The 57,671-nt window shown below is 71.4% G+C and carries 45 protein-coding genes, 1 tRNA gene and 4 pseudogenes (2 of these 50 cut by a window edge); 23 read left to right on the forward strand and 27 right to left on the reverse strand.

Annotation, left to right across the window (positions count from 1 at the left end):
• From LZ604_RS14975 to LZ604_RS14985, 3 genes are all read left to right on the forward strand, one after another.
• A protein-coding gene (locus LZ604_RS14975) for a DMT family transporter (RefSeq protein ID WP_234515587.1) crosses the window boundary here: on the forward strand, positions 1–732 show its 3' portion. Its footprint begins 168 nt before the window's first position; 732 of the gene's 900 nt are visible here — the last part of the coding sequence; its start codon lies off the left edge, out of view; the stop codon is at positions 730–732.
• 497 nt (positions 733–1,229) lie between these two features.
• On the forward strand, positions 1,230–1,817 hold the full coding sequence (locus LZ604_RS14980; RefSeq protein ID WP_234515588.1) for a YqxI family protein: 588 nt from the start codon (positions 1,230–1,232) through the stop codon (positions 1,815–1,817).
• Positions 1,818–1,903: 86 nt separating this feature from the next.
• Positions 1,904–2,413 carry a hypothetical protein gene (locus tag LZ604_RS14985; protein ID WP_234515589.1) on the forward strand — a complete coding sequence of 170 codons (510 nt, stop codon included), beginning with the start codon at positions 1,904–1,906 and terminating at the stop codon, positions 2,411–2,413.
• A 63-nt stretch (positions 2,414–2,476) separates the two neighbouring features.
• Here LZ604_RS14985 and LZ604_RS36040 read toward each other — a convergent pair whose 3' ends face one another.
• Positions 2,477–2,845, reverse strand: a complete 369-nt coding sequence (locus LZ604_RS36040) for a helix-turn-helix domain-containing protein (RefSeq protein WP_234515590.1) — start codon at positions 2,843–2,845, stop codon at positions 2,477–2,479.
• 822 nt (positions 2,846–3,667) lie between these two features.
• Positions 3,668–4,270 carry a CGNR zinc finger domain-containing protein gene (locus LZ604_RS14995; protein WP_234515591.1) on the reverse strand — a complete coding sequence of 201 codons (603 nt, stop codon included), beginning with the start codon at positions 4,268–4,270 and terminating at the stop codon, positions 3,668–3,670.
• Positions 4,271–4,347: 77 nt separating this feature from the next.
• On the opposite strand from LZ604_RS14995, the gene LZ604_RS15000 reads away from it, so the two are divergent.
• Positions 4,348–5,145: an MBL fold metallo-hydrolase gene (locus LZ604_RS15000; RefSeq protein ID WP_234515592.1), complete on the forward strand. Its 798-nt coding sequence runs from the start codon at positions 4,348–4,350 to the stop codon at positions 5,143–5,145.
• A gap of 117 nt (positions 5,146–5,262) precedes the next feature.
• On the opposite strand, the pseudogene LZ604_RS15005 reads toward LZ604_RS15000, so the two are convergent.
• A pseudogene (locus LZ604_RS15005) lies at positions 5,263–5,599 on the reverse strand (VOC family protein); the annotation flags it as partial.
• Between the two features lie 90 nt (positions 5,600–5,689).
• On the opposite strand from LZ604_RS15005, the gene LZ604_RS15010 reads away from it, so the two are divergent.
• Positions 5,690–5,944 carry a tetratricopeptide repeat protein gene (locus LZ604_RS15010; RefSeq protein WP_234515593.1) on the forward strand — a complete coding sequence of 85 codons (255 nt, stop codon included), beginning with the start codon at positions 5,690–5,692 and terminating at the stop codon, positions 5,942–5,944.
• Between the two features lie 223 nt (positions 5,945–6,167).
• Here the strand turns inward: LZ604_RS15010 and LZ604_RS15015 are convergent, their stop codons facing one another.
• Positions 6,168–7,277, reverse strand: coding sequence for a PP2C family protein-serine/threonine phosphatase (locus LZ604_RS15015; protein WP_234515594.1), 1,110 nt, complete (start codon positions 7,275–7,277; stop codon positions 6,168–6,170).
• Positions 7,278–7,944: 667 nt separating this feature from the next.
• Here LZ604_RS15015 and LZ604_RS15020 point away from each other — a divergent pair.
• Positions 7,945–8,472 (forward strand): annotated as a pseudogene (locus LZ604_RS15020) (ATP-dependent DNA ligase); the annotation flags it as partial.
• A 667-nt stretch (positions 8,473–9,139) separates the two neighbouring features.
• Here the strand turns inward: LZ604_RS15020 and LZ604_RS15025 are convergent.
• A tRNA-Arg gene (locus LZ604_RS15025) sits at positions 9,140–9,215 on the reverse strand.
• A 304-nt stretch (positions 9,216–9,519) separates the two neighbouring features.
• On the opposite strand from LZ604_RS15025, the gene LZ604_RS15030 reads away from it, so the two are divergent.
• The 4 genes from LZ604_RS15030 to LZ604_RS15045 all read left to right on the forward strand — a co-directional run bounded on the left by LZ604_RS15030 (position 9,520) and on the right by LZ604_RS15045 (position 15,658).
• Positions 9,520–11,121: a dynamin family protein gene (locus LZ604_RS15030; protein WP_234515595.1), complete on the forward strand. Its 1,602-nt coding sequence runs from the start codon at positions 9,520–9,522 to the stop codon at positions 11,119–11,121.
• A gap of 182 nt (positions 11,122–11,303) precedes the next feature.
• Positions 11,304–13,232: a GTP-binding protein gene (locus tag LZ604_RS15035; protein ID WP_234515673.1), complete on the forward strand. Its 1,929-nt coding sequence runs from the start codon at positions 11,304–11,306 to the stop codon at positions 13,230–13,232.
• 256 nt (positions 13,233–13,488) lie between these two features.
• Positions 13,489–13,980, forward strand: coding sequence for a single-stranded DNA-binding protein (locus LZ604_RS15040; RefSeq protein ID WP_234515596.1), 492 nt, complete (start codon positions 13,489–13,491; stop codon positions 13,978–13,980).
• A 274-nt stretch (positions 13,981–14,254) separates the two neighbouring features.
• Positions 14,255–15,658: a TQXA domain-containing protein gene (locus LZ604_RS15045; RefSeq protein WP_234515597.1), complete on the forward strand. Its 1,404-nt coding sequence runs from the start codon at positions 14,255–14,257 to the stop codon at positions 15,656–15,658.
• A gap of 18 nt (positions 15,659–15,676) precedes the next feature.
• Here the strand turns inward: LZ604_RS15045 and fxsT are convergent, their stop codons facing one another.
• Complete coding sequence (gene fxsT / locus LZ604_RS15050) at positions 15,677–18,571, reverse strand: FxSxx-COOH system tetratricopeptide repeat protein (RefSeq protein WP_234515598.1); 2,895 nt, start codon at positions 18,569–18,571, stop codon at positions 15,677–15,679.
• A gap of 122 nt (positions 18,572–18,693) precedes the next feature.
• Between fxsT and LZ604_RS15055 the strand changes: the two genes are divergently transcribed.
• Both LZ604_RS15055 and LZ604_RS15060 read left to right on the forward strand, forming a co-directional pair.
• Positions 18,694–19,233 carry a hypothetical protein gene (locus tag LZ604_RS15055; protein ID WP_234515599.1) on the forward strand — a complete coding sequence of 180 codons (540 nt, stop codon included), beginning with the start codon at positions 18,694–18,696 and terminating at the stop codon, positions 19,231–19,233.
• A 92-nt stretch (positions 19,234–19,325) separates the two neighbouring features.
• Positions 19,326–20,141 (forward strand): hypothetical protein, encoded by an 816-nt coding sequence (locus LZ604_RS15060; RefSeq protein WP_234515600.1) that lies wholly within the window; start codon positions 19,326–19,328, stop codon positions 20,139–20,141.
• A gap of 665 nt (positions 20,142–20,806) precedes the next feature.
• Here LZ604_RS15060 and LZ604_RS15065 read toward each other — a convergent pair.
• On the reverse strand, positions 20,807–21,574 hold the full coding sequence (locus LZ604_RS15065; protein ID WP_234515601.1) for a hypothetical protein: 768 nt from the start codon (positions 21,572–21,574) through the stop codon (positions 20,807–20,809).
• A gap of 209 nt (positions 21,575–21,783) precedes the next feature.
• Positions 21,784–21,984, reverse strand: a complete 201-nt coding sequence (locus LZ604_RS15070; RefSeq protein WP_234515602.1) for a hypothetical protein — start codon at positions 21,982–21,984, stop codon at positions 21,784–21,786.
• Positions 21,985–22,382: 398 nt separating this feature from the next.
• Between LZ604_RS15070 and ettA the strand changes: the two genes are divergently transcribed.
• The 3 genes from ettA to LZ604_RS15085 are packed head-to-tail and all read left to right on the forward strand — an operon-like array spanning position 22,383 to position 25,146.
• Positions 22,383–24,047, forward strand: a complete 1,665-nt coding sequence (ettA, locus tag LZ604_RS15075; RefSeq protein WP_234515603.1) for an energy-dependent translational throttle protein EttA — start codon at positions 22,383–22,385, stop codon at positions 24,045–24,047.
• Between the two features lie 2 nt (positions 24,048–24,049).
• Positions 24,050–24,460, forward strand: a complete 411-nt coding sequence (locus tag LZ604_RS15080) for an acyl-CoA thioesterase (RefSeq protein WP_234515604.1) — start codon at positions 24,050–24,052, stop codon at positions 24,458–24,460.
• Positions 24,457–25,146, forward strand: coding sequence for a DUF8185 domain-containing protein (locus LZ604_RS15085; RefSeq protein ID WP_234515605.1), 690 nt, complete (start codon positions 24,457–24,459; stop codon positions 25,144–25,146). Before LZ604_RS15080 ends, LZ604_RS15085 begins: the two co-directional genes overlap by 4 nt.
• A gap of 64 nt (positions 25,147–25,210) precedes the next feature.
• Here the strand turns inward: LZ604_RS15085 and LZ604_RS15090 are convergent, their stop codons facing one another.
• Positions 25,211–25,624 (reverse strand): globin, encoded by a 414-nt coding sequence (locus LZ604_RS15090; protein ID WP_234515606.1) that lies wholly within the window; start codon positions 25,622–25,624, stop codon positions 25,211–25,213.
• A gap of 110 nt (positions 25,625–25,734) precedes the next feature.
• Here LZ604_RS15090 and LZ604_RS15095 point away from each other — a divergent pair, with 110 nt between their 5' ends.
• A complete protein-coding gene (locus tag LZ604_RS15095) occupies positions 25,735–26,715 on the forward strand; it encodes a methyltransferase domain-containing protein (protein WP_234515607.1) in 981 nt (326 codons plus the stop codon).
• Between the two features lie 52 nt (positions 26,716–26,767).
• Here the strand turns inward: LZ604_RS15095 and LZ604_RS15100 are convergent, their stop codons facing one another.
• From LZ604_RS15100 to LZ604_RS15170, 15 genes are all read right to left on the reverse strand, one after another.
• Positions 26,768–28,165, reverse strand: a complete 1,398-nt coding sequence (locus tag LZ604_RS15100; protein ID WP_234515608.1) for an FHA domain-containing protein — start codon at positions 28,163–28,165, stop codon at positions 26,768–26,770.
• A 93-nt stretch (positions 28,166–28,258) separates the two neighbouring features.
• Entirely contained in the window at positions 28,259–29,599 is a 1,341-nt protein-coding gene (locus tag LZ604_RS15105) for a vWA domain-containing protein (protein ID WP_234515609.1), read from the reverse strand.
• 117 nt (positions 29,600–29,716) lie between these two features.
• Positions 29,717–31,054 (reverse strand): PP2C family protein-serine/threonine phosphatase, encoded by a 1,338-nt coding sequence (locus LZ604_RS15110; RefSeq protein ID WP_234515610.1) that lies wholly within the window; start codon positions 31,052–31,054, stop codon positions 29,717–29,719.
• A gap of 3 nt (positions 31,055–31,057) precedes the next feature.
• Positions 31,058–33,766, reverse strand: a complete 2,709-nt coding sequence (locus LZ604_RS15115; protein WP_234515611.1) for a serine/threonine-protein kinase — start codon at positions 33,764–33,766, stop codon at positions 31,058–31,060.
• Entirely contained in the window at positions 33,763–35,085 is a 1,323-nt protein-coding gene (locus LZ604_RS15120) for a coiled-coil domain-containing protein (protein ID WP_234515612.1), read from the reverse strand. The genes LZ604_RS15115 and LZ604_RS15120 overlap by 4 nt, the downstream gene beginning before the upstream one ends.
• A gap of 85 nt (positions 35,086–35,170) precedes the next feature.
• Positions 35,171–36,175: a glutamate ABC transporter substrate-binding protein gene (locus LZ604_RS15125; protein ID WP_234515613.1), complete on the reverse strand. Its 1,005-nt coding sequence runs from the start codon at positions 36,173–36,175 to the stop codon at positions 35,171–35,173.
• 35 nt (positions 36,176–36,210) lie between these two features.
• On the reverse strand, positions 36,211–37,614 hold the full coding sequence (locus LZ604_RS15130) for a GlnX family signal transduction membrane protein (protein WP_372482141.1): 1,404 nt from the start codon (positions 37,612–37,614) through the stop codon (positions 36,211–36,213).
• A gap of 243 nt (positions 37,615–37,857) precedes the next feature.
• Positions 37,858–38,880, reverse strand: coding sequence for an N-acetylglucosamine kinase (locus LZ604_RS15135; protein WP_234515614.1), 1,023 nt, complete (start codon positions 38,878–38,880; stop codon positions 37,858–37,860).
• Positions 38,871–40,136 (reverse strand): 6-phospho-beta-glucosidase, encoded by a 1,266-nt coding sequence (locus LZ604_RS15140; RefSeq protein WP_234515615.1) that lies wholly within the window; start codon positions 40,134–40,136, stop codon positions 38,871–38,873. Before LZ604_RS15140 ends, LZ604_RS15135 begins: the two co-directional genes overlap by 10 nt.
• Positions 40,137–40,142: 6 nt before the next feature.
• Entirely contained in the window at positions 40,143–41,036 is an 894-nt protein-coding gene (locus tag LZ604_RS15145) for a carbohydrate ABC transporter permease (protein ID WP_234515616.1), read from the reverse strand.
• Position 41,037: 1 nt separating this feature from the next.
• The gene (locus tag LZ604_RS15150; RefSeq protein WP_234515617.1) at positions 41,038–41,979 is read right to left on the reverse strand and encodes a carbohydrate ABC transporter permease; all 942 of its coding nucleotides are present in this window, start codon (positions 41,977–41,979) and stop codon (positions 41,038–41,040) included.
• A gap of 2 nt (positions 41,980–41,981) precedes the next feature.
• Positions 41,982–43,319, reverse strand: a complete 1,338-nt coding sequence (locus LZ604_RS15155; RefSeq protein WP_234515618.1) for an ABC transporter substrate-binding protein — start codon at positions 43,317–43,319, stop codon at positions 41,982–41,984.
• Positions 43,320–43,399: 80 nt separating this feature from the next.
• Positions 43,400–44,611: an ROK family transcriptional regulator gene (locus tag LZ604_RS15160; RefSeq protein WP_234515619.1), complete on the reverse strand. Its 1,212-nt coding sequence runs from the start codon at positions 44,609–44,611 to the stop codon at positions 43,400–43,402.
• A gap of 178 nt (positions 44,612–44,789) precedes the next feature.
• Positions 44,790–45,407: a Uma2 family endonuclease gene (locus LZ604_RS15165; RefSeq protein ID WP_234515620.1), complete on the reverse strand. Its 618-nt coding sequence runs from the start codon at positions 45,405–45,407 to the stop codon at positions 44,790–44,792.
• A gap of 200 nt (positions 45,408–45,607) precedes the next feature.
• On the reverse strand, positions 45,608–46,699 hold the full coding sequence (locus LZ604_RS15170) for a mechanosensitive ion channel family protein (protein WP_234515621.1): 1,092 nt from the start codon (positions 46,697–46,699) through the stop codon (positions 45,608–45,610).
• Between the two features lie 309 nt (positions 46,700–47,008).
• Here LZ604_RS15170 and LZ604_RS15175 point away from each other — a divergent pair, with 309 nt between their 5' ends.
• From LZ604_RS15175 to LZ604_RS15195, 5 genes and pseudogenes are all read left to right on the forward strand, one after another.
• On the forward strand, positions 47,009–47,545 hold the full coding sequence (locus LZ604_RS15175) for an HNH endonuclease (protein ID WP_234515622.1): 537 nt from the start codon (positions 47,009–47,011) through the stop codon (positions 47,543–47,545).
• 436 nt (positions 47,546–47,981) lie between these two features.
• Positions 47,982–48,242, forward strand: coding sequence for a hypothetical protein (locus tag LZ604_RS15180; protein ID WP_372482142.1), 261 nt, complete (start codon positions 47,982–47,984; stop codon positions 48,240–48,242).
• Complete coding sequence (gene malQ / locus LZ604_RS15185) at positions 48,243–50,345, forward strand: 4-alpha-glucanotransferase (protein WP_234515623.1); 2,103 nt, start codon at positions 48,243–48,245, stop codon at positions 50,343–50,345. It begins immediately after the preceding gene.
• A gap of 48 nt (positions 50,346–50,393) precedes the next feature.
• Positions 50,394–50,633, forward strand: coding sequence for a hypothetical protein (locus LZ604_RS15190; RefSeq protein WP_234515624.1), 240 nt, complete (start codon positions 50,394–50,396; stop codon positions 50,631–50,633).
• Positions 50,634–50,750: 117 nt separating this feature from the next.
• A pseudogene (locus tag LZ604_RS15195) lies at positions 50,751–51,260 on the forward strand (FAD-dependent monooxygenase); the annotation flags it as partial.
• Positions 51,261–51,419: 159 nt separating this feature from the next.
• Here the strand turns inward: LZ604_RS15195 and pepN are convergent.
• On the reverse strand, positions 51,420–54,002 hold the full coding sequence (gene pepN / locus LZ604_RS15200) for an aminopeptidase N (protein WP_234515625.1): 2,583 nt from the start codon (positions 54,000–54,002) through the stop codon (positions 51,420–51,422).
• Between the two features lie 129 nt (positions 54,003–54,131).
• Positions 54,132–55,148, reverse strand: a complete 1,017-nt coding sequence (locus LZ604_RS15205) for an aspartate-semialdehyde dehydrogenase (RefSeq protein WP_234515626.1) — start codon at positions 55,146–55,148, stop codon at positions 54,132–54,134.
• Positions 55,149–55,495: 347 nt separating this feature from the next.
• Here LZ604_RS15205 and LZ604_RS15210 point away from each other — a divergent pair.
• Together LZ604_RS15210 and LZ604_RS35740 are read left to right on the forward strand one after the other, a co-directional pair.
• Positions 55,496–56,028 (forward strand): annotated as a pseudogene (locus LZ604_RS15210) (RNA polymerase sigma factor).
• A 1-nt stretch (position 56,029) separates the two neighbouring features.
• On the forward strand, positions 56,030–56,872 hold the full coding sequence (locus LZ604_RS35740; protein WP_267971389.1) for a hypothetical protein: 843 nt from the start codon (positions 56,030–56,032) through the stop codon (positions 56,870–56,872).
• 67 nt (positions 56,873–56,939) lie between these two features.
• On the opposite strand, the gene LZ604_RS15215 is transcribed toward LZ604_RS35740, so the two are convergent.
• Positions 56,940–57,671, reverse strand: partial view of a S8 family serine peptidase gene (locus tag LZ604_RS15215; RefSeq protein WP_234515627.1) — the end only. 2,574 nt of this gene lie beyond the right edge of the window; 732 of the gene's 3,306 nt are visible here — the last part of the coding sequence; its start codon lies beyond the right edge, outside the window; its stop codon occupies positions 56,940–56,942.

A 57,671-nucleotide genomic window follows, 5' to 3' on the forward strand; every position in this document is an offset into this window, starting at 1 on the left:
ATGGTGGCCGGGCAGATCTTCGGCGTCCTCGCGCTCGCGAAGGGGGACGTGTCCCGTGTCGAGCCGCTGCTCGCCACCAACCTGCTCTTCGCCATGGCCCTCGCACGGCGGCTCAGCGGCCAGCGCCTGGGCTGGTCGGGATGGATCGGTGTGGCCCTCCTGAGCGGAGGGGTGACGGCGTTCATCGTCGCCTCACAGCCGGAAGCGGCCAAGGCCCCCGTCGGCGCAGTCCAGCAGGGGCTTGTGCTCGCCTCCCTGCTCGGTGCCTCGATGGTCATGGTCGTCATCGCCAAGCACCTGCGGCTGGTCAAGGAGCCACCCCTGCTGGCTGCGGCCGGCGGGCTTCTCTACGGCATCCAGGACGCGCTGACCCGGATGGCGACCGGCACCTTCTCGGCAGGCGGTGTCCTGGCGCTGCTGACCACCTGGCAGCCCTACACGGTCGTGGCACTCGCCGTGACGGGGCTGCTTCTCGTGCAGAGCGCGTTCGAGGCGGGACTGCTGCGCATGTCCCTGCCGGCGCTGACGGCCGCCGAGCCGATCGCCGGCATCGCCTGTGGCATCGGTCTGCTCGGGGACCGTCTGCGCGTCACACCCACCGCGCTGGCCTGGGAGGTCACCGGCCTCGTCGCCGTGGTCGTCGGCGTCCTGCTGCTCGGTCGGCACCCCGCGATGCCGGCCGGCACCGCCAGAGAGGACGACGCGCACCGAACCCCCACGGAAAGCCAATGACGACCGGTCGGCGCAGGCCCTTGAGGCGAGCTTCGACGGGCAGCGAGGCGTGTCAGCGGTACGAAGTCCCGGTCCCCGACGAAGACAGGGAAAAGCGTTGTGACGTGAATGCTCAGACGAAGCTCAAAAATGCGGCCGGTCAACGCGCATTCACACCTTCCCCACTTGCGCCACAAGATCCATATCGGGTACTACTGACGAGGCCACGCCGCTCAGCTACCTAGACGAGCCGCGTGTGTGTGGATGCCGCTCCCCGACCAGGAGCTGCTCAACGATTTCACGGGGGAAGTCGCATGTATCGGCGTGTGCCGTCGTTTCATTCTGGGCTGCCGCTGACTTTCGGGGTGGTAATGCCACACGGACGTCATGCGCGAAATTCGTAACACTCTTTCTTCCGCCACGCTCCGGAATTGTCTGCCCGGCATTCCGCATGGGCGCGGCTGTATGGCGCCTGTTTCCATGACCAGTGACAGGCGAAGAAACAAGGGAAAAGCAACATGAGACTGTCCATAGCCGCGCAGCGTCCGGCTTCGAAGACCAGCCGCGGGGGCGTACTGCGCGCAGCCGCCATCACCGCCGCTGTCGCCGTGGCGTTGGGGACTGCGGCACCACTGGCGGCGGCATCGGAGGCCAAGGACGCGACGCCGGCAGTGTCACAGAACCTGATCGCGGGGGCTGCCGCGACGCCGTCAGATGTGGCGTTCACCGCTGCCGAGGTGCGCGATCTCATCAAGCAGATGAAGGCTGACGGCGCGGACCCTGCTGAGATCGCACAGTTCGAGCTCTACGCCCATTCCCTGGAAACCGGCACGCCCGGAAGTTCGTTCCTCGGTCAGGGAACGATTATGCGGAAGCTGATCTGTGCCGCTTTCCGGCACGGTGGCACGTGGCTTGGCAAGGTGCTCAAGCACGTGCACCCGAAGGCAGCCAAGTACGCGGGCAAGTACGGCGGTAAGATCGCCGACGCGATCGAGGGCGTGGAGGGCTGGGGGGAGCACGCTCTCGTCATCGCCCTGGTCAGGGCAGGAGTCCCCACTGACGTGGCGAAGGATCTCGCCATGGCCATCATGCTGGTCGCGTTCTAGCGCCGAACTGGGGCCGGGGACAGGCCGTGCACTCGCGGCCTGTCCCAGGCCCCACCACCTACGGAGAAAGCTGAAGCGGAGCCTTGATGGAGAAGCGATCGGTACCCGCGGACGACGCCCATGGCGACGACGGGCCGAAGACCTTCGGTGAGAAACTCCTGGCCGGAGCCGTCGTCGGTGGATTGACGCTGTTCGCGGTTTTCCCCGTCGGTCTCATATATCTCCTGATCCTGCTCGGCACCGCTGCCGTCTTCCCGCAGGCGATCGAATTGGAGGGGATAGCGCCCGTGTTCTGGGCGCTGCTCCTCCTGGCTCCGTGTGTGGTCCTGGCCATGGCGATCACCGTGCCGGTGCGGCATCTTGCGCGTGCCTCGCTCCGTCCCTCGGCCGCCGCCGGCAACGTGCTGGATGCGGCTTGCAGCTGGGTGACCTACTTCCTCGTCGGTCTGATGCTTCTGGCGTGGACCCCAGGAGTGCATGCCCACTCGATGGTCCCGGCCGTGGCCGTGGCCACCGCCGGCGTCGCGGTGGGTCTGCTGGCCGAGCGGCTGGGCATCGGCCGCAGCAGCCACGCACACGAGGACAAGGGCCGCTGAGAACAAGCCCGGGCATCCGACGGTGCCGCGGCCTCCACGTGCGGGCGTGCGCCGGCGCAGCGTTCACCGTTCCTGTCCGGGCCCGTCATAGAGGCGGATCGCGACCAGGGACGCGACGAGCCCGTCGCCACTGCGCGGATCGAATCCGGTGAGTTCGTGCCACCGGCTGAGCCGGTAAGCCGGCGAGTTCTGGTGCAGGTGCAGCGCGCGGGCCGCCGCGGCCGGGGACAGACCGTGGTCGGCGAATGCGAGCACGGCCTCGGCCAGGTGGGAGTCCGTGCGCGCGGCGGCCACGGCCTTGGTGAACAGCGGGGCGAGGCGGGTGGCCCGCCCGCCGAGGCCGGCGGCGAGCCAGGCGTCGGCGAAGCGTACGACGCGGTGCCGCCCGCCCGTCTGGGACAGCACCTGGGTCGCGTCGGTGATGCTGTCCACCGCCCCGGCCAGGCCGGGCCGCGGCCGACACCGGCAGCGGTGCCGGGCGTCGGCGGAGGGATCGCCGCAGCGGCCACGACGACCGTGTCCGGGTCGTGCCGCTGGCCCAGGACCAGGAACCGCATTTTCCAGGAAACCCTCGGCACTCTGGTGCTGCGGGACAGCTCGGTCGACCGCAACAGCGCGTACGGGTCGGGCACTTCACAGGCCGGCGGCATCTACAACCGAGGTGGTGCGGTGACGCTCGATCACAGTGAGGTGAACAACAACGCCTCCACCGACGCGCCCGGGCGGTGTGTTGACCGACACGCAGTTCACGGTGAACCGGTCAGGGATCCGGCACAACATCCCCACCCACTGCGACGGCAGCCCCGTCATCGTCACCGGCTGCGTCGGCTGACCCTTCACGCCTCAAACCCGGCGGGCATCCGACCACACCCCTAGCGCACTGTGCCGGGGCATCCGGCCCTGACGCGCATCCTGCGCCGGCACATCGCCGACGAACAGCTCCAGCCGGGTGATCTGCTCTTCCAGGGTGAGTCCGGTGGCATCCTGGCTGGCTCCGTCATCCGTCGGGCGTGGCGCAGTGCGCGTAAGGCCGTGCTGCCTCCGCACGTCTTCGAGTCGCCCACCGGGCGGCGCGTGTACGACAACCGGACCACGCGCCTGACGAAGTGGCTCAACGACGGCATCCCGCCCGCCCAGGTGGCCGAGTGGGCCGGGAACAGCGTCGCCGTGCTCCTGGCGACCTATTCACTTCGAACAGCAACGCACCTGGGCGCTGTTCGATTTAGGGCTGGCAGTCGCTGGGTGGCTACGGCGTCATGGGGAGGTGGTGCGGCGGGCGTAGGCGCGGGCGGCGCGGGCGCGGTCGCCGCAGCGGGTGGAGCACCAGTGACGGCGGCCGTAGCGGAGCAGGTAGCGGTTGCAGGGGGCAGAGCCGCAGGCGGTGAGACGGTCCGCGTCGGGACCCGTGAGCAGGTCGGCGGCATCAGCGGCGAGGGTGGCCAGGGCGTGGTCCACGATCGCGGTGGTGGGGTGGGGGGTAGCGCGGTAGGGGCCGGTCTTGTCGTCCCACTGCAGCAGCGGGGCGGTGGGGACACGGGTCATCGCATCGTTGATGGCCCTCACCGCGGCGGGGAGGGCGGGCAGCCCTTCGGCGCGGGAGGCGAACAGGGACCTGATCTGTTCGCGCAGCGAGCGCAGCTGTGTCGCGCACATCTCTCGCATGCCGGCGTCGACCGGAGCGAGACCGCGTTCCGTCAGCCAGTGGTTCGCCTGCGCGGGAGTGCCCAGAAGATCGACCGTGTGCCCGCTGGCCAGCGCGATCGCGGTGTTGGCGAGGGCGAGAGAGAGGTGTTCTTCCTCGCCTTGTGCGGGCGGCAGGCCGGGCTGGTCGATCATGGGCTCTTTCACGCTTCTCATGGTACGGCTTGCACACATCCGTGAGAAGCGACTACGGTCGTCTCACGGTTCGACGACACCCATCCGTGAGGTGCTTTGTGTCTTCTCTCCCCGCGACGACCAACCCGTTCCCTGTCCGCGTCTTCGGTGGCCCGACCGCCCTCTTCGAGTACGGCGGCCTGTGCTTCCTGACCGACCCGACCTTCGACGCCCCCGGCGACTACGCCCGTCCCGACGGCCGGTTCCTGACCAAGACCGCCCCCTCCAGCGGCACCCTCGCCGAGCTCGGTCCCATCGACGTGGTCCTGCTCTCGCACGACGAGCACCCCGACAACCTCGACACCTCCGGCCGGGCCCTGCTCGCCGACGTTCCCCTCACCCTGACCACGCCCGGCGGCGGCAAACGCCTGGGCGAAAGCCTGGGGGAGAAGGCCAAGGGCCTGGCCGACTGGGAGTCCATCGAGCTGAACCGCCCGGATGGCGGCACGATCACCGTGACCGGCGTCCCCGCCGTCCACGGCCCGGGCCTGCGTGAGGAAGTCGAGCCGATCACCGGCCAGGTCATCGGCTTCGTCCTGAACGGAGAGGGCCTGCCGACCGTCTACGTCAGCGGCGACAACGCCTCCCTCGACGCGGTCAAGGAGATCGCCGAGCGCTTCGCCCCCATCGACACCGCCCTCCTCTTCGCCGGCGCCCCCCGCTTCCCTGCACTTTTCGACAACCAGCTGATCGTCCTGAACAGCGCCCAGGCTGCCGAGGCCGCCCGGATCCTCGGCGCCCGCCGCGTGGTCCCCGTCCACTACGACAGCTGGGCCCACTTCACCGAAGGCCGCGACGAGTTGGCGGCCGCCTTCACCGCCGCCGGTCTGGCCGACCGCCTGGACTGGGGCCAGTGAGACTGACCTCGCGCGCCTGAAGCGCCAACGGCAACGGCGAGACCTGCACGCCGCTCACAGCCGAAGGGCCGGTTCGCCCTGGCTCATGGGACAGGGCGAAGGCGCATTCGCGCTTTCTCAGGCGATGCAGAACTCGTTGCCCTCGATGTCCAGCATCGGGATGCACGCATCATTGCCGTCGTACAGCGTGCGCACGTGCACCGCACCGAGCGGGGACCAGTCGTGCGCATTCCGCCTCAAGTGCGGCGAGGCGCTCTTCCCCCAGTCCGGTGCCGACCCGCACATCAAGATGCACCCGGTTCTCGGCCGCCTTCCCCTCGGGGACACGCTGGAAGTACAGCCGCGGGCCCACACCTGAGGGAGCGACGCAGGCGAACCAGGTATCCCGCTGCTCAGGTGGCTGCGAGCGCTTGAAATCGTCCCACGTGGCAAACCCCGCCGGTGGCGGCGGCGCGTGCCGGCACCGAGACTCCGGGCGCCATCTCCGTGCGGATCGAGGTCTCGCGTGACGTGAGTCGGTGACGGGCGGTGGGTGTCCGCGACCGTGAGTGGAACCACCTTGGCTCCCGGCGCAGGGCGGGGCGGACGGATCACCGCCTCCAACCTGGCCGTCCGGCTGGCGGTGCTGGGACGGACGGAGGAGGCCCGCACCCTGGGCGAAGACACCCTGACCCGACGGCGGCGGGTACTGGGCGAAGACCACCCCGACACCCTGGCCACCGCCTCCAACCTGGCCATCGATCTGGCGGCGCTGGGGCAGTTGGATGCGGCGCGGGAGGACCCCGACACCGGGGAGTGACCAGTCAGCACACCAGCGATCCCCGAATTACGAGTTGTCCGATCTTGGTCCGGGGAAGAATTACAGACCGCCAGCCTGCCTGCCTACCACCAGCGGAAACGCCGTCGCAGAACATCGCTGCCCCTGGTCTGCCCCGAGCGCCGTGGCGCCCCACCACTCGTATCCAAGCGCTTCACTGTCGTCGGCGGGGTACAAACGGGCAGGCCAACGTAGCGGGCTGGATTCACAGGCGCATGATGACCAGGGCGGTGTCGTCGGTGGCGTCGCCTGACGGAAGCAGGTCGTTGAGCACGGCGTCGGCGAGGGCTTCGGGGTCCTCTGCCTGGTGGCGGGCCAGAGAGTCGGCGAGACGGGCGAGGCCGGTATCAATGTCTTCGCCGCGTCGTTCGATCAGGCCGTCGGTGTAGAGCGCGAGAACGGCGCCCTCGCGGAAGGTCGTGACAGCCTGAATCCGGGGGGCGTGCTGAGGGCAGGCGGCCAGTGGCGGGTCGGTGGCCTGGTTTAGGAACTCGACGGTCTCGTCCCTCTGCAGGAGCGCGGGTGGTGGGTGGCCGGCGCTGCTGTAGGTGATGGTGCGGGTCTCCCAGTCGATGAATGCCGTGGCCACGGTGGTGTTCTCGGCGCCGTCGACGGTGCGGGCGTACAACCCGAGGACTTCCAGGGCGCGGGCGGGACCTTCGGCGACGAGGGAGGCGGCGCTGAGGGCGCTGCGCAGTTGTCCCATGACGCCGGCCGCGGCCAGGCCGTGGCCGACGACGTCGCCGACAGCGACGGAGATGCGGTCACCGGGAAGATCAACGAGGTCGTACCAGTCGCCGGCCACATTCAGTGCTTCGGCGGCAGGCCGGTAGCGTACGGCCGCCTGATGCCGGCCGACCGGGCGCAAAGCGGGCAGCATAGATTCCTGCAAGGCCAGCGCCACTTCACGGGCGCGGAAGAGTTCGGTGACGTCCTCCGCCCGGTGCAGCAGCAGCGCCACCCGACCATCCGGTCCGAACACAGGAATGTTGGTCATGTTGAAGTACCGCTCGTGCCACACTCCGGGCTGATCGGGGTCCTCCCTGTCGTAGCGTTGCAACGCTACGATGCTGCGCTCACCGGTGTCGGCCGCCTGGCGCAGTGACGCCAGAACTCTGAGCAGGAGAGGCTCGGCGGGGGCTTTTTCGGGGTGGTCCTCAGGCACGAAGTGACCGATCACTTGTTCGCGTGGAAGGCCCCGCAGGCGCAAGAACTCCGCGTTGGCGTCCGCGTAGATCAGTTGCGGGGTCACTAGCGCCACCGCCCCGGGAAGGGCCTGGAAGACCGCCGCGTAGTCGATCGCCGGTACCTTCATGACTTCCCTGCCTTGCCCGCAGCTCTGTCTCTTTTCACGATACGAGCGGGGAGTCGCAGCTCGCCTCATGATGTTGTAGGCCCAAGGGCGGCTACACAAGAACGGTGATCGATTGGCGTGCCCGGAGACCTCGCCGGGGCGTACGCCGCGGTCTGAGCTCCGAACCACATTCGGCACGGCTGCAAGGCTCAGGCGCCTACCTCCTTCACCCACCACTGTACGAACGACCTTGACGCCCCTGGGCCGCGTCTGCTCGGCTCTGCCTGGGTCGACGGTGGACGGGATGGGAGCATCCCGCGCACGCCACTACGCGCCCGCGGTCGGCGACGGCGCCCCCTCCATCCCGGTGCCGGCCGATCCCCCGCCGGAGGCATCGTCTTGACCCTGGGCCGCGCTCCGCGGTGATCGGCTCATGGCCACCGGCCCTATCCACATGTGGGCGCGCGTCGGCGCAGCGCGGGCGGAGCAGGCCGGAGGCAGGAGCGGCGCCCGCAGCGGAGCCGGGAAGCGCGCCCGGCGGAGCGGAGCGCAGCCGGGCCTTGATGCTGCAGGGAATGTCTCACCGGCCTGCGCGGCCACACGGAACCGACAACCTCTCCTTCCGGTCGCGGGGCCGGTGTCCCAGCCGTAGACCGGACGTATGGTGCTGCGACCCCCGGTAGAACCGATGCTGGCGCGAGCCCGTGACCAGTTGCCTCAGCCCGGAGCACTGCCCGGCGGCTTGGTCTTTCAGCCCAAGTTCGACGGCTACCGCGCCCTGCTCTTCACCCCAAGTCCCGTGATCGGGTCGGCGGTTCTTCAGTCCCGTCGGGGCGCCTTCATTCAGGGGCGCTTTCCCGACCTTGGTCAGGCCGCCGGGAATCTGCCCGATGGCCTTGTCGCCGATGGGGAACTGGTCGTGTGGGCTGGCGAGCAGTTGTCCTTCGAGGCGCTGCAGCGCCGTGCCGCTTCCACTGGCCGGACAGCTGTGCGGCTCGCCGAGGAGCTGCCCGCGCACTTCATCGCCTTTGATGTCCTGCAAGTCGACGGGCAGGAGTTGCTCCGTGAGCCGTACGGACGTCGACGCGAGAGGCTGGAGGGTCTGTTCAGCGCGCATGGGCTGATTACGCCGTGGACGCTGTGCCCCGAGACAAATGACGTCGGGACTGCACAGGAGTGGCTGGCCTCATGGACGCAGGTGCCAGGTGTTGAAGGGCTGGTGATCCGCGGGCGGGACCAGCGATACCTCCCGGGCGTTCGGGGGTGGTACAAGATCCGCCGCAGGAACACGACCGAGGGCATTGTCGGGGCGATCACCGGCACTCTGCTCCGCCCGCAGAGCCTCTTGATGGGCCGCTACGACCAGGATGGAGCCTTGAAGCTGGTCGCCCGTAGCACCCAGTTATCCCCAGAGGCGGCCCGGCGCCTCGCCAGCGGGCTCACGGCTGCCAGGCATGGGCACCCATGGGAGGACGTGCGATTCACGACGTCATCGACGTGGACACTGCCCAGGACAGGGGAGCCTGGCGGCATCCGGTGCGGTTCATCCGCCTCCGCGAGGATATGGCGCCACAGGACGTTGCTGCCTTCGGTGAGGGCGCCGTGCCGGCCGCCGGGTGACCGCACGTCCATCTGCTCTGTGCATCTGGAGGCAACTCCGGGACGTCGAGCAGCGATCCAAGCTCGCTGTTTTCCCCCCGCCCTGCCTGATGGTGCCCGGAGAACTTCTCCGCGTATTCACCGCAGCCACCCGCAGAAACCCGGTGACAGCCGGACAGCGCCGGACTCTCCGCGCGACCACCAGGAGGGGTCCGACGCTCTTCCGTGTAGACCTGCACGCACCCTGACCAGCAAAAAGCCCTCCCCGAGAGGAGGGCGGAGACTGGCGCCCCCGGCAGGACTCGAACCTGCGGCCAAGCGCTTAGAAGGCGCCTGCTCTATCCACTGAGCTACGGGGGCCGGTGTGGCCTGTCGTGGTGCCCGGGTGCGGGCTGATCCGTGACCTCGCCGGTGACAAGGATAGGGCTCCGGGATCCTTGTCCCTGGTGCTTCCCCTCCGTGGCTCGATGTGGAGGTTCAGTGAAGCGGTCCTGATAATCGCAGGCAGGTGCGAATCGCGCATCGCTTTTGACGTCTCACGCCCCGGGTGTTGTGCACTCGTTATGCCTGCGTCCCGGTCGCCCCTTCCATCCCATGTGTCCTGTCGGCGCGCAGACATCCTCATATGCTTCAGAAAGCCTCCAAAGTTGGGCATTCTTCGCATGTGGTGACCTTGGACGTACGGCCTCAGCTGCTCGACGCACTCTCCGCCCTGCGCGACCGTGTCGCCGCCGCACGCTTCCCGCTGCCCCTGGCGGGGGCTACACGGGCGCGTGCCGACCGCGACGAACTCCTCGCACAACTCGACGACTATGTGGTGCCCCGGCTGAGAGAGCCTGAAGCGCCGCTTCTGGCCGTCGTCGGCGGATCGACCGGCGCCGGAAAGTCGACCCTGGTGAACTCCCTGGTGGGCCGCAGGGTCAGCGAGGCGGGCGTGCTGCGGCCCACCACCCGTACGCCCGTACTCGTCTGCCACCCCCAGGACCACCACTGGTTCAGCGGCATGCGGGTCCTGCCCGATCTCACCCGCGTGTGGGTGCCCCACCAGGAGGGCGGCGACGATCTGCACCCCCTCGTCGGGCGCGAGGAGCGGGTGCTGCGCATCGAGACCGCCGACACGCTGCCGCGCGGGCTCGCCCTCCTCGACGCCCCCGACATCGACTCCCTGGTCGCCGACAACCGCGTTCTCGCCGCCGAGCTGATCTGCGCCGCCGACATCTGGATCCTGGTCACCACCGCCGCCCGCTACGCCGACGCCGTTCCCTGGCACCTGCTGCGGACCGCCAAAGAGAACCGGGCGACCCTCGTCACCGTGCTGGACCGGGTGCCCCACCAGGTCGTGTCCGAGGTGTCACGGCAGTACGGCGCCCTGCTCACCAAGGCCGGGCTCGGCCACGTCCCCCGGTTCACCGTGCCCGAGCTGCCCGAGTCCGCCTGGGGCGGCGGGCTGCTGCCCGCCACGGCCGTCGCGCCGCTGCGCGCCTGGCTCGCGTACCAGGTGCAGGACCCGGCCGCCCGGGAGGCGGCCACGGCGCGTACGGCGTACGGCATCCTCGACTCGCTGAGGACCCGGATGCCCGGGCTGGCCGGGGCGGCAGCCGCACAGTACGCCGCCGCGCTGCGGCTGACGGCCGCCGTCGACACCGCGTACGACAGCGAGTACGCGCGTGTGCGGAGCCGACTGCAAGCGGGGGCCGTCCTGGCCGGGGAGGCCCTGACGCGATGGCGCGGCTACCCCCTGGACTGCACCCCGGGGGAACTCCTGGACGCCCTTGTGAAGAGCCTGGGCACCCTGCTGCTGTGCGCCGTCACGGCCGCGGACGAGCGCATCGACGAGGCCTGGCGGCAGGAGCCCGGCGCGGACGTGCTCGGGCTGAGTCGCCACGATCCGACCCTGGACAGCCCCGAGCACCGCATCGGCATGACCGTACGGCGCTGGCGGCGCGTCCTCGAGGAGTACGCCGAGGAAGCGGTCCGCGGCCTCGACACCGCCCCGGAGGCCGAGTCGGTGGCGGCGCTCGTCGCCACGGAACTGCTCGGCGGCCGCCGGGCCAAGGCGGCGGGGGAGGGGCTCGCCGAGCGGATCGGGGCCCAGGCGGCGATCCGGTTGCGCGACCGTGCCGCCCGGCTTCTCTCGGAGTACGTGGACCGGGCGCTGCGCACCGAACGGGAGCGCCGTATCGCTCCTCTCGACGCCCTCGACATCCAGGCCGAGCCCCAGGCGGAACTCATCGCCGCGCTGTCCGTACTGCAGAAGGAGAGGTGACCGCGGTGACTGCCGCCACTGGCCACAGGGATCAGGCCGAGCGCCCCGAGAGGCCTGGGGAACCGGAACGCCCCGAGCACTCCGGTCACTCCCGGCAGTCCGAGCGTCCGAGGCATTTCAAGCCCTCCGGGCACTCGGATCACCCCTCGTATCGATCCGATCACTCTGGGAACTCCGTGCGGCTGTCGGAGGTCACCGACGAGACCGCGGATGAGAAGGCGGACAAGCGCGTGGACAAGGGTGAGAACGACGGCGCGCACGGGGAGGCGAGCCCGGTGACCGGGGACGGCGTCCCGATGGCCCGCCCCCAGGAGAAGGTCCCGCACGCGCGCGTGGAGGACGGGAACCGGCACGCACGCGTGCTGTGCGACGATCCGGCCGAAGGTTGCGGTCCAGGCGCCGCCTGGGACGACGGGCTGATCGCCAGGCGCGCGTCCGAGACGCTCCCTTGCGCACCGCAGGCGGTCACGGTCGTCGAGCCCCGCGGCACGACTGAACGGCAGCCCGCGCCACTCGCGTACGACGGAGGATTGCGGTCCAGGCTGGACGCGCTGCGCGAGCTGGTGGGTCTGTCGCGGACACGGGTGGACAGCGACACGCTCGCCGAGGCCGGCCGCGTCCTCGACGAGGCGGCCGCGCGCCGCAGGCTCTCCGGAGAGCACACGGTGGTGGCCCTCGCGGGCGCCACCGGCAGCGGCAAGTCGACGCTCTTCAACGCCCTCGCCGGTGTGAACCTCTCCGAGGCCGGGGTGCGCCGGCCCACCACCGCCACGCCGGTCGTGTGCAGCTGGAGCGACGGCGCGTCCGCCCTGATCGACCGGCTCGGCGTACCCGGGCGGCTGCGCCGGCGGGCCCCGCAGAGCTCCGATGGCGAGTCGGAGCTGTGCGGACTCGTCCTGGTGGACCTGCCCGACCACGACTCCGCGGCCGTGGAGCACCGGGAGCAGGTCGACCGCGTCCTGGCGCTCGTCGACGCGGTCATCTGGGTCGTCGACCCGGAGAAGTACGGCGACGCCGTCCTCCACGAGCGCTATCTGCGTCCTCTCGCGGGGCACGCCGAGGTCATGTTCGTCGTCCTCAACCAGGTCGACCGGCTGCCGGGGGAGGCCGCCGAGCAGGTGCTCGACGATCTACGACGGCTGCTGGACGGCGACGGGATCGCGCTGGGCGAGTACGGCGAGCCCGGTACCAGCGTGCTCGCCCTGTCCGCGCTCACCGGGGAGGGCGTGGAAGAACTGAGGGAGGCGCTCGGGCAGTTCGTCGCCGAGCGGGGCGCGGCCGCGCGCCGTGTCTCCGCGGATGTGGACGCGGCCGCGGCCCGGCTGCGGCCCGTCTACGGGACCGGCCGGGGCACCGGGCTCAGCGAGGAGGCGCGCGAGGAGTTCGCGGGGCGGCTCGCGGACGCGGTGGGTGCGAGCGCCGCGGGCGAGGCCGCCGAACGCGCGTGGCTGCGCCATGCCAACCGCGCGTGCGGCACGCCCTGGCTGCGGCTGTGGCGGTGGTCCCGGGAGCGGCGGCAGCCCGCCACGGCCCGGCTGTCGCCGCCCGCGACGAGGGACGACGAGACGACCGCACGGCAGAGCGTCGAGCAGGCGGTACGGACGGTGGCGGACCGGGCCGCGGCCGGGCTGCCCGCGCCCTGGGCCCAGGCGGTCCGGGAGGCGGCGGCACGTGGCGCGCGCGGGCTGCCCGAGGCACTGGACGAGCTCGCCGTGAGCGCCGCCGCGCCGCCCGGACGGCCGCCCCGACCCGGGTGGTGGCCGGCCGCCGTGGTGGCCCAGCTGTGCATGACCCTTCTCCAAGTCCTCGGCTGCTTGTGGCTGTTGGCGCAGGTGGTGGGGGTCGCGACGCCCCACCTCGGGGTCCCGGTGGTGCTGCTGGCGGCGGGCTTCGTGGGAGGTCCCGCCCTTGAGTGGGGCTGCCGGATGGCGGCGCGCGGTCCCGCCCGCCGATACGGACTCGATGCGGAGCGGCGGCTGAGGGAGGCGGCGGCCGGGTGCGGGCGGGCCCGGGTACTGGATCCGCTGGCGGCGGAGCTGCTGCGGTACCGGGAGGTGCGGGAGCAGTACGTGAAGGTCGCGGGAGCCGGGGCGGCGCCACGATTGGGCTGAAGGCCCGGACAGACGCGGAACGGACGCGCTCGTTCGAGTGGCGGGGTTTTCCACAACCGGGGGACGGTCCACAGCGCTCGGCGGACTCCGGACGACGGAGGCAGTCTGATCTCGTGACGACCGCGGCGAACGCGGTCGTCACACCGGCGGCGGCAGGCCACAGGGCATGACCGCCGCGTCAGACGCAGCCGTACGGGAAGGGCCCGTACGCGTTCCGTCCCCGGCGCGGTCGACCGGGGTGAGGGAGGGGTTTCGCATGAACGAGACGACGGTGTGCGTGGTCGGCAACGTGGCCACCCAGCCGGTGTACCGGGAGTCGCCGGCGGGTCCCACGGCGCGCTTCCGGCTGGCGGTGACGGCACGGTACCTGGACCGCGAGAAGAACGCCTGGACGGACGGGCACACGAACTTCTTCACGGTGTGGGCCCGGCGCTCCCTGGCCACGAACGTCGCCGCGTCCGTGGCCGTGGGCGACCCGCTCGTCGTGCAGGGGCGGCTGAAGGTGCGCACCGAGCAGCGGGACGGGCAGGGTTGGCTGTCGGCGGACCTCGACGCGGTGGCCATCGGCCACGACCTGTCACGCGGAACTTCGGCCTTCCGGCGGTCCTCCAGGCCCGAGACGCAGCCCGGTCCGGCACCGCAACCTGAGCCCAACTGGGAGGCGGGGCCGCCGAGTCGGCCCGAGGAGCCGGATCGGACTGAGGCGGAAGTTCGCCAAAAACCCTCGCTGTCAGCAAGTGTGACGTAACGTCATCGACTCTTCGTCCCGCCCTGACTGAACTGCCGCCAATCACCGCGTAAGCCGCCGGATACCCGAACAGTCCTGATGGGCGTGGCAATGAGCGCAGCTCACAGCCTGTGTATGCGATAACGATTTCGAGTCGGATCGGTTGTCGGACGCCATGACCGGGGAGGGGGCTGCGCCGCGTCTTTAGGATGCCGAACGTAGCTCCAGGGGCTTCCGATGCTGCTGGTGGGACCGCACCCCCCACGTCAATGGGTCCTGCTCGAAGGGGAATTCTGTGTTTTCTGCGCTCTCTGCGCCGTCGGCGCGCAGGCGAGGGGCCGCCCGCCTCGCCGCCGCGACGCTGGTGTCCGGACTCGTCTCGGGCGGCCTGCTGGCCACCGCGGGGATGGCGGCCGCCGACGGTACACCGCAGAGCGAAGGGGGCGCGACCGCAACCCTGGGGGGCCTGAAGACGTATGGGGCCGCCGTCGTCCATGACGGCGGCAACGACGAGCAGGTGTCCGCGGGACTGTTCGAGATGTCCGTCGACAACGGCGGCACCCTGCAGACCTACGGACTGGACATCCACAACCCCGCGCAGAAGGACGCCAAGTACCACGAGACGTCCTGGAGCGGTACGTCCCTGAACGGCAACAAGAACGCCGGCAAGATCAGCTGGATCCTGAGCAACTCCTACCCTCAGGTCAACGATCTGGCCGCGCTGGCGGCCGAGGCCGGCGCCAAGGGACTCACCGAGCAGGACGCGGCGGCGGGCACTCAGGTGGCGATCTGGCGCTACTCGGACGGGGCCGACGTGGACGCGTCCGACCCGCAGGCGGAGACGCTCGCGGACTACCTGGAGAAGCACGCACGGAACGTCCCGGAGCCCACCGCGTCCCTGACTCTCGACCCGCCCGCCGTCCCGGGTCACCCCGGTGAGCGGATCGGCCCGGTCACGGTGCACACGGACGCGGACGGTGTGACCGTGACACCGCCGCCGGACGCCGCGGCCGCGGGAGTGAAGATCGTCGACAAGGACGGCAAGCAGGTCACCTCGGCGACCGACGGCGGCAGGCTCTACTTCCAGGTACCGAAGAAGGCGCAGGACGGGTCGGCCGAGCTGACCGTGCAGGCGTCGACCACCGTGCCGGTCGGCAGGGCCTTCGCCTCGGACAGCCGCAGCCAGACCCAGATACTCGCCGGCTCAAGCGAGTCGACCGTCTCGGCGACGGCCACGGCGACCTGGGCCGCCAAGGGCCCGATACCCGCACTGTCGGCCGAGAAGAACTGCGCCGAGGGCGGCGTGGACATCACCGTGGTCAACAAGGGCGACAAGGCGTTCACGTTCGAGCTGATGGGGGAGGAGCACACCATCCCGGCGGGCCGGAGCCAGACGGTGACGATCCCGTTGCAGGAGGACCAGGCGTACGACTTCACGATCAAGGGCCCGGGCGGCCGGGAGAAGGGGTTCAAGGGCGTCCTCGACTGCAAGACCGAGAGCAGCACGGGCGGCCTGAGCACGCAGACGCTCAGTGAGCCCAGTCCCGCGACGGCGGGCGGTACGGCCGCGGACACCAACCTCGCCGAAACGGGCACCACCAGCACGACGCCCTTCATCGCGGGCACGGCGATAGCCCTGGTCGTCATCGGAGGCGCGGCTCTGATCCTGATCCGCAAGAAGACCCCCACCCAGGACTGAGGCGGCGGACACCGCCGCTCAGCGGCGCTTGCGCCGGGTTTGGCGTTGCCCTGCTTTGCGTGACGCCAGTAGCTTCTGGGCTTCGTGTGGCTTGCCCGCGGCATTCAACGTCCTGACGAGGGTCTCGGTCACGGCCTCGGTGAAGGGGTGGTCCGGGCCGAGGACGCGACGGCTTCGGGTCCGTGTGTCTTTCAGGAGCCGTACTGCCGCTGCGTGTTCTCGGAGGTTGTTCAAGGTCAGCGCGAGATCGCGAGCGGAGCGCAGGACCTTGGGGTGGTCCGCGCCGAGGAGGGCGCGGCGGCGTTCGAGAACGAACTCGCTCAGGCGGCGGGCCTCGGCGTACTCCGTGAGGTTGTGCAGGGTGCCGGCGAGACCGTGCGCGGAGTCGAGGGTGTCGGGGTGGTTCTCGCCGAGGACGGCGCGGCGGCGTTCGAGGGTGTCCTCATGGGTGCGGCGGGCCTCGGCGTACTTCCCCAGGTTGTCCAGGGTGGTAGCGAGGCCGTAGGCGGAGTCCAGGGTGTCGGGGTGGTTGTCGCCGTGAAGGGCGCGCCGGCGTTTGAGGATGTCCTCGCTCATGCGGCGGGCCACGGTGTACTCCCTCAGGGAACACAGCGTAGCGGCGAGGCGGTGCGCGGCATCGAGGGTGTCAGGGTGGTTTTCGCCAAGGAGGGCGCGGCGGCGTTCGAGGATGTCCTCGCACATACGGCGGGCCTCCGCGTAGTCCTCCATGGCGTGCAGCGCGGTGGCGAGGCTGCTGGACGCGCCCAGGGTGGCGGGGTGGTCCTCACCGAAGAGGGCGCGCCAGCGTTCGAGGACGTCCTCGCACATACGGCGGGCCACGGCGTACTCCCCGAGGCTGTAGAGGCTGCCACCGAGATTCTGGGCGGAGCGGAGGGTGTCGGGGTGGTTCTCGCCGAGGACGACGCGGCGGCGTTCCAGGACCTCCTCGCTCATACGGTGGGATTCGGCGTATTGGCCGAGGTGGGCCAGGGTGGCGGCCAGGTCGTTCGCGGAGTGGAGCGTGTCGGGGTGGTTCTCGCCGAGGACGGCGCGGCGGCGCCCAAGGGTGTCCTCCTGCAGTCGGCGGCTCTCGGCGTACTCCCCAAGGTCGCTCAAGGCGTGGGAGAGGTACTGGGCGCTCGACAGGGTGTCCTCGTGGTCGTCGCCGAGAGTGCCGGTCCAGGTGCGGTGGAGGGCCGCGGCCAGATCGCGGGCGGCGCGCGGTTGTCCGCTCTCGATGAGGTAGCGGGCGGATTGGATCAGCGCGGGGCGCAGCAGCGGCTGGTCGGCGGTGCTGTGTATCCGCGCCGTGAGGTGCGAGGTCAGGGCCGCCCAACGGGGCCAGGTGGTCGGGGTGTCGGGGTCGTCCGGCGTGGCGGTCGCGAGGATCGTGGTGACGTCATCCTCCGCCGCGGTGGCGTCGGCCTCGCCGGACCGGTCCCGGACGATGGCCTGGGTCAGCCGGTGGATCTGGAAGGTTTCGTGGTCGACGCGGGCGAGTCCGTACCGGGCCAGTGGCTGGAGCGCGGCCTGGGGCCACATGAAGTCGTCCGGGTCGACCGTGATGGTGGCCAGTTGGTCGCGTACGGCTTCCAGCCAGGCGAGGGGAATGGGGTCGGGTCCGAAGAAGGCGCCGAGTCGCAGCAGCAGGGCCGCGTCCGGGCGTTCGGCCGCCAGGCCGGTGGTGGCGATGTCCACGGCGGCGGCGAGCGGCGCCGGATAGCCGTGCGGGCCGCCGTTGGCCATCAGCTTGGCGGTCTTGTCGGTGAGCAACGTGCGATAGCGATCCACGGTCATGCCGCTCGTGATCACTCCGGCCGCCTGCGCCAGGGCAAGGGGCAGGTCGCCGAGGTCGTCCGCGAGACCGTCGGCCTGCTCCGGGGCGATGCCGGGGACTCGCGTGGTGAGGTAGGCCAGAGCGTCGCTGCGCGGGAACACACCCAGGTTCAGGGTGTGGACGCGATCGTTCCAGCCGGGGTTGCGCGAGGTGATCAGTACATGGCCGGGGCCGCTGGGGATCAGCGTCTCGAAGTCCCGGGGATCGTCGGCGTTGTCGAGGATGATCAGCCATCTGTCCTGGGTGCGCAGGTGTTCCAGCAGGGTGCGCGCATTGTGTTCGGCGCCTGCGTCGGGCTTGGCGATATCCAGCCGGGCGGCCAGTTCGGTATACCGGATGAGGATCTGGTCGGCCTGCTCGGCGTCGATCCACCAGACGGTGTCGTACTGGCTGGCGAAGCGGTGGGCGTACTCGAGGGCGATCTGTGACTTTCCGATGCCGCCCAGGCCTTGCAGAGCCTGGACGACGGCCCGTCGACCGCTCAGCAGACCGTCGCGGACCTGGGCGAGTTGGGCCTGGCGCCCGGTGAAGTGGGGGTTGCGGTCCGGAACGTTCCACACCTGCGGCAGACCCGCGCCGCTGGGCAGCCGGGGACGTCGGCTGCCGGTGCCCGCCGGGGAGGAGGGCGCGGTTGTGGCAGCGCCCGGGAAGCCGGGCTCCACCAGCGGGCCGTCGGGCCCGTCGACGGCGTTCAGAAGTGCGGCGACGGCGGCCTGCTCGTCCAGGCCGTGCAGGTCCTTGCGGATGACGGCGCTCAGGATGTCGGGGACGTCGGCGGCCGCGAGGGGTTCGATCGTCAGAGGGATCAACCGCTCCCGACGGGCGACGACCGAGGTCCACTCCTCACGGGTCCACCGGGCGCGGTCGAAGTAGTTGTTGGAGAACAGCGCCACCACCGCGGTGGCACGCTCCAGGGCGTCGTTCATCCGCTCGATGAAGTTGTCGCCGGTCCGCCAGTCCCACACGTCCAGCTCCACGCGGTGACCGGCGTCCCTCAGATGCCACGCCACCCACTCCGCCCAGGCCTGGTCCGGCCCCGCGTAACTGACGAAGACCGACTCCGCTGCTGCGGCCATCTCTGCCCCCCACTGCCCCGGACGTCACCCCTGACAGGACGTCATACACATGATCCGCCCTATACGGTGGCCATCGGGTGCGAATCCTCGAGATCGCACCGGCACGGGCGAGGGGGAGTGTCATGGTGCGGGCGCCGAAGAGCGTGGATGTGAAGCTGAACCTGCGCGTGCTGGAGATCTCCGGCACATGGGAGCCCAACGACGCCGAGCGGCGGGCCGCCTGGGAGCTGTACGTCGAGCTGGTGACCCGCGTCTCGGTGGTGCCGCTTCGGGAGAACGACGGGCTCCTGCGAGAGGCCCTGAGCAGCCTGTACTCCCTGTTCGTCACGACCCGGGAGGTGCTGCGCACATACGGCCCCGAGGTCGCCGAGCCCAAGAGGAACGGCCAGTACAACTTCGGCTATCTGGCCGTCGCCATGCTCAACTACGGCCTTCGCCCGCTGCTCGCCGACTGGCATCCCACCCTGGAGGACTGGGAGACCCGCCGCCCCGCCGACCGCTCACGCCGCGACCACGAACAGGCCTGGGACCGCGCCGGCGAACTGCGCACGGCGCTGCGTGACACCCGCGGCATCCTCACCGCCTACGCCGACCTCCTCGCCGGCGCCTGCGGCGTCCCCAACCTCCTGGCGGCCGTCCCCGCGGCGGAGCCCGCGCCCTGAGCCGCTCGGTGGCGGACACGGCCGCCCGGATAGTGATCACGCCGTGACCCGCGCGTACTCCGCTCGGAAACCTTGATCACTACGGTTTCACCGTGCCGATGAACGATGATGTGCCCAGGGATCACGCCGGGCCGGACGACGACAAGTGGAATGTGGTGCTTGACGAGGATTTCGTCCGGGGTGCCACGCTGAGGGAAGCACCTGCTCCTGCTCGTAAGCGCGTATGGCCCTGGTATGCCGCGTCGGCTGTCGTGGTAGCCGCAGCGGCCTTCCTCGTTGCGAGGTACACGGGTTCGTCGTCCGACGAGGCCGCCGCACCCAAGCCGACGGCCTCCGCCCCCGCGTCGACGGCTCCCGCCCCCGCTTCCGGAGCCCCGGCGAAGTCCGCCGGCTCAGCCCGGCCGATGATCCCGCCGGCCGAGGCCTTCCCGGCTCATGTGTCGGCGGGTACCGGCGGAACCTTCACCAAGCTGGGCGCGGCCGTGCTGAAGTCCTGCACCGAGCCCGATTCGGTGGGGCCGTCCCTGGCCGCCGACATAACCGCCGGCAAGGGGTGCGTCGGTGAGGAGATCGCCCTCTACAAGGACACGCACAACAACCAGTTCAATCTGGCCGTTTTCACGATGAAGGACCCTCGGGACACGGTGAAGCTGGTGACCCGGCTGTCCATGGCCTTCGACGACTACGAGGTCGCTGCGCAAGCTCCGCCGCCCGGTTCCGGCCTGCCGACGCTGCCGGCCGACAGCGGAATGGTGCAGTCCTTCACCGGGCAGGGCCGGGCGATGGTGGTGGGGCTGGCCCAGTGGTCGGACGGCCGAACCCGTGACTACCAGCAGCTCGTCGACCGCCTGTCACCGCTGCTCAAGCAGGTCTCGAAGAACGTCGCCCACTACGAGATCGGGAACTGACCGCCGACTGCGTCTGCCCAGGACCGCCGACGGCGCCCGCCTCCGGGCAGGGGCCCCGGCGGCACAGGCGTCCACCTGGCAGTGGCGATCAGGCAAGACCCGGTCGCGTGTCGTTCCGCCGCCCGCGCGGCCATGTGCCGCCGCAGACCTTGACGGTGCCTTACGAGAGGGAGCCACGATCCCGCAGGCCACTGACGCCGCTGAAACCGCCGAACGAAGCGCAGCTGGGCGCGTGCCTGGGCGCGCGCTGCCTACGCCTCTCGTGGCCGCCGCTTCGATTCGCCGGGCTTCGAAGCCCGAAACGTTCCGGCCCCCTTCACGGCGCACCAGTGCGATCGTCACGGTCGCCACGATGGACCCGACCGCTAACGCAGTCAGCACCAGGTAGACCATCGTCACCCCCTCCTCGTCTCAGACCGCGCCGCGCGATCTGACGCCCCGGCACCGATCACCAGAGACTGCCGGGATGCGTACCCATCGGCCACCGCAGCAGAAACGGGGAAGGGCGCCGACCTGCGGGGGATCGGCCGGCACCGGGATGGTGGAGGCACCGTCGACGTCTGCGGGCCCGCAGCGGTGTCTGCGGGGGTGAGACACCGCGGTCGGCCCCCAGGTCGCGCCGGAAGGGAACGTGCAGCCACGGGAGCCGTCGCACCCGCCGGCCGTCAGTAGCGGTGGCCGGGCCAGTGCGGATCCGTCCAGCGGTCCTCGCCGGTGAGTCCGAGCAGCCGTATCCGGTGCTGCAGATCCGCTGATACGCCCGACTGGCGGAGCCGCACCGCGGCATGGCTGAGGAGCCAGGCGACCAGTTCGGCGCGCATCTCTTCCTCGTCGTGTTCGTACCAGTCGACGCTCCACGGCAGACCGTCTCCCAGGAGCTCGTACTCCCATTCCGAGACCGCCTCGGCGAGACGTCGGTCGCTGAGGCACCCGGTCTGCCTCTCCCACTCGGCAAGCCAGGGGCCGAGCGATCCGGACGCCTCTGCACACATCACGAAGACCTGGTGCGCCGGGACGACCGCATCCGGATCGGTGAGACTCTGCGCCCACCAGGCATGCAGAAACTCGCGTACCGGACCGGCCTGATCATCGGGCCACTGCTGCCAGCGGCCACGGGCGAAGGAGTATCCGGCCTCTTCCAGTCCGAACAGGGGCTCCGCGTGACCGGCGACCAGGACCCTGGCGAACTGCGGCAGAATGCGGCGCAGCACGGCCGCGTGGTCGGTCCAGTCGATGGCCTGCCAGGTCCGACGCAGGAGGTCCGGCTCCAGTTCCACGCCCGGCGTCTTGAGAAGGGAGAGCTCCTCCGAGCTGCCCCAGTGGCATTCGCAGTTGCTCTCGTCCGGATGTGCGGTCATGCCGCGGAAGGTGACAGCGAGGCTGTCCAGGGCGGCGCTGAGGCGGATGCGTGCGGGATGGTCGGCGAGATGCATGATGTACCCGGCCTTCGAGGACTCCGTACGGCTACCGCCAGCCGAAGATCGTCACTTTATCCGGCGAGGCGGGGCCCTGCACCCCGCCCCTACAGAGGCCGGGTCACCCCCAACGCACGAGCGCCCTCCCGGGCCGTCCTGGAGCCGTGGAAGGGCGCTCAACGGTGACCGACCTCGACAACTGCCGACAGCTCGGCGGCAGGTCGGGTTCACCAGGAGTGAGAGTGCGTTCGGCGACGTCCTAGGAGTCTCCGGATCAGCAGGAAAGCGCCCACGGCGATCAGGGCCAGTCCGGTAAGGATCAAGGTCGCCCCGAGGGCGATCAGAAAGGTCCCGATCAGGACCAGGAGTGCCCCGATGAGGACCAGGAGCGCCCCGATGATGAAGAGAAAGATTGCGAGGACGGTCACAACTGTCCTCCTGTTCTCCCTCCCGTTCTGGCTTCTTCCTCGCTCCCCTGCAAACACTCTGCTTCACATCGCCACCGCTTGCCACGGCCGAGAGGCCGCATGGCTTGAGCCACCTCGACAGGCAGGACGCACCCGGGGGCCGTCTCCGCGCTGTCCGAGGCCGGTGAACGGCGACCGACGGTGACAGTCGAATCACAGGTGCCGGCAGTGACGGGGCGCCCGTCGCGACACAGGCGGCAGAGTGCGTACGGCCGGCAGTGACGGACCGGCCACCGCCGCCAGCAGCGAAGCCCCAGGTCAGGCGCCCCCGACCTAACGGGTTTCCGCTCAGGGGTGGCGGTCAGGCAAGATGGGGTGTATCTGCCCACTGCCAGATTCAAGCTGCCGGACGGTTTCTCTTGGCTGAGTTCATTTACACCATGCGCAAGGCGCGCAAAGCGCACGGCGACAAGGTGATCCTCGACGACGTCACCCTGAGCTTCCTGCCGGGTGCCAAGATCGGCGTCGTCGGCCCGAACGGCGCCGGCAAGTCGACTGTCCTCAAGATCATGGCCGGTCTTGAGCAGCCGTCCAACGGTGACGCCTTCCTCACGCCCGGCTACACCGTCGGCATCCTCCTCCAGGAGCCTCCGCTCAACGAGGAGAAGACCGTCCTGGAGAACGTCCAGGAGGGCGTCGCCGAGATCAAGGGCAAGCTCGACCGGTTCAACGAGATCGCCGAGCAGATGGCGGTCGAGTACACCGACGCGCTGATGGAGGAGATGGGCAGGCTCCAGGAGGACCTCGACCACGCCAACGCGTGGGACCTGGACTCCCAGCTCGAGCAGGCCATGGACGCCCTGGGCTGCCCGCCCGGCGACTGGCCCGTCACCAACCTCTCCGGTGGTGAGAAGCGTCGTGTCGCGCTGTGCAAGCTCCTGCTGGAGCAGCCCGACCTGCTGCTGCTCGACGAGCCCACCAACCACCTCGACGCCGAGTCCGTGAACTGGCTGGAGCAGCATCTGGCCAAGTACGAGGGCACCGTTGTGGCGGTCACCCACGACCGCTACTTCCTGGACAACGTCGCCGGGTGGATCTGCGAGGTGGACCGCGGTCGCCTCCACGGCTACGAGGGCAACTACTCCAAGTACCTCGAGACCAAGGCCACCCGCCTCAAGGTCGAGGGTCAGAAGGACGCCAAGCGGCAGAAGCGCCTGAAGGAAGAGCTGGAGTGGGTCCGCTCCAACGCCAAGGGGCGGCAGGCCAAGTCCAAGGCGCGTCTGGCCCGCTACGAGGAGATGGCCGCCGAGGCCGAGAAGATGCGGAAGCTGGACTTCGAGGAGATCCAGATCCCGCCGGGCCCGCGTCTGGGCAACGTCGTGGTCGAGGTGGACCAGCTGAACAAGGCGTTCGGGGAGAAGGTCCTCGTCGAGGATCTCTCCTTCACCCTGCCGCGCAACGGCATCGTCGGCGTCATCGGCCCGAACGGCGCCGGCAAGACCACGTTGTTCAAGATGATCCAGGGCTTCGAGCAGCCCGACACCGGTTCGATCAAGGTCGGCGACACCGTCAAGATCTCGTACGTCGACCAGAGCCGCGAGAACATCGACCCGAAGAAGTCGCTGTGGGAGGTCGTGTCCGACGGGCTCGACTACATCAACGTCGGACAGGTCGAGATGCCGTCGCGGGCGTACGTCTCCGCGTTCGGCTTCAAGGGTCCGGACCAGCAGAAGCCGGCCGGTGTCCTCTCCGGCGGTGAGCGCAACCGCCTCAACCTCGCGCTCACCCTGAAGCAGGGCGGCAACCTGCTGCTCCTCGACGAGCCGACCAACGACCTGGACGTCGAGACGCTGTCGTCCCTGGAGAACGCGCTGCTGGAGTTCCCGGGCTGCGCCGTGGTCGTCTCCCACGACCGGTGGTTCCTCGACCGTGTCGCCACGCACATCCTCGCCTACGAGGGTGACTCGAAGTGGTTCTGGTTCGAGGGCAACTTCGAGTCGTACGAGAAGAACAAGATCGAGCGGCTCGGCCCGGACGCGGCCCGTCCGCACCGTGCCACCTACAAGAAGCTGACCCGGGGCTGATCTTGCGCCACCTTTACCGCTGCCCGCTGCGCTGGGCGGATATGGACGCATACGGCCACGTCAACAATGCGGTCTTCCTCCGCTATCTGGAGGAGGCCCGCATCGACTTCCTGCGTCGCCCGGACAGGCAGTTCCAGCAGGGGTCCGTGGTGGCGCGCCATGAGATCGAGTACAAGCGCCAGCTGGTCCACCGGCACGAGCCGGTGGACATCGAGCTGTGGGTCACGGAGATCAGGGCGGCGTCCTTCACCCTCGCCTACGAGGTCAAGGACCCGGACCTGATCTACGTCCGGGCCTCCACCGTGGTCGTGCCGTTCGACTTCGAGCGGCAGCGGCCGCGCCGGATCACCGAGGACGAACGCGAGTTCCTCCTGGAGTACCTGGACGACAAGGAGGAGGCCGTCGCCGCATGACGGTGCTCCACCTCGCCGACGACGTGGAGGCGGCGGACCTCGCCGCCTTCCTGGCCCGGCTGCTCCGCTACGACCGCGGCGCCGCGGTGCGCCTTCAGGCGACCGGGACGACGCTGGCCGTGTTCGGGCGGCCGCCCTCCTTCGAGGTGCTCGTGATCCGGGCGGTGCGGCTCGCCAAGCCGTACGAGAACGGGCTTGAGGACGGGCTCGACGTGACGGTCTCGGCCGGGCAACTCCTGGAGTCGATCGCCGAGTCGGCGGCCACGGCCGTCGTGCCCGCCGCCGTCACCGGACCGCCGTGGGCCGGGGTCCTTCCGCCGCGCGGCGGCTGGCAGCAGGTGCCCGGACTGCCGGCGCCGGACGCGTTGCGGGCGACCGTGGCCGAGGCGGTGGCCGAGTTCCGCTCCCGTGTGGAGGAGTTGGCGCCCGAGCAGCGCACACGCACCGCACTCGACCGGGTCGGCCGGGACATCTGGTCCCGCACGGTGGGGAACACCGGCCTCCCGGTGCGGGCCGTGCATGCGGCGCAGTCACTCGGCTTTCTGCGGCCCGCGCCGCGGGCGCCCGGCGACGACGAACCGCCGGCCCTGTTCTCGTCGGGCGCGTGGCTCAGGCTGCGCACGCCCTACGGGTCGGTCGCCGTCCGCCGGGCGGGACTGGGAGCCCTGGACGTCAGCGTCCGCTGACGGAGCCCGGCCGTCGGCGTGCGCAGACTGAGCCCCGGCCGTCGGCGTCCGCTGACCGGGTGCCTTACTCCGGGGTGTTCACCATCGACGCCGCCGCGTACGTCAGGTAGTTCCACAGCGTCGTCGTGTGCTCCTCGGACAGGCCGAGTTCTTCTACGGCGACGCGCATGTGCCGGAGCCAGGCGTCATGGGCGGCCCGGTCCACGGTGAACGGCGCGTGGCGCATCCGCAGACGGGGGTGGCCGCGGTTCTCGCTGTACCTCGTCGGGCCACCCCAGTACTGGATCAGGAACAGGGTGAGGCGCTCCTCGGCCGGCCCGAGGTCCTCCTCCGGGTACATGGGCCGCAGGGTCGGGTCCTCGGCCACCCCCTCGTAGAAACGGTGGACGAGGCGGCGGAAGGTTTCCTCCCCGCCGACCTGCTCGTAGAACGTCTGCTCCTGAAGCGTGCCGCGCCGAATCTCTCTCACATGCTCCATGGTCTCAGACGCGGCGACCGAGGTCTCAAGGCTTAGGTCCGGCGGGAGCTCCGGCCTGCGGCACGGGGGCACGTTCGCCTCCGGGCCGCCTCCCGCAGCACAGTGGAGGCATGGCCACTCACGCCCTCGATGCCGGTCTGGAAGACCTCGCCGCCTCGGCGCGGGCCGAACTCGTACAGGAGATCGACGCAAGCGGAGCCTGGGCCGCCGACCCCGTCTGGCGGGAGGCGTTCGAGGCGGTGCCGCGCCATCTCTTCGTGCCCTACTACTACCTCGGCGTCATGGGCGGCTACGAGCGCAGAGGGTGCGACGCCGACGACGCGCGGGGGCGCGAGGAGTGGCTGCGCGGCGCGTACGAGGACGCCCCGCTGGCCACCCGGGTGCGCGAGGGGGAGCTGGTCTCCTCCAGCAGCCAGCCGTCCCTGATGGCCCAGATGCTGGTCGAACTGGAGGTGGAGGACGGCAACGCCGTCCTGGAGATCGGCGCCGGCACCGGATACAACGCGGCGCTGCTCTCCCATCGCCTCGGTGACGGCCTGGTCACCACCGTCGACCTCGACCCGGAGATCACCGAGACCGCCCGGCAGCATCTGGCGGACGCGGGATACCACCCGACCGTGGTCACGGGCGACGGCGCGCGGGGCGTACCGGAGCGCGCACCCTTCGACCGGATCATCGCCACCTGCACGCTGGACACGATCCCGGACGCCTGGCTCGCGCAGTGCCGTCCGGGTGCGCGCATCCTCGCGCCGTTCGCGACCGGTCTGGTCGTGCTGCGGGTACGGGATTCCGGGCAGGCCCAGGGGCGCTTTCTGCACACGCCCGCCTATTTCGTGCCGCTGCGTGGCGGCAGCCGGTCCGAGCCGGAGCCGCAGGACCTGGGTGCACTGCCGCGCCGGGTCCGCGGCGACGACCGGTTCCGGTTCCTGCTGGCCCTGACGCGGCACAGCCTCGCCCCGTACGAGGCGTACGCGCTGTGGGAGCGCGAGGGGCAGCCCACGCGGGACCGCTTCGGGATCACGGTCAGCGGTGGCCGCTCCCGGGCCTGGCTGGACGACCCGGAGGGACCGTACGCCTGGCCGTTGCCATGACGGGCGGCGGGACACCACGGCCGCGTGCGCGGACGCGGCCGTGGTGCTCGGTTCAGCCCCGGCGGATGGTGATCGTCGTCCAGGCGCCCACGTGCACCCGGTCCCCGTCCTGGAGGGGCACCGGCACATACGGCTGGATGGGCTCCTCGCCGCCGTTGACCGTGGTGCCGTTCGTCGAGTTCTGGTCGACGACCGACCAGGAGCCGTCCGGCTGCTGGACCAGGATCGCGTGCTGGTGCGAGACGCCCGGGTCCTCCGGCGGCACCGACAGGTCGATGTCCGGGGTGTCGCCGGTGGAGTGACGGCGACGGCCGATGGTGACCTGGCTCCCGGTGAGCGTGCGCTGCTGCTCCGGTGAGTACGCCGGCAGGTTCAGGCCCGCGGCCTCGGGGCCGGAGCGCTGCATCATCGCCATGAAGTACTCACGGTCCGGACCGATGGTGGCGGTCCAGGTCGCAGGCTGCTGCTCATAGGGGTGCGGCGGGGCCTGGGCGGAGCCGGGCTGCGGGTAGCCGTAGCCACCGCCCTGACCGCCGCCGGGCGCGGGGGCGGACGGCGGGGAGATCACCCAGTCGTCGTCACCGCCGCCGAAGGACGGACCGCCGGACTGCGGCGGAGCGGGCGCAGGGAAGCCCTGCGTCGGCGGCGGGGCAGGCGGGCCGGGCCGCTGGAACGCGGTGGGCGCACCGCTCTGCTGATACGCCCCCGGGCCGCCGGGACCGCCGGGACCGCCGGGACCGCCGGGACCACCGGGACCACCGGACGTTGGCGCCGGCGGCGGAACCGGACGCGACGGATCCGCACCGAACGGGGACGGCCGCGAAGGATCGTTTCCGAAGCCGGACGGGCGTGAGGGATCGTTTCCGAAGCCGGACGGGCGTGAGGGATCGTTTCCGAAGCCGGACGGCCGCGAGGGGTCCGGGCCGAAGCCCGACGGGCGCGAGGGGTCCGGGCCGAAGCCCGTCGGCCCGGACGGCTCACTGCCGAACGGCGGGCTCGGCGGTATCGGCTCCGCGGGCCGGTTCACCTGCGACGGCCGGGACCTCTCGTAGTCGAACGGGTCGGCGCCGGGCCGGGTCTGCCCGCCCTGCTGGAAGCGCACCGCCGGGTTCGGCGCCGGCGGGCGCGGTGCGGCGGGGGTGTACGAGGTCGCCGTGTTGGTCAGGAAGTTCCACCGGCACTCCTCGCAGAAGGGGGCCCCGCCCTCTCGAGGCGTACGGCACTGCGGGCAGAGTTCCGGCTCGGGGTCCGGCACGGCGGACATCGGGCGGCCCACGGGCCGGCCTCCCGCTCCCGGGGGCGGCGGGGGCGAACCCGGCGGCGGATAGCCGTAACCGGTGGCGGGCGGCGGCGGTGGAGGCGGCGGGGGTACGGCACCGGCCATACGGTGACCGCAGACCTCGCACCAGTCGTCGGAACCCGACTGGTGTCCGTTCGGGCAGGTCGGCATGTCGGCGCTTCCCCCTCTCCTTCTCCGGTCCCTGGGACCGGCGTGGTTCTCCAACCCCGGGGGGTCGGGCTCGCTGCTGTCGGGCTTACCGGGTCACTTCTTTACACGAACAGTCTTTGTGGACCGTGTCTCGAGCGTCATCTCGTCGGCCTCCGCGACCTTCGTCTTCAGTCGCACAGTACCTGTCGCGGCGTCGACCACGTCCACCACCTTCGCAAGCAGTTTCGCAGTATCCGCGTTCCCCGACGCGCTGGCGAGTTGAACCGCCCTGCCCAGCTTGGCCGTTGCGCCATCGATATCGCCCGCTTTGCGCAGGTCTATTCCCTGCTGGATGACCTGCGCCAGTTCGGCCTGCCCTGTGTAGTGGGCCACTTGCGGGTTGATCGACGTGGACGCCGTCATGTCGTCGGTCCACACGGCCCGTATGAGCCCCTGGGCCCCGAGGCTGTCCGCGCTGCCGTCGCTCCGCGGGATCACCAGGGACACACGTGCGGCCAGCATCTCCTGGCCGATGTTCGCGGCCGGGACCCGGACGCACACGTGGTAGTCGCGGGACTCGTCGCCCCAGGAGCCCGTGGGGTAGTCCCCGGCGCGCGGGCCCGCCTCCGTGCGGCGGCCGGTCAGGTCCTCGACGGTGGGCGCGACCTGCTTGACGAACGCGATCTCCGTGCCCACGGGCGTCCACAGCCGCAGCGAGACATCCGCGACCCCCTTGCCCATGGCCGTCTCCATCATCCGCGTGAAGTCGGCGGCCAGGCCGGCCGGGTCGGCGACGATGTCGGCCGTGCCGAGCAGCGCGGAGGCGATCCCGGTGACCTCCTTGACCTCCCAGTCGGTGCCCACTCCACGCGCGTCACAGGTGAAACGGCCGGCGCAGGCGGCCAGTGTGGCCTTCAGGTCATCCGGCGACTCGTGCTCGTTGCGGCCGTCGGTGAGCAGGATGCCGTGACGTATGGAGACGTCAGCCGAGGACAACAGCCGGTCGGCCAGGCGCAGCCAGGTGCCGATGGCGGTGCCGCCGCCCGCGCCGAGCCTGCGCAGCGCCTGCTTGGCCTGGTCGCGGGTGGTCGCGTCGGCGACGGCGAGCCGCCCGCCGCCCGGATAGACCTCCTTGGCCACATGGGTGCCGCCGATCACCGCGAAGTGCACGCCGTCGCGCAGGGTGTCGATGGCCGCGGCCGTCGCGTCGCGCGCGTTGCGCATCTTGGTCTTCGGATAGTCCATGGACCCCGAGCAGTCGACCATGATCGCCACGGCCGCGCTCGGGCCCCGCCCCGCCGCGTCCGGACGGGGTGCCGCGCCCGGCACCGTGCCGCCGCCGGTCGCCGCCACCGTCACGATGGCGTTGACCTCGCGGCCGCCTTCGGGCAGGTACTCGTTCTGGTAGACGTCCACCGAGAACTGCGGCACGTTCGACTTCGAGAAATTGGCCATGCCTACTCTGATCCCCCTCGAGGACCCCACCGGCGTGGGGTGATGACTGGTTACGGACCGGTCCCCTCCGGTCCTGGGGCCGGTCCCCGCCGGCCATGGGCGTGTCCGGGACGCCCGTCAGGCGGATCCTGCCCTCTGCGGCAGGGCCGGGAACGGGAGCACCGCCACTGTTACGTTGTCGTGGCCCCCGCCGTCCAGGGCGTGGCCCAGCAGCACCCGGGCGGCGTGCAGCGGCCGGCGCTCCGCGTCGGCCGGTACCACGTCGGCCATCTCCTCGGCGGCCTCGGCGTAGTTCCACAGACCGTCCGTGCACACCACCACCACACCCGGCCGGTCCGGCTTGAAGCAGGCGGTGTGCGGCTCGAGTTCGTAGGCGTCCGCGCCGAGCCAGCCCGTGATCGCGTGGGCGCGCTCGTCGGCGTACGCCTCGGCCTCGCTCATCAGGCCCGCGGCGACCATCTGCGCGGCCCACGAGTCGTCCTCGGTGAGCCGGGCCGGGGGAGCGGCGCGGTCCACGGGGACCCAGTAGGCGCGGCTGTCGCCGACCCAGCCGACGACGAGCAGGCTCGCGGTGACCACGGCGCAGACCAGGGTGCACGCGGGCGCGTTCTGGTGCGGGGTGTGCTCCTGCGCCGTCTCCGGTTCCGTGGCCAGCGCGTTGACGGCGTGCGAGGCGGCGACGATCGCGTCGTGCACGGCCTGCTGGGGGTGGGTGCCCCGCGGCAGGGCCTCGAGGAGCGCCTCGTTCGCGGCCTGGGCGGCGGCCAGGGAGGCGTCGTCGGGGCGGGTCGCCGAGGACACGCCGTCGCAGACGACCGCGACGACCGCGGGCGAGCCGTCGGGCAGCGCGGTCCGGGAGAGCGCGAACGCGTCCTCGTTGCGGTGGTGGCGAAGACCGCGGTCGCTGACCGCGGCGACCGCGCCCAGCTCCTGCTCCATGTGGTCCCGTTCGCGTGGCTGGGCGTGGCCGCAGTGCTCGCAGTAGCCGTCGCTGTCCACGGTGCCGGCGCGGCAGGCCACGCACACCTTCGCATGGGCGGCGGGGACCGCGAGGGCCGCGGTGCGCGGGTCGACCGGCTGGGGCGCCGCAAGGGCGTAGTCGTCCGGCTCCGACGGCCGGTCGAACTGTACGCCCCGGGAGCCGCCCTCGGCCGGGGCCGCCGCGGGGAGGTGCTCACCGCCCGAGTCGGTGCCCGGGAGGTCCGTCGGAAGGTGCACCGGGGCGGGCGCGTCCGGGCCGCCCGGCGGCGGGGCGGCGGGCCAGTCCACCGGGACGGCCTCCGAGGCCGGGTGCGGCACCATGCCGTTCATGGTCAGGGTCGGCGTGTCCGACGGCGGGGCGGGCACCACCGACAGGTCGTACCCGCAGGCGCCGCAGTAGCGGTCGCCCGACTCGAGGGGCTCCTCACAACTGGGGCACCTGGAAAGGGCCGTCGGCTGGGGCATCTGCGACATCGATCACACCCACGTCCGGGGGCGGTAACGGTTGGCACGTTCCACCAGGTCGATCCTCTCCTCGCCGCCCTGCGCGAGCCTGGCCAGCGTCCGGTACGAGCGCTCCAGACCGAAGCGGAGGCCGCGCTCGTCGAGATCACTGCCGAGCAGCGCCCGCCCACCCGCCGCGGACGGCGCGGCTCCCTGGCTACCGGAGAGTACCCAGTCCAGGGCACAGCCGAGGACCTCTGTGGACAACTGCTCCCGGCGCACGGCGTCCAGACCGTAGGCCTCCAGTGCCTGGACCTGTCCCGCGGCGGCCACGAGGTCGTCCAGGAAGGCCGGGTCGGGTCCTTGGTTCGTACGCTGCCGCAGCCGCGCCCGTACGGCGGCGACACGGGCCGCGGTGTAGTGGATGGACGCCTCGGGCACCGACTCCAGCGTGCGTACGGCGCCCCGGCGGTCGCCCGTCGCGAACTGGACGCGGGCCAGGCCGAACGCCGAGCTGACGTAGCTGGGGTCGGTGGTCCACACGAGCCCGTAGTACTCGGCCGCGTTGTCGAGCTGGCCGAGCACCTCCGCGCACAGGCCGAGGGCCAGCTTGGGCGAGGGCTCGCCGGGGAAGGCGTCGTAGACGGCCTCGAAGGACAGCGCTGCGGCCTCGTGGTCCCCGGTGACGAGCGCGGTGACGCCGCGGTACCAGACGACCCGCCAGTCGTCGGGGTGGTCCGCCTCCAGGGCCGCGAGCGCCCGACCGGCGCTGTCCGTCTCGCCCATCTCCAGGCGGGCCCGCAGCTCGCGCAGCCGTAGCTCCGGGGAGGTCGCCGGTGCGGCGCGCAGCGCGGCGATCAGCTCCGTGGGCGCGGAGGTCATGAGACCGGCGAGGAAACCGGCGTTGGGGTCGTCGGGGTCCACGTGCGGCACCGGCAGGGCGAGCGCGGCCACGGCGGTGTCGACCGCCTTGACGACGGCCGGGGACCCGGGGTTCGCGGCCCCGGAGGCGCCGGCGGCCTCGCCGCTCGCCACCAGGGCTCCGCCGCCCCTCGACCCGGACCCCGCCGGACCGACGACAGCGGCACGGGAACCGGAGGCGGGAGCAACCGCAGGGGAAGGCGAGGACGGCGGGGAAACAGGGGCGGACGGGAAAGGCGGGGGTGCGGAGGCGACGGCGGACGGCGCTCCGGCGGAGGCCGAACCCGCGGACGCACCCGCGGCCCTTGCGGTCCTGCCGCGTCGTGCCGGCACCACTCTCGCCCCGAGCCGCGACACGTCCCCGTCCACCCCCGGGAACAACTCCGTGTCCGTCACTCTGACTTCCGGACCGAACAGCGTCGACAGGGCGGGGCGTGGCCGGCCGGTCTGGAGGGCGACGACCTCCCGCAGCACTCCGGTCAGCTGTTCCGACATCTCCTGCGCGGAGGCGAACCGGCGGGCGGGGTCGGGGTCGGTGGCGCGGACCAGCAGCCGGTAGAAGGACTCGTACCGGCGGAAGACCTCGACGGTGCCGGGGTCCGGAAGCGAGTCCACATGGACGGTGGTGTAGCCCGGGAAGTCTAAGGTGAGCACCGCGAGGGTGCGCGCGACCGTGTAGAGGTCGCTGGCCACCGACGGGCCGACCTCGGCGACCTCGGGCGCCTGGTAGCCCACCGTGCCGTAGATGGCCGACTCGTCGTCGTCCATCCTGCGCACCGCGCCCATGTCGATCAGCTTGAACCGGTCCTCGGTCTGGATCGCGTTGTCGACCTTGAAGTCGCAGTAGAGGAGGTTGCGGCTGTGCAGATGCCCGAGCGCCTCCAGCGCCTCGATGCCGTAGGCGCACGCCTGCTCCACCGGCAGCGGATCACGTCGTCCGTCCGGTGTGCGCCGTTCGTTGGCGATCTCCTTCAGCGACTTGCCGCCCACGTACTCCATGACGATGTAGCCGTCGAGGGAGCCGGTGCGCTGGTCGAGGTGTTCCACGAAGTTGTAGATGCGCACGATGTTGGAGTGCTCGATCTCCGCCAGGAACCGCCGCTCGGAGATCGCCGCGGCCATCGCGTCCTGGTCGCCGGTGTCCAGCAGGCCCTTGAGGACGACCCACCGGTCGGAGACCGCACGGTCCACCGCCAGGTAGATCCAGCCGAGCCCGCCGTGCGCCAGGCACCCCACGACCTCGTACTGGCCGTGCACGATGTCCCCGCCGTGCAGCTTCGGCACGAACGAGTACGGGTGGCCGCACTTCGTGCAGAACCCCTCGGTGCGCCCGGGGCGGTCGCCGCGGGCCCGCCCCACCGGGGCACCGCAGTCGGAACGCGAGCAGAACCGCTTGCGCTCGGGCACCTCGGGGTTCTCCAGCACCATCGCCCGCGGGTCGGGCCGCGGTACGTCCGGGACCTGCACCAGGCCCAGGCCGAGCCGGCTGCGCCCGGAACTCCCGGCCGTCGAACCGGAGCTGCGCACCGACACCGACCGGGCGGCGGACCCGCCCGTCAGCCGCCCCGACACCGAGCGCCGGGACTGCGACGACCGGGACGAGCGGGACGACGTACGGGAACTCGGCCCCGATGCGCCGCTGCCCGGATCCCCGGATCCCCCGCCGCCCGCGGCGACGCCCGGGGCCGCCGCGCCGGTCGCCGTCCCGGCCGAGACGACCGGCGCAAGACCGCACGTGTCGCAGTACAGTTCGCCGCCGCCCATGTCCTCGTACGTGCCCTCGCAGCCGGGCCGCTGGCACGTCTGCCCTGCCTGACTCATGCTTCCCCCCTCCGGTCGGCCGGTTCGCCCTGCCGGGGAACGCGCTGGCCGAGCAGTTCCGCGACCGCCTGCTGGTAGCGCAGCACCGCCTGCTCGGCGACCCGCAGGTCGCAGGGCGCGCTCCACAGCATCCGGCGGGCCGCGTCGTAGCGCTCGATCAGCAGCGGGTCCTCCGCGAGCCCGTGCCGGGCGACCTTCGCCTTGTACGCGTCGAGGCGGCCGCGCAGTTCGGCGCGGACCGCGAGCGGCGCGGTGACCGCCGTCAACGACTCCCGGGCACGGAGCAGTTCGTCCTCCGCCCGCTGCTCCAGGGACTCCAGGAGCGGTGAGAGACGGTGCCACTGGGCGTGTCTGCGGTACTCGGCGGCGGTCGCCAACTGCTCCTGCAGCGCGGTCGGCGGGCCGCTGACCGCGGGCACCTCCGAGGCGGCGATCTTCGCGAGGACCTCGCCGCGCGCACTGCGCGCCTCGGCGAGCGTGCGGTCCGCTCGGCTGAGCAGGTCACGCAGCTTGACCAGCCGCGTCTCGGCGTCCTGACGGACCGTCAACACGGCGTCGATCTCGCGGCGTACGTCCTCCAGGGCGCGCGCCTCGCGGTCGTAGGTCGCGGTGTCCGGCCGGCCGCCGCCCGGCGCCGAACTGCCCTGCGCGGGGAGCCAGTACGCCAGCGGGTCGGAGATCACCTGCTCGCGCAGTTTCGTCAGCGTGCGCGTGATCCGTTCCAGGTCGTCGCCCGCCGGGTGCTCGCCGGGGCGCACACCGACGGAGTGCGCGAGCCGGCGGGTGCGTTGCAACTCCGCGGCCAGTAAATCGATCCGCGCGGGCAGCGCCGACCACACCGCGTCGGCGGCGACGACCATGTCGAGCGAGGAGGCGTACAGCTCGTTCATCCGTTCCACCAGCTCGGCCAGTGTGAACTGCTCGCTCAGCCTGCCGGTGCCCGTGATCGCCGGTACGTGCGCCGTCGCCGTGGCGCCGCCCGCGACGGTGACGCTCGCGCCACGCAGCAGCTCGGTCAGCTCGGCCAGGTCCTCGCGGCTGGACCAGCGCCGCCGTGCGCGGACGTCGCGCGCGGTGCGCAGCGTGTCGGTGTAGGCGTCGAAGTACGCCCACAGCAAGGTGATCGACGCCTCCGTCGACGTCCAGCGCTCCTTGGTGACACCGGTCAGCTCGGCGCCTTCGAGGAGTCTGCGGCCCGCGTGGTCCTGGAGAGCGAGGAGCGAGGTCTCTATGGCCTCGTGCTCCGCGCCGAGCCGCGCCAGCGCCCGGTCCACCTCGTCCCGGTCCATCACCGGCCCGGTGGGTCCCGTGACGCCCATCGATCACCTCTCGCTCTCCTCGTGCCCGCGCGTGGGTCCGGTGCGCCGGGTCAACACTCCAGTGGTACCAGGTCGGTTGCGTCGGTCAGGAGGCCGGTGGCCGCGAAGACGCCGAGTCGGGTCCCAGCGTCGCGGACAGCCACTTGGTGTACGAGGCCTGCCATCCGCTCCCGAGATAGTCCACCAGCACCTGGTTGACCCGCCGCACCAGATCCTCGGCGCCCTTGTTCATCGCCACTCCGTAGTACTCGGTCGTGAAGGGCTTCCCCTTGAGTTCGACGGTCGGGTCCTGGGCGGCCTGACTCGCGGCCAGCGCGCCGTCGGTGACGACCGCGTCGACCTCGCCCAGCTGGAGTTCGACCAGGCAGTCGAGCTGGTTGGGGACCGTGGTGGAGATGTCGGCGGACGTGGGGAGCCTGCCGGACTTCTTGTCCTCGGTCAGCCTGGTGTTGGCCGTGGAGCCCTCCGCGGAGCAGATCCTCTTGCCGGCGAGGGACTTGTCGTAGCCCGTGATGCCGGACGCCTTCGGCGCCAGAACCTGCTGGCCGGTGACGAAGTAGGGGTCGGAGAAGGCGACTTCGTCCAGCCGGTCACAGGTGATCGTCATGGTGCGCACCACCATGTCCACCTGCCCGCTTCTGATGGCGGGGATGCGCTGGTTGGTGGGAATGGCGTGGAAGCGGACGGCGTTGGGGTCGCCGATGATGCGGCGTGCGATCTCGCGGGCGAGATCGATGTCGAAGCCCTCCAGGTCGCTGCCCCGGGTGTTGGGGTCGCGGTAGCCCCAGCGGTAGCTGTTCTGGTCGACACCCACCGACAGATATCCGCGTTTCTTGATCTCGCGGACCTTCGGGCCGCTCTCGTCACCGGACGGCGGAGGGCTCCTCCGCTCGGGGTGCCCGCCGCAGTCGTCCGCCTTGGCCTGGGTGGCCTCGGCCAGGCCCTGGCCGCCGATGCCCGGGGAGCCGTCCCGGCCCGCGCGGGCGAGCGGCAGGGACAGCGCGAACACCAGAGCGAGGGCGCAGGCGAAGACCATCGCGCCCACACCGCCCCAGCCCCTCAGGCTCGCCCTCAGGCGGCGTCCGATCATCGTCGCTCCCCCTCTCACCGGTCCTTGGAACGCTCTCACCGGTACTCCGAAAGCCTGCGCCCGATGCCCAGCACCGCGCCCGCCGCAGCCAGCAGCGCGAGAACCGCCGAGCCCAGCGGGAGTCCGCTCATCGCATCCCGGCCATCGCCCGCCGCCTGCTCGAACCGGCTCTCCTCATGGTCCAGCGCCTTCGCCAGATTGGCGTCCACGCTGTCGAAGCACTCGCCCGTCGGCTGGTCCGCCTTGGACCCGACGACCTTGTTCAGGGCCGCCTGGTAGTTGCCGTCGTCGTCGGCGGCCCGGGCCTGGTCATGGCGCTGCTGCCAGACCTTCATACTGCCGGCGGCGGCCGCGACGGGCCGATCGCCGGCCTGGTCGTCGGCGAGGGATCCGGCCTCGGCGAGATGGGCGGAGAGCGCCTTCATGTCCTGCGCATACGCGTAGTCGTACGCGTCCAGAACCCTCCCGTTGGCCAGCTTCCTGGTCTCGGCGCCACGGCTCACCAGCGTCAGGTTCTCGTTGCCGCGTGCGTTCAGGGAGGCGATGCGCGCGTCGTGCAGCACGTTCAGGGAGCGGACACCGTGGTCGTAGGAGGAGTTCAGCCCGGCGCGCGCGACGCTGTGGCCGACCACCAGCCACATCAGGGCGATCGCGCAGGCGGCGGTGGCGGCGACCAGGCCCTGGTTCAGCACGCGGTTGGTGCGCAGGAAGTGGCGCCGCTGGACCCAGCCGAGCGCGGCCAGCGCGAGCACGCCGAGGACGATGGCGAACCAGGGGTACGGGGTCGCGTCCGCGTAGTCGGAGCGCAGCCGCTGGTTCTCCTTGGTGTACAGGTCCTGCGCGGCCGGCAGCATCTGCCGCTGCATCACCTCGTTCGCCGCCCGCAGATACGCCCCGCCCACCGGGAAGCCCTGCCGGTTGTTGGCGCGGGCCCGCTCGACCAGGCCCTTGTACCGCGGGAGCAGCTTGTTGAGCCTGGCGATGGTGTCGGCGGCGGGGGAGCCGGACTCGGCGCCGGCGGCCGCCGTGACCAGCCCAGCGGCGGCGGTCTCGATGTCCCTCTCGTACCGTCTGGTGGTCGCGACCGGCTCCTGACCGCCCGCCAGGAAGCCGCTGGACGCCGCGGTGTTGGCATCCGCGAGGGAGCGGTAGATGTCGGCGGCCCCGGCACTCAGCGGCTGGCTGCTGTGCAGCACGTCGTCGGCGGCGTGGGAGCGGTCGCTCATCTGCCAGGCGGTGACGGCGCCGAACGCGACGACGAGCACGGCGAGGACGGCACCGATGACACGCAGCCGGCCGGGCTCGGTGGTCGCGGCGGCCCGCAGCCGGTCCGCGCCCTCGGCGAAGGCCGTGCGGCGCGACGCCGGAGCCCCGGCCGGTGTGGCGGGTGGCATCGTGGGCGCCCCCGGTGGCGCACCGGCCTGCTGCGGATGTGTCACTTGACCTCCCCCACGGTCATCCGTCGGTCACCTCCGCCCGGTGCGCGGGAGCGGACGCAGGTGCACGGCGGCAAGTATCGCCGTCGGAACCGGCATCCGAACAGGTCTTTATACGATCTTGTTTCCGGATCGCAGTGTTTGTGCGGAACGCCGGGCTCGCGGGCCCCCGTCGGACCACCCCTGCCCATGAATACGCCGCGTGCGGGTGTTCGGTTCCCCCGGGTGCGGCAAGGCGTCCGCCGCCTACGCCCCCAGCGTCCCTCTCGCCCCCTGCGTCCGTCGCGCCCCTCCCGCCCCTCGCTCGTAGTATCCCCGCAGCCGCACATGGGCCTCCCGCGAAGCCCCTGCACGGTCCAGCCCGAGGAGGGCGGCGCCGAGCACCGGACGGACCGTGACCACCTGGGGGACCGCCTTGGGGGCGCGGGCCGCCAGCAGTTCCCTGACCCGGTCGTCGAGCTGGGGGTGGCGGGCGGTCAGGACGCTGCCGCCGAGCAGGACCGGCGCCTCCTCGTCGAGGAGGTCCAGCCTGGTCAGCGCGACCGCGGCCATCGCGACCACCTCCTCCGCGAGCCGGTCGACGAGCGCGCGGGCCACCGGATCGCCGTCCCGGGCCGTGGCGAACACCACCGGTGTCAGCTCGTGACGCCGCTCGTGCGCGATGTGCTCCAGGTGCAGCGCCTCGATGAGCGCGTACATGGAGCCGAGCCCGAAGTGCCCGGGCAGGGTGCGGGCCAGGGCCGTGGGGCCGCCCCGCCCGTCCTCCGCGCGCGCCGCCCACCACAGGGCCTCCTCCGCCAGACCCCAGCCGCCGCCCCAGTCGCCGGAGATCCGGCCGATCGCGGGGAAGCGGGCGGTACGGCCGTCGGGACGCATGCCGACGCAGTTGATGCCCGCGCCGCACACGACCGCCACCCCCCGGGGCTCGGCGACACCGGCCCGCAGGATGGCGAAGGTGTCGTTGCGCACCTCGACGGTGGTGCCCCAGGCCCGCGCGTCCAGCGCGGCCGCCAGCCGCTCCTCCTCCACGGGAAGGTCGGCGTTGGCGAGACAGGCCGAGACATGGCCGGCCGAGGTGACCCCGGCCTCCGCGAAGGCCCGCGCCACGGCGTCGGCCAGCACGTTCACGGCCGTCTCCACGCCCACGGCCGGAGGCCGGAACCCCCCGCCGCGCGCGGTGCCGAGCACCTCTCCGTCGGCGGCCACGACGGCCACGTCGGTCTTGCTGTTGCCCGCGTCGATGGCGAGGACGCTTGCGGTCAGGCCCACGCGAGGTGCTCCCGGTTGTGCGCGATCAGCTGGTCGGTGAGGGTGTCGGCGTAGGCGTGCTGGCCGATCAGGGGGTGGGCCAGCAGCGCCCGGAACACCCGGTCCCGGCCCCCGCGCAGTGCCGCCTCCAGGGCCAGCTCCTCGTAGGCGGTCACGTTCGCCGTCAGCCCCGCGTACAGCGGGTCCACCGCGGGCACCGGCAACGGGGCCGGTCCCTGCGGCCCGACGGCCGCCTGCACCTCGATCACCGCGTCGTCCGGCAGAAAGGGCAGCGTCCCCTTGTTGTGCGTGTTCACCACCTGGTACGGCGAACCCCCGCCGCCCAGCAGGGACGCGGCGAGGTCCACGGCCGCCTCCGAGTAGTAGGCGCCGCCCCGCTCGGCCAGCAGCGCCGGCTTCTCGTCGAGCGAGGGGTCCGCGTACATCCGCAGCAGCTCCCGCTCCATGGCTGCCACCTCCGCGGCCCGGGACGGCTTGGTGCGCAGCTCTCGTACGACCTCGTCGTGTGCGTAGTAGTAGCGCAGGTAGTACGACGGGACCACGCCGAGGCGGTCCACGAGGGAGTGCGGCAGACGCAGGTCGCCGGCGATGGTGTCGCCGTGCTCGGCGAGCAGCTTGGGCAGCACGTTCTCGCCCTCGGGGCCGCCGACACGCACACCTGTCTCCCAGGTGAGGTGGTTGAGCCCCACATGATCGAGGTGGACATCGGCGGGGGCGACGCCGAGCAGGGCGGCGAACTTGCGCTGGAAGCCGATCGCCACGTTGCACAGCCCGACCGCCCGATGGCCCTCCTGAAGGAGGGCACGGGTGACGATGCCCACCGGGTTGGTGAAGTCGATGATCCAGGCCCTGGGGTTGGTGCGGCGGACGCGTTCGGCGATGTCGAGGACCACCGGCACCGTGCGCAGCGCCTTGGCCAGGCCGCCCGCGCCGGTCGTCTCCTGGCCGACGCAGCCGCACTCCAGCGGCCAGGTCTCGTCCTGCTCCCGCGCGGCCTGGCCGCCGACGCGCAGCTGGAGCAGCACGGCGTCGGCGCCCTCGACGCCCGCGTCCAGGTCGTCCGTCGTCACGATGCGCCCGGGGTGCCCCTGCCGGGCGAAGATGCGCCGGGCCAGCCCGCCCACCGGCTCCAGCCGTTCGGCGGCCGGGTCGACGAGGACGAGCTCCTCGACGGGCAGGGTGTCCCTCAGCCGGGCGAATCCGTCGACGAGTTCGGGTGTGTAGGTCGAGCCTCCGCCGACCACGGTGAGTTTCATCCGGTGTTAGCCCTTCACTCCGGTGAGCGTGACGCCCTCGACGAACGCCTTCTGGGCGAAGAAGAACACGAGGATCACGGGGGCCATGACCAGCACGGTCGCGGCCATGGTGAGATTCCAGTCGGTGTGGTGCGCGCCCTTGAAGGACTCCAGGCCGTAACTGAGCGTCCATGCGGCCGGGTTTTCCGAGGCGTAGATCTGCGGGCCGAAATAGTCGTTCCAGGCGTAGAAGAACTGGAACAGCGCGACGGCGGCGATGCCCGGCCGCGCCATGGGCAGGACCACCTTCAGCAGCGTCCGCAGGTCTCCGCAGCCGTCGACCTTCGCCGCGTCCAGGTACTCGTTCGGGATGGTCATCAGGAACTGGCGCAGCAGGAAGATCGAGAACGCGTCGCCGAACGCCATCGGGATGATCAGCGGCCACAGCGTGCCGGACAGATCCAGCTGCTTGGCCCAGAACAGATACATCGGGATGATGATCACCTGAGGCGGCAGCATCATCATCGAGATCACCAGCATCAGGGACAGATTGCGGCCCCGGAAGCGGAACTTGGCGAGGGCGTAGGCGACCGGGATCGACGACACGACGGTCAGGACGGTGCCCAGGCCCGCGTAGATCAGCGTGTTCTTCCACCAGGTGAGGAAGCCGGGGGTGTCGAAGACCTTCCGGTAGTTGCCCCACTCCCAGGTGTGCGGGATCAGGTCGCGGCTGAGTGCCTGGCTGTCGCTCATCAGCGAGGTCAGGAACACGAACACGAAGGGCAGCGTGAAGAAGACGGCGGCGGCCACGCCGAGGGAGTGGACCGCGATCCACTCCAGCAGCGCCCTGCGGCGGGCGGTGCGTGCGGCGGGGGAGGCGGTCTCCCTCAACTTCACGGGTTGGTCGAGTACTTGGGCCACGTCAGTCACCAGCCAGGTTGAGACCGCCCCGGCGCCGCATCAGGAACGCGGTGAACACCATCGACAGGGCGAAGAGCACGAGCGCGACCACACAGGCGGAGCCGTAGTCGAAGCGCTGGAAGCCGAGGTTGTAGACGAGCTGGGGCAGGGTGAGCGTGGACTTGTCGGGATAGCCCGGCTCGAACTGAGTACCGGCGCCCTGGATGACGCCCGAGGCGACCTTCCCCGCGATCAGCGGCTGCGTGTAGTACTGCATCGTCTGGATCACGCCGGTGACCACGGCGAACATCACGATCGGCGAGATGTTCGGCAGGGTGACGTAGCGGAAGCGCTGCCACGCCGACGCGCCGTCCAGTTCGGCCGCCTCGTACTGCTCCCTCGGCACGTCCAGCAGCGCGGCCATGAAGATGACCATCAGGTCGCCGACACCCCACAGGGCGAGCAGGGTGAGGCCGGGCTTGGACCAGTCGGGGTCGTTGAACCAGCCCGGCGCCGGAATGCCGATGCCGTCGAGGATCGAGTCGACCGGTCCGGTGCCGGGGTTGAGGAGGAAGGCGAAGGCCATGGTGGCGGCCACGGGCGGCGCCAGGTAGGGCAGGTAGAAGAGGGTGCGGAAGACGCCCGTGCCCGCCTTGATCTTGGTGATGAGCAGGCCCACACCGAGTCCGAAGACGACCCGCAGGCTGACCGCGACGACCACGAGCCACAGGGTGTTGCGCAGCGCCGGCCAGAAAAGGGGGTAGTTCCGGAAGACGTACGCCCAGTTCCTCGTCCCGCTCCATGCCGGCGGCCGGAAGCCGTCGTAGTGCATGAAGGAGAAGTAGACGGTCGAGATCAGGGGGTACGCGAAGAAGATCGCGAAGCCGATCAGCCAGGGCGACATGAAGGCGGCCGTGCGCAGGGCCGCCCGGCGGCGTTTGGAGGCGAGGGTGAGGGTGCTCATCGTCACTTCGCCTGCGCGATGTCCGTGTCGATCTGCCGGGCCGTGCTCGCCAGGCCCGCCTTGAGGTCCCTGGTCTTGCCGCTCTCGTAGTCGTAGCCGAACTGCTGGATGGTCACGAGGTACTGGCCGCCGTTGATCGACGCGGGGGTCGTGGTCGAGTCCGGGTTCGCCGCGATGTCCAGGAACGTCTTGAAGCGGGGGTCGTACTTCAGCTTGGGGGACTTCAGTGCGGCCAGGGTGGAGGGCACGTTGTGGATGTCGTTGGCGAAGCCGACCACCGCGTCCGTGTCGGTGGTCAGGTACTTCACCAGCTCCCAGGCCGCGTTCTGCTTCCTGCTGGTGGCGGCGATGCCGGCGATGGTGCCGGTGATGTAGCCCTTGCCGTACCGGGACGCCTGGTCGTCGGGCACGGGCAGCGGGGCCACCCCGATCTCGAAGGCCGGCCTGGCGTCCAGGGCCATGCCCAGGCGCCATTCGCCGTCGAGCTGCATGGCGACCTGACCGGTGTGGAAGGGGTGCTTGGGGCCCCATTCGTCACCGAGCTGGGAGCGGTACTTCTCCAGCTTCCGGAAGCCGCCCAGTTCGTCCACGAGCTTCTTCTGGAGGGTGAAACCGGCCGCGAAGGCGGGGTCCTTGGCGAGGTTCGACTTGCCGCTGGAGTCGAAGTACGTGGGAGAGAACTGCGCGAAGTAGTGCTCGGTGGTCGTCTCCCAGCCGTGGTAGTCCGGCATGAACCCCAGCTGCTTGTAGCCGTCCCCGTCGGGGATCGTCAGTTTCCTGGCGTCGGCCTCGAACTCGGACCAGGTCCTGGGCGGGGCCGCGATGCCCGCCTTCTTGAAGGCGGTCTTGTTGTAGTAGAGCCCGTAGGCGTCGCCCAGCAGCGGCACCGTGCAGCGGTCGCCGTCGAACCGGGTGTACTCGTTCATCGCCTTGGGGAAGGTCGTGGCCGGGTCGATGTGCGACTTCTCGAAGAAGGGATTCAGATCGACCAGGGCCCCGGACGAGCAGAACTTGCCCACGTTGTTGGTGGTGAAGGACGAGATCACGTCCGGCGCCTTGTCGCCGCCCGTGCGCAGCGCCTGGTTGATCTTGTCGTCGGTCATGTTGCCGACGACGTTGACGTGGATGTTGGGGTGCGCCTTCTCGAAGCCGTCGATCAGCGACTTCACGCCCTTCACCTCGTTCGGCGCGCTCCAGGCGTGCCAGAAGTTGATGGTCGTCTCCTTGGAGGCGTCGTCGGTCGGGCCGGAGTCCGACTGGCCGGTACAGGCGGTGGCCAGGAGCGCTATGGAGGTGGAGGCGGCGAGAGCAAGAGCCGCTTTTCGTGACACTTCGGGCATGGCTGGGTCTCCCTGGGGCGGGCGGGGCGATGAGGGAAGGGGGGTGGTGCGAGGGGTCGGCTAGGGGGTCGGCTACGAGGTCAGCGCGAGGTGTCGAAGACCTCGTCGCGGGTGGTCGCGAGCGCGCTCTCAAGGGCGCCGCGCAGCACGGGGTGTTCGCGTACGTCGCCGAGGACGAGGCGCGGCCGGGACGCGGCCAGCTCCTCCAGTTCGGCCTGGAGCAGGGTCCGCAGCGGCTCGCCCCCGGCCGTGAGCGAGGCGCCGCTGAGGACGACGAGTTCGGGGTCGAGCACGGAGACGAGGGCGGCGAGACCTGTGGCGAGCCGGGTCGCATACGCCTGAAGCAGGCGCCTGAGGGGGCCCGAGGCGCTGTCGGCGCCCTGGGCGACGAGGGTGGCGGCGACCTCCGTGTACGGGCCGGACGGTACGTCCTCGACGCCGAGTTCGCGGGCCAGTCCCGGGAGGGCCTGGGAGCCGGCCAGCTCCTGGTAGCCGCCGCTGTTGGCCCGGGTCACCTGGCGGACCAGGGGTGCGCCGGGCACCGGCAGGAAGCCGACCTCCCCGGCGCCGCCGGTCCAGCCGCGGTGCAGCCGTCCGCCCAGGACGAGGGCGGCACCGAGACCGCCCTCGTTCCACAGCAGGACGAAGTCGTCGTGCCCCCTGGCCGCGCCCAGCCGCTGCTCGGCGAGGGCGACGAGGTTGACGTCGTTCTCGTACTCGACGGGCATCGGGAGGGCCGCGGCGAGTTCCTCGAGCAGTGTGGGGGAGTGCCAGCCGGGCAGGTGGGAGGCGTATCGGAGGCGGCCGGTGGTGGGGTCGAAGGCGCCGGGAGTGCCGACGACGACCCGGTGCACGTCGCCGAGGGCGAGCCCGGCGGCCTTCACGGCCCCGCCGAGCGCGTCGGTGACCTGCTGGGCGACGGGCCGCGCCGGGCGGCGGCCGGGGGTGGGCAGCTCGAACTCGCCGACCGTTCTGCCGGTCACGTCGGCGACGGCGGCGAGGATGCGCTCCGGGGTGACGTCGAGGCCGGCGACGTGGGCGGCGGCCGGGTTCACCACGTACAGCTGGGCGTTGGGGCCCGGGCGGCCCTCGCTCGTGCCGGTCATCAGGACCAGTCCGGCGGCTTCGAGCCGGGCGAGCAGCTGGGAGGCGGTGGGCTTCGACAGGCCGGTGAGCTTGCCGATGCGGGTGCGGCTGAGCGGACCGTGCTCCAGGAGGAGGTCGAGGGCGGCGCGGTCGTTCATGGCGCGCAGCACGCGCGGGGTGCCCGGCGTACCCGCGGATCCTGCCATGTGTGTCGCCACCTGCCTTTCAACGGCCCAGCTTCGCAGCGGGGCCGCCGGGAAGTCCACCGGGCACTGTTAGGAAAGTTTCCTATTGGTGAGAGGAAGGTAGGCCTGTGTGGCGATGGCGTCAATACCGGCCACGGGCGGCAACCAAAGCGTTACCTGCCCGACCGGCGGGCTTCGGTCAGCCCTCCAGGAAGGGAGCGGTGTCCAGGGTGGGGTAGGGGGCGGGCAGGGGGAGGGGGTGGCCCAGTTGGACCTTGACCTCTTCGGCGTAGTAGGCGTGGGTGGGGTCGTCACTCGGTAGGACCGGGTCGCTGTAGCAGTGGGCGGTCTTCGAGTTGCGGTCGATGAGCACGTAGGAGGGCACACCGGCGGCGGCATAGGCGCGGAGTTTCGGGCCCGTGTCAGTCTCGTGGTTCGTCGAGGTGACCTCCCCGACGAGGGCGACCATGTCGATGGGATACCAGCCCTTGTGGGCTCTGCGGTACGACTCGTCCAGCTCGGACGCCTTGCGGCGGCGGACGTAGAAGTCGGGGATGAGCAGCGCCATGGTGCTGCCGTCTTTCTGGGCTGCGCGATAGCCATTGCCCATGCCTGCCAAGTCGAATCCGGCGGTGTAGAACTGGACTGCGAGCTTGAAGGCGCCGTCGTTGTGGTTGTCGTTCGCCTGCGGCGGCACGATGGCCATCCCCTCGATGTACTCCGGCCGAGTCGGCGCCTTGGACGCCTCCTCGATCGCGATCAACAGGTCGATGGGGTCCTGCGTCATCACCGGCTCCATGATCGGGTCCGCGCTCATCGCTGGTTCTCCTCGTCGCGCTGGTGCCAGGCTACGCCCGTGCTGGGTGCCCCGGTGGGAGCATGCGCGACCTCGTCGGCCCACTGACCTGCAGAAGCGTTCCGGTTCACTCGAACGAGTGTGCTGAACCGTTCCGGCCCTCCCGTGCACACCAAAAGGCGGCCTCCGGAGCGTCCGGAGGCCGCCTGTCGGTCGGGCCGTCACCTCGCCGGGGGCCGCACCGGTGGGATCGGGGACGCCGCCTCAGACTCGGGCGAGGCGGTGTTCGCGTACGCCGAGGGAGGTGCGATCGTGGCCGCCGGATCGGCCGGCTCCCCGTCCATCGAAGCCGTGGCGCCGCCCACGATGCGGATGTCCGCCTCGTCGAACGCCCGCTTGACGCGCCAGCGCAGCTCGCGCTCCACCGTCAGCGCCTTGCCCGGCATCGTCTTGGCCGTGAGCCGGACCACCATCGAGTCCAGCAGCACACTGTCCAGGCCGAGCACCTCGATCGGGCCCCACAGCAGCTCGTTCCAGGGCTCGTCCTTGCTCATGCGCTCGGCCACCTGGTCGAGGGTCGCCTTCACCCGGTCCAGGTTCTCGCTCGCGCGGACCGTCACGTCCACCCCGGCCATCGCCCAGCCCTGCGAGAGGTTGCCGATGCGCTTGACCTCGCCGTTGCGCACGTACCAGATCTCGCCGCCGTCGCCGCGCAGCTTGGTCACGCGCAGGCCGACCTCGATCACCTCGCCCGAGGCCACGCCCGCGTCGATGACGTCGCCGACGCCGTACTGGTCCTCCAGGATCATGAACACGCCGGACAGGAAGTCCGTCACCAGGTTGCGGGCGCCGAAACCGATCGCCACGCCCGCCACGCCGGCGGAGGCGAGCAGCGGCGCCAGATTGATGTGGAAGGTGGACAGCACCATCAGTGCCGCCGTGCCCATGATCAGGAACGACGCCACCGAGCGCAGCACCGAGCCGATCGCCTGCGAGCGCTGCCTGCGGCGCTCCGCGTTCACCAGCAGACCGCCGAGGGCCGTGCCGTCCACAGCCTGGACCGTACGGCCCATACGGTCGATCAGCTTGGTGATCGCCCGCCGCACCACCACTCTCAGCACTGCCGCGATCACCAGGATCAGCACGATCTGCAGGCCGATCGCGAGCCACGTGGACCAGTTCTGCTCGACCCAGCTTGCGGCGTTGGTCGCGCTCTGCTGGGCGTCCTGGAGCGTGGGAACCGCAGGATCCGTCGTCTGTGAAGGCGACGGGGACGGCGCGGCGCCGGCGGCCGATAGGGCGGGCAAGGACACGACAGGTACCTCCATGTGCGGTGAAGCCTCTGACTCCGGAGCCCGTGGCCGAGGTCACGGAAAGGTCACCGGACGGCAGGAGCACCACACTAACGGGGCATCGTGTGGGGATCCCGCCGATGTCCCGAGGAGAGACCGTGCTCACCTGGAGAAGTAAGGGACCGCTCAGCGGGGGATGCTTCGGGTGTGGTCGAAAACACTCCCAGCCCGTTACCGGGACATGGTGGCGCTTCCACCAGGCATGAGGGGAGACTGGCTGCAGATCGTCCCGGCGCGAGCCACGCGCCGCCGGCGTACAAGGAGGCATCCGTGCCGCACGTCCTGGTCCTCAACGCGTCGTACGAGCCACTCGGCGTCGTACCGCTCCGCCGCGCGCTCGTCCTCGTCCTCGAGAACAAGGCCGTATGCCTCGAGGAGTCCGGCGCCTACATGCACAGCGCAACCGTCACTGTCCCCGCACCGAGCGTGGTCCGGCTGAAGCGATTCGTGCGGGTTCCCTACCGGGGGCCCGTTCCTCTTACCCGGCGTGCGCTCTTCGCGCGTGACGGCGGCCGGTGCATGTACTGCGGTGGCGTCGCAACCAGCGTCGACCACGTCATTCCGCGCAGCCGCGGTGGTCAGCACGTCTGGGACAACGTGGTGGCGTCATGCCGCCGCTGCAACCATGTCAAGGCCGACCGGCATCTCTTCGAGATCGGCTGGCGGCTCCGCCACAAACCGGCTCCACCCACCGGTCTGGCCTGGCGCATCATCGGCACCGGGCATAGGGACCCGCGCTGGCTGCCCTACCTGCAGCCGTACGGCGCGGACGACGCCTTGGCCCGGATCGACGGCATTTCCGCCTGACGGTCCGGGCCTTCGCGTTCCCCGAGCAGGCCCCGCGCCTCAGGCGCGGGGCCCTTCCGGGTGTGCCCCGCGCACGGCGTACAGGGCACCCCCGCCAGGAAGGCGGTGAGGGCGGCGGCCCCTGCCCCGGGCTGGGCGCCCGGCCGCATCGGCCAGGCCCACACCGTGACCGCGCGCCCCAGCCGGCCCCCTGTCCATCCCTGCGGGAGTGTGCTCCCGCCGAGCGCCACACCGTCACAAGGTGAGCCGCCGGAGCCGGGGGCCGTGGCGTGGCCCTTCGGCGGACGTGCCGTGTCCGGGAGCGTGCGGGTACCCCGTGCAACCCGGTACGGTCTGTGGCAAAACGCACGTTGTCCGTCCTCGTACGTCTGCGGGCGCGCCCACTGGGTAGGCCAGTTCTCGCCCGCATCCGTCGTACGACGACAAGGAGGCCCCCGTGGCCGTACCGGTACACCCCCCGCTCCCGGTCCTGTCCAAACGGGATTCCCCGCGCGACTTTCCGCGCGCCGCCGAACCGCCCGCCGACCCCGACACCCTGCTGTGCGTCCTCAGCGCGGAGGGCGCCTGCGCCGAGCTCCCGCTGACCAGTGAACCGCCGCTGCTCGACGCCGAGCCGCTGACCAGCGAACCCCCGCTCGCCGACGCCACGCCGCTGACCAGCGAGCCATCGGCCGGCCCGGACCCCACGGGGTTCTAGATGACGTCCGCCGCCCCCGGGCGCGACGGGACGCCACTGGCCCGGCTTGCCGCGCTGCACGGCGTCGCCACCTCCTACCGGCCGTCCGCGGACCGTACGGCCCGGGCGTCCGACGCCGCGGTCACCGCCGCCCTGGCGGCGCTCGGCGTCGACGCGAGGACCCCGGACGCCTTACGCCACGCCCTCTCCGCAGGCGAGGAAGAGCTGCGTGCACGACTGCTGCCGCCGACCGTGGTCGGCTGGGGCGGACGCCCGCCCGCCGCCCTCGCCCACCTCCCCGAAGGCACCCGCCTCAGCATCGAGACCGAGCAGGGCGAGACGCGCGCCTCGGCCGGGCGGCTCCCACCAGGCGTCCACATCCTGCACGCGACCACTCCCGACGGACGCACCGCCCAGGCCCACCTCGTCGCCGCGCCCGCCCGGCTGTCCGCGCCGCCCGGGCGCTCCCACGGACTGCTCCTCCAGCTGTACTCCCTGCTCTCCCGCCGTTCCTGGGGCATGGGCGACCTCGGCGACCTCACCGAGCTGACCGCCTGGGCGGGCCGGACGCTCGGCGCCGGCTTCGTGCAGGTCAACCCGTTGCACGCGGCCGTGCCCGGCACGCCCACGGACCCGTCCCCCTACCGCCCCTCCTCGCGCCGCCACCCCGACCCCGTGCATCTGCGCATCGAGGACGTCCCCGAGTTCCCCTACGTCGAGGACCAGGCCCGCCTGCGGGCGCTGCTGGAGCGCGCCGCGCGGCTGCGGGAGTCCGTCCTCGACAAAGGCGCGCTGATCGACCGCGACGCCGTGTGGGATCTCAAGCGTGAGGCGCTCGAACTCGTGCACGCCGTGCCCCTGGGACCGGGACGGCGCGCCGCGTACGCCGACTTCCTCGCCGACGGGGGCGAGGCACTCGAGGACTACGCCACCTGGTGCGCGCTCGCCGAGGTGTACGGCTCCGACTGGCACGCGTGGCCCTCGCGGCTGCGGGACCCGCGCTCGCCGGAGACGGCCCGCGCCCGCGCCCGGCTGATGGACCGGGTCGACTTCCACACCTGGCTCGCCTGGCTGACCGACGCCCAGCTCGCCACCGCCCAGCGCACCGCGCGGGACGCCGGGATGGCCGTGGGACTCATCCACGACCTGGCCGTGGGCGTGCACCCGGGAGGTGCCGACGCCTGGGCGCAGCAGGAGTACCTGGCGGCCGGCATCTCGGTGGGCGCCCCGCCGGACGCCTTCAATCCGCACGGCCAGGACTGGGGCCTGCCTCCCTGGCGCCCCGACCGTCTGGCCGCCTGTGGGTACGCCCCCTACCGCCGGCTCCTGCGCGCCCTCTTCCGGCACGCGGGGGCCCTGCGCATCGACCATGTCATGGGCCTGTTCCGGCTGTGGTGGGTGCCGCAGGGGCAGCCGCCGACGGAGGGGACCTACGTCCGGTACGACGCCGAGGCCATGCTCGCCGTGCTGGTCCTGGAGGCGGCTCGCGCGGGGGCACTGGTCATCGGTGAGGACCTCGGGACGGTGGAGCCGGGCGTGCGGGAGGTGCTGCACGAGCGCGGGGTGCTCGGCACCTCCGTCCTGTGGTTCGAACGGGACTGGGAGGGCTCCGGGCAGCCGCTGCCGCCCGAACGCTGGCGGGCCGACTGCCTGGCCACCGCCACCACCCACGACCTGCCGCCGACCGCGGCCCGGCTCACCGGCGACCACGTGGAACTCCGGGACCGCCTCGGCCTGCTGACCCGCCCCCTGGACCAGGAACGCGCCGCGGCGGCCGCCGACGCCCGTGAATGGCTCGCCCTGCTGACCCGGCTCGGGCTGCTGAAGGGTGCGAGCGGCGGGGGCCCGACGGCCTCGGAGGAACTCGAGGTCCAGGCCGTCCACCGCTTCCTGCTGCGCACCCCCGCCCGGCTGATCGGGGTCTGGCTCCCGGACGCGGTGGGCGACCGCCGTCCGCAGAACCTGCCGGGCACCTGGGACGAGTACCCGAACTGGCGTCTGCCGACAGCGGACTCGGACGGACGTCCGACGACCCTGGAGGACCTGGCGGCCTCACCGCGGCTGCACGCGCTGATGGACGTGGTCCGGGGCAGGGACCTCGCGCCCGGCTCCGAAGGCTCCTAGCGGACCCCCGGGCGCGCGGCGCGTTCCGGCGTTCGCTACTTTTGCACCGTGGACAAGAAGAACGCCCTGCGCGCCGGCGCCCTGGCCGCCGGTACGACGCTGATGATGCTGCTCATGTCGTCCCCCGCGCTCGCGCTGGCGCGCGACGACGGCGACGACCCCGGCAAGGGCCTGAACGTGGCCGAAACGCTGGGTCTCTTCGTCGCGGCGCCGATCGTGCTGTTCCTGGTCATCGCGGGTTTCGTCATGGTCACCGACAAGTCCCGCAAGCAGGCCGAGCAGGGCTGACGTCCCTGCGGCGAGCCGCGGATCCCGACCCGGGGTCCGACGGCCGTCCCCCTTTTCACCCACCTCGTCGAGGGAGTCCGCACACCGGCCCGGTGCGCGGACTCCCTCGACGTGTGTGCCTGCTGGATGTCCCGCTTCCACAGCGACGAGCGCCAGGCGGCCGCCTTTCGCGTCGGCCGGGTCTGCTCGCCGGGGACGCCGCGAAACTCTCCCGGAAGCTCGCCGCCGTACTGCGCGGCCACGTTCGCCCCGCCCTCCTCGACACCTACCGGTCCGAACGCCACCCCGTGGGCAGGTTGGTGCTGCGCAGCAGCGGCGGCGGCGTCGTCCGGCCGGCGATCGCCAGGCGCGGCGCCCACCCGTTGGCCGGCAGGCGCGCCCCCGATGTCGCGCTGACCACCGGACGGCTCTACGAGGCCCAGCGCGGCGCCGGTTCGTGCTGATCACCCCACCCCGCAAGGCCTTCGGGCGCGCGGACGCGAGGACCGGCTCGCGGTGGAGCACGGGGCGAGCGGGCGCCGCACGGCCGTGCCCGTGCGGCCTGACGCATACGTCGCCCGGGCGGCCGGGAACCCCGGCCCCGCGCCGCTCGAGGAAGCGCTGCCCGGCTGGACGAGCCGGGGCTGACGGCACGGCGGGGACGGTACCGCGAGCAGGCGACTCCGCTCGTCCGGGCCGGGGGCTCCGCCAGGGCCCGGACCGCCCCGGCACGGCCCAACCCCCGGCACGGCAGAGGGCGCCCGGCACACGCCGGGCGCCCTTCACATGACGAGGGTGCGGCAGCCGCTACGACCGCGCGGCGGCCGCGTCCGCGGCCTGCGCCCTGAGCGCCCGTTCGACGCCCGAACGCGACTCCAGGATCAGACGGCGCAGCGCCGGGGGCGGCTCGGCGGCGGCCAGCCACGCCTCGGTCTTCGCCGGCGTCTCCTCGGACACCTGGATCGACGGGTACAGCCCGACCACGACCTGCTGGGCCATCTCGTGCGAGCGGGCGTCCCAGATGTCCCTGACCACCTCGAAGTACTTGTCCGTGTACGGGGCGAGCAGTTCACGCTGGTCGGTCTGGACGAAGCCCCCGATCACCGCCTCCTGCACGGCGTTCGGCAGCTTGTCGGACTCGACGACCGAAGCCCACGCCTCCGCCTTGGCCTCGGGGGTCGGACGTGCGGCCCGGGCGGTGGCCGCGTGCCGCTCACCCGCCGCCGTCCTGTCCCGCTCCAGCTCGCCCGCGATCTCCGCCTCGTCGAAGCGGCCCACCGCCGCGAGCCGCTCCACGAACGCCCAGCGCAGCTCGGTGTCGACGACCAGGCCCTCGATCGACTGCGAACCGTCGAGCAGCGCCTCCAGCAGGTCCAGCTGCTCCGGCGTACGGGCGGTCGCGGCGAAGGCACGCGCCCAGGCCAGCTGGTGGTCGCTGCCCGGTTCGGCGGCCCGCAGATGGGCCAGGGTCGCGTCCGTCCAGCGGGTCAGCAGCGCCTCGCGCGCCGACGGGTCGGCGTACAGGTCGATCGCGAGCTTCACCTGGCGGTGCAGCGACTGCACCACACCGATGTCCGACTCCTTGGCGATGCCGGACAGCACCAGGGAGAGGTAGTCGCGGGCCGCCAGCTCCGCGTCCCGGGTCATGTCCCAGGCCGAGGCCCAGCACAGGGCGCGCGGCAGCGACGAGTCGAAGTCGCCGAGGTGCTCGGTGACGAAGGCGAGCGACTGCTCGTCCAGACGGACCTTGGCGTACGACAGGTCGTCGTCGTTGAGCAGGATGACGTCCGGGCGGCGCCGGCCCGCCAGTTGCGGTACGGCGGTCAGCTCGCCGTCCACGTCCAGCTCGATCCGGCCGTCCTCGGCGCGCCGCAGCTTGCCGCTCTCCGCGTCGAGGTCGTACAGGCCGATGGCGATGCGGTGCGGACGCAGGGTCGGCTCGCCCTTGGCTCCGGCCGGGAGCGCCGGGGCCTCCTGGCGGATGGAGAAGGAGGTGATGACCCCGTCCGCGTCCGTCTCGACCTCGGGGCGGAGGACGTTGATGCCCGCCGTCTCCAGCCACTTCCTCGACCAGGTCTTCAGGTCCCGCCCGGAGGTCTCCTCCAGGGCGCCCAGCAGATCGGACAGGCGCGTGTTGCCGTACGCGTGCCGCTTGAAGTACGCCTGTACGCCCTTGAAGAACGCGTCCATGCCGACGTAGGCGACGAGCTGCTTGAGGACCGAGGCGCCCTTGGCGTACGTGATGCCGTCGAAGTTGACGAGGACGTCGTCCAGGTCGTTGATCTCGGCCATGATCGGGTGGGTGGAGGGCAGCTGGTCCTGCCGGTAAGCCCAGGTCTTCATGGAGTTCGCGAAGGTCGTCCAGGAGTGCGGCCAGCGGCTCTGAGGGTGGTAGGCCATACAGGCGGCCTCGGCGTAGGTGGCGAACGACTCGTTCAGCCACAGGTCGTTCCACCACTCCATGGTCACCAGGTCGCCGAACCACATGTGGGCCAGCTCGTGCAGGATCGTGGCGGCCCGGCCCTCGTACGCCGCGTCCGTCACCTTCGAGCGGAAGACGTACTGGTCGCGGAAGGTGACCGCGCCCGCGTTCTCCATCGCGCCCGCGTTGAACTCGGGGACGAACAGCTGGTCGTACTTCTGGAACGGGTACGCGTAGTCGAACTTCTCCTGGAACCAGTCGAAGCCCTGGCGGGTCACCTCGAAGATCGCTTCGGAGTCCAGGAACTCGGCGAGCGACGGCCGGCAGTAGATGCCGAGCGGGACGGTCCGCCCGTCCTTCTCGTAGACGCTGTGCACGGAGTGGTACGGGCCCACGATCAGCGCGGTGATGTACGTCGAGATCCGCGGCGTCGGCTCGAAGACCCAGACGTCGTCCTTGGGCTCCGGGGTGGGCGAGTTGGAGATGACGGTCCAGCCGGTGGGCGCCTTCACGGTGAACTGGAAGGTGGCCTTGAGGTCGGGCTGCTCGAACGAGGCGAACACCCGCCGGGCGTCGGGCACCTCGAACTGGGTGTAGAGATAAGCCTGCTCGTCGACGGGGTCGACGAAGCGGTGCAGGCCCTCGCCGGTGTTGGTGTAGGCGCAGTCGGCGACCACGCGCAGTACGTTGCGGCCCTGAAGGAGGCCGGGCAGGGCGATCCGCGAGTCCTTGAAGACCTCGGCCGGGTCCAGGGCGTCACCGTTGAGTGACACCTCGTGGACGGCCGGGGCCACCAGGTCGATGAAGGACTCCGCGTTCTCGGCGGAGTCGAAGCGCACCGTGGTCACGGACCGGTAGGTGCCGCCCTCCTGCGCGCCGGAGAGGTCGAGATCGATCTCGTACGAGTCAACGGTGAGCAGCTTCGCCCGCTGCTGCGCCTCTTCGCGAGTCAGGTTTGTGCCAGGCACGCGGTCATCTCCTCGTTATGTGTGGGTTGCGTCATCCTTCCACGTCACCATGGCGTTGGGCGATGACACCGAAGACCACGCGGGGCGCGCACCGCAGACGGTGCGCGCCCCTGTCGGCGTATGGGTTGCCTACTCGCTCAGCTCGGCCGCCACCAGCTCCGCGATCTGCACGGCGTTCAGTGCTGCGCCCTTGCGGAGGTTGTCGCTGGAGACGAACAGGGCCAGACCGTTCTCCACCGTCTCGTCGCGGCGGATGCGGCCCACGTACGAGGGGTCCTGGCCGGCCGCCTGCAGCGGGGTCGGGATGTCGGACAGGACCACGCCCGGCGCGCCGGCCAGCAGCTCCGTGGCGCGCTCCACCGGCAGCGGACGCGCGAAGCGGGCGTTGACCTGGAGGGAGTGGCCGGAGAAGACCGGGACGCGGACGCAGGTGCCGGACACCTTCAGGCCCGGGATCTCCAGGATCTTGCGGGACTCGTTGCGGAGCTTCTGCTCCTCGTCCGTCTCGTTCAGACCGTCGTCGACGAGGTTGCCGGCCAAGGGCAGCACGTTGAAGGCGATCGGGCGCTTGTAGACCTGCGGCTCCGGGAAGTCGACCGCCCCGCCGTCGTGGGTCAGCCGGTCGGCCTCGGCGACCACCTTCTGGGCCTGTCCGTGCAGCTCGGCGACGCCCGCGAGGCCCGAACCGGACACCGCCTGGTAGGTGGCGACGACGAGCGCCTCGAGGCCCGCCTCCTCGTGCAGCGGCTTCAGCACCGGCATCGCGGCCATCGTGGTGCAGTTCGGATTGGCGATGATGCCCTTCGGGCGGTTCACCACCGCGTGCGGGTTCACCTCGGAGACGACCAGCGGCACGTCCGGGTCCTTGCGCCAGGCCGAGGAGTTGTCGATCACGACGGCGCCCTGCGAGGCGACCTTTTCGGCCAGTGCCTTCGAGGTGGCGCCGCCCGCGGAGAACAGCACGATGTCCAGGCCGGTGTAGTCGGCCGTGGCCGCGTCCTCCACCGTCACCCCGTCGAGGACCGTCCCCGCCGAACGGGCCGACGCGAACAGGCGCAGCTCGGTGACCGGGAAGTTCCGCTCCGTGAGGATCCTGCGCATGACCGTGCCGACCTGACCGGTGGCTCCGACGATTCCGACCCTCACGGCGACTCCCTCTGCGTGTGTTCTGCGTGCCTGTGTGCCTGGCCGAGGCCTTTCCATCATGCGGCCGACCCCGGCCCGGCTGTCCAATTCTTTGCGCGGCCTGCCCGAGGAATGGGACGCCCGCCCCTGGCCGTCGGTTGCGGAAATCCGGTTCCCGGCCCCGCTGAGCTGGAGAAATTCATTCGCCCCGGGGTCCGCGCCGCAAGCTGTGCTGCCCCGCGCCTGCCCCTGCCCGTACGGCGCACACGGAGGTGTGATGTACGCCTCTGCCGTCCGCCACGCACGCCGTCCGAACGTTTCCGCCCACTGCGGCGTCATAGAGGAAACGCGCAAGGGGAGGGGTGGCTGTGCTGCGCAGAAAGGCCCGCCGCGGGCCGGGGGCGGTCCACGCGGTGGACGATCCCCTGGACGCGGCCCAGGAGCGGCGGGTGCGGGCGGTACTCGCGCTCGGCGGGGTGCCGCAGACGGACCTGCCGGACGGGGTGCAGCAGGTCCGTCTGCGGCTGCTGGAACGGACGGCGAGCGGGCGCGAGGCGCCACGCGACGTGTCCGCGTGGGCGGCGGTCGTCGCCTCCAACCTGGCGATGGACTGGCACCGGGCCAGGCGCCGCCAGGAGAGGCTCGGGGAGCGGCTGGCCTCCCTGCGGCAGCCGGCGGACCTGTCCGGGGAGGACTCCAGCGTGCTCTCGCTGGCCGTGGCCCAGGGTCTGGACGAGCTCTCCGAGGCCCAGCGCCAGGTCCTGGTGCTGCGCTTCTACGCCGATCTGCCGGTGCGGGACATCGCGGAGGAGCTGGGATCCCGGAGGGCACGGTCAAGAGCAGGCTCCACTCGGCGGTCCGTGCGCTGCGCGACCGTCTGCACGAGGACGAGGTGGTGTGACATGGCCGCCGAGTACGACGGCGTCGACGCGCTGATGGCGGCGATCACCGGCGAGCCGCTGCCGGACGCCGCGCGCTCTGATGCCGAGTTCATGGCGGGGCACCGGGCGGCCCTGGCCGACGTGGCGCTGCTGCGGAAGCAGCTGGGTGTCCTCGGGGACGCGCTGGCGGCACCGTCGCCCGAGGCGCCGTCGCCCGAGGCGCCGTCGCCCGAGGCGCCGTCGCCCGAGGTGCCGTCGCCCGAGGTGCCGTCGCAGTCGCCCGAGGCGCCGTCGCCGGCCGCCGCCCCGAGCCGCCCGTTGGCCCCGCGTCCGGTGAGACCCGCGCGCCGGGGCCGTGCCCTGCGCCTCGCCTTCGGGTCACTGGCGGCCGTGGTGGCGCTGTCGGCCGTCGTCGGGCTGGCCCGGCTCGTCGCGCTCGGCGGGGGAGCGGACGACGCCGCGTCCAAGAGCAGCGCCGACAGCGCTGGTGCCGTCGGCCCCTCGGTGGGGGACGGGCCGCCGCCGTCCGATCCCGAGCGGGAGGTGGCCTGCTCCCGGCTCGTCGTCGAGGGGACGGTGAGCGGGGTGGGACCGCTCGACGGGCCCAGGATCCGGGTGGTGCTGACCGTCACGCGGTACTACCGGCCCGACGGCGGCCCGTCCCAGGTCACCGTCCTCCTCGACGGCGGCGCCGAGCCGCGGCCGCGCCGGGGCCAGCATGTGCTGATCCGGGTCCCGCGGGGCGGGGACGGGCCGACCCTGTGGGCCGTGGGCGAGGAGCGCGTCGCCGCGAACCGCGCCTGGATCACCGGGGCACTGCCGGGCTCCCGGCACACCGGGTGTCCTTCGGGCGGGCCGAGCTGACCCACCGACGAAGGGCGGGCGCCCGTCACAAGACGACGGACGCCCGCTCTCACCGCCGTACGGAGAACTACGGCGTGACCTTCTCGATCTTCACGCTGCCCACGCCCGCGACCGTGCCGCGCGCGTTGACCAGCTGGACCTGGCCGAAGAACTCCCGGCCCTCGGGTGCCGCCGCGGCCGCCGTGACCGCGCCGGAGACCGTCGCGGAGTCACCCGTGCCGAGCTTCACCGGCGCCGAGCCGTCGACCGAGACCTGGCCGAGGGCGGGGGAGAAGAACACGTCCCGGTAGTCGTAGGCCGTCGAGCCGGAGGGGACCGAGTAGCCCGCGACCTTGACGGTGTAGGTGCCGGCGGCGGGCGAGGCGATGTGCACCGACTCCTCGGAGTCGCCGTCCGCGGACTGCGCGACCTGCTTGCCGCTCGCGTCGAACACCGTCAGGTCAAGGTCGGCGGCCGTGTCGGACACATTGCCGATGGCCACGTCCAGCGAGGTGGCGCCCGCGGGCACCTCGACCGTGCTGGTCTGGGTCTCACCGCCCTTGATGGTCGGACGGGCCGTCTTCGACGAGCCGAGCGGGCCGCCGACGAGCTTGCCGTCCAGCGCCGCGTAGGCGTTCGTCACCTTCCAGGAGGCGGTGGCCGGGGTGCCGACCTTCGCCTCGGGGACGGTCACGGTCGCCGGGTCGAAGGCCGCGCCGAGAACGGTGACGTCCAGCTTGTAGGGGTTGTCGAGCAGCGGCGAGGTGCGGCGCGCCTCGACCTCGATCTCCCAGACCCCGGCCTGCGGGTCCGCGTACGA

Source organism: Streptomyces glomeratus, assembly GCF_021462825.1.
In the GTDB taxonomy this organism is placed as follows: Bacteria; Actinomycetota; Actinomycetes; order Streptomycetales; family Streptomycetaceae; genus Streptomyces; species Streptomyces glomeratus.

Coding starts and splice junctions, on each gene's coding strand:
- LZ604_RS14980 (WP_234515588.1), top strand. CDS start 1,230: ATGAGACTGTCCATAGCCGCGCAGCGTCCGGCTTCGAAGACCAGCCGC.
- LZ604_RS14985 (WP_234515589.1), top strand. CDS start 1,904: ATGGAGAAGCGATCGGTACCCGCGGACGACGCCCATGGCGACGACGGG.
- LZ604_RS14995 (WP_234515591.1), bottom strand. CDS start 4,270: ATGAGAAGCGTGAAAGAGCCCATGATCGACCAGCCCGGCCTGCCGCCC.
- LZ604_RS15015 (WP_234515594.1), bottom strand. CDS start 7,277: ATGAAGGTACCGGCGATCGACTACGCGGCGGTCTTCCAGGCCCTTCCC.
- LZ604_RS15040 (WP_234515596.1), top strand. CDS start 13,489: ATGAACGAGACGACGGTGTGCGTGGTCGGCAACGTGGCCACCCAGCCG.
- fxsT (WP_234515598.1), bottom strand. CDS start 18,571: ATGGCCGCAGCAGCGGAGTCGGTCTTCGTCAGTTACGCGGGGCCGGAC.
- LZ604_RS15055 (WP_234515599.1), top strand. CDS start 18,694: ATGGTGCGGGCGCCGAAGAGCGTGGATGTGAAGCTGAACCTGCGCGTG.
- LZ604_RS15065 (WP_234515601.1), bottom strand. CDS start 21,574: ATGCATCTCGCCGACCATCCCGCACGCATCCGCCTCAGCGCCGCCCTG.
- LZ604_RS15085 (WP_234515605.1), top strand. CDS start 24,457: ATGACGGTGCTCCACCTCGCCGACGACGTGGAGGCGGCGGACCTCGCC.
- LZ604_RS15090 (WP_234515606.1), bottom strand. CDS start 25,624: ATGGAGCATGTGAGAGAGATTCGGCGCGGCACGCTTCAGGAGCAGACG.
- LZ604_RS15095 (WP_234515607.1), top strand. CDS start 25,735: ATGGCCACTCACGCCCTCGATGCCGGTCTGGAAGACCTCGCCGCCTCG.
- LZ604_RS15100 (WP_234515608.1), bottom strand. CDS start 28,165: ATGCCGACCTGCCCGAACGGACACCAGTCGGGTTCCGACGACTGGTGC.
- LZ604_RS15105 (WP_234515609.1), bottom strand. CDS start 29,599: ATGGCCAATTTCTCGAAGTCGAACGTGCCGCAGTTCTCGGTGGACGTC.
- LZ604_RS15110 (WP_234515610.1), bottom strand. CDS start 31,054: ATGTCGCAGATGCCCCAGCCGACGGCCCTTTCCAGGTGCCCCAGTTGT.
- LZ604_RS15115 (WP_234515611.1), bottom strand. CDS start 33,766: ATGAGTCAGGCAGGGCAGACGTGCCAGCGGCCCGGCTGCGAGGGCACG.
- LZ604_RS15120 (WP_234515612.1), bottom strand. CDS start 35,085: ATGGGCGTCACGGGACCCACCGGGCCGGTGATGGACCGGGACGAGGTG.
- LZ604_RS15125 (WP_234515613.1), bottom strand. CDS start 36,175: ATGATCGGACGCCGCCTGAGGGCGAGCCTGAGGGGCTGGGGCGGTGTG.
- LZ604_RS15140 (WP_234515615.1), bottom strand. CDS start 40,136: ATGAAACTCACCGTGGTCGGCGGAGGCTCGACCTACACACCCGAACTC.
- LZ604_RS15150 (WP_234515617.1), bottom strand. CDS start 41,979: ATGAGCACCCTCACCCTCGCCTCCAAACGCCGCCGGGCGGCCCTGCGC.
- LZ604_RS15155 (WP_234515618.1), bottom strand. CDS start 43,319: ATGCCCGAAGTGTCACGAAAAGCGGCTCTTGCTCTCGCCGCCTCCACC.
- LZ604_RS15160 (WP_234515619.1), bottom strand. CDS start 44,611: ATGGCAGGATCCGCGGGTACGCCGGGCACCCCGCGCGTGCTGCGCGCC.
- LZ604_RS15165 (WP_234515620.1), bottom strand. CDS start 45,407: ATGAGCGCGGACCCGATCATGGAGCCGGTGATGACGCAGGACCCCATC.
- malQ (WP_234515623.1), top strand. CDS start 48,243: ATGACGTCCGCCGCCCCCGGGCGCGACGGGACGCCACTGGCCCGGCTT.
- LZ604_RS35740 (WP_267971389.1), top strand. CDS start 56,030: ATGGCCGCCGAGTACGACGGCGTCGACGCGCTGATGGCGGCGATCACC.